At 63.6% G+C, this 56813-nt stretch carries 48 protein-coding genes, 1 pseudogene and 1 riboswitch (1 of these 50 running past the window's edge); of the genes and pseudogenes, 26 read left to right on the forward strand and 23 right to left on the reverse strand.

Annotated elements, in window-relative coordinates; all coding sequences use genetic code 11:
• The first annotated feature begins 211 nt into the window (after positions 1–211).
• The 3 genes and pseudogenes from BGO64_RS08240 (at position 212) to BGO64_RS08250 (ending at position 2702) form a co-directional block, all read left to right on the forward strand.
• Complete coding sequence (locus tag BGO64_RS08240) at positions 212–484, forward strand: hypothetical protein (protein ID WP_010673275.1); 273 nt, start codon at positions 212–214, stop codon at positions 482–484.
• A 101-nt stretch (positions 485–585) separates the two neighbouring features.
• Complete coding sequence (locus BGO64_RS08245) at positions 586–1317, forward strand: EAL domain-containing protein (protein ID WP_286700448.1); 732 nt, start codon at positions 586–588, stop codon at positions 1315–1317.
• 82 nt (positions 1318–1399) lie between these two features.
• Positions 1400–2702: pseudogene (locus BGO64_RS08250) on the forward strand (endonuclease/exonuclease/phosphatase family protein).
• A gap of 56 nt (positions 2703–2758) precedes the next feature.
• Here the strand turns inward: BGO64_RS08250 and BGO64_RS08255 are convergent.
• Genes BGO64_RS08255 through dsrO form a run of 3 tightly spaced genes read right to left on the reverse strand, consistent with a single transcriptional unit; the run spans position 2759 to position 7750 of the window.
• The gene (locus BGO64_RS08255) at positions 2759–5866 is read right to left on the reverse strand and encodes a tetrathionate reductase subunit A (RefSeq protein WP_286700449.1); all 3108 of its coding nucleotides are present in this window, start codon (positions 5864–5866) and stop codon (positions 2759–2761) included.
• Positions 5866–6972, reverse strand: a complete 1107-nt coding sequence (gene nrfD, locus BGO64_RS08260) for an NrfD/PsrC family molybdoenzyme membrane anchor subunit (protein WP_286700450.1) — start codon at positions 6970–6972, stop codon at positions 5866–5868. The genes BGO64_RS08255 and nrfD overlap by 1 nt, the downstream gene beginning before the upstream one ends.
• Positions 6962–7750: a sulfate reduction electron transfer complex DsrMKJOP subunit DsrO gene (dsrO, locus tag BGO64_RS08265; RefSeq protein WP_286700451.1), complete on the reverse strand. Its 789-nt coding sequence runs from the start codon at positions 7748–7750 to the stop codon at positions 6962–6964. Before dsrO ends, nrfD begins: the two co-directional genes overlap by 11 nt.
• A gap of 259 nt (positions 7751–8009) precedes the next feature.
• Here dsrO and BGO64_RS08270 point away from each other — a divergent pair, with 259 nt between their 5' ends.
• The 3 genes from BGO64_RS08270 (at position 8010) to pepE (ending at position 11379) form a co-directional block, all read left to right on the forward strand.
• Positions 8010–9917 (forward strand): sensor histidine kinase, encoded by a 1908-nt coding sequence (locus BGO64_RS08270; protein ID WP_286700540.1) that lies wholly within the window; start codon positions 8010–8012, stop codon positions 9915–9917.
• 1 nt (position 9918) lies between these two features.
• Positions 9919–10530, forward strand: coding sequence for a response regulator transcription factor (locus BGO64_RS08275; protein WP_286700452.1), 612 nt, complete (start codon positions 9919–9921; stop codon positions 10528–10530).
• 120 nt (positions 10531–10650) lie between these two features.
• The gene (gene pepE, locus BGO64_RS08280; protein ID WP_069651801.1) at positions 10651–11379 is read left to right on the forward strand and encodes a dipeptidase PepE; all 729 of its coding nucleotides are present in this window, start codon (positions 10651–10653) and stop codon (positions 11377–11379) included.
• Between the two features lie 66 nt (positions 11380–11445).
• Here pepE and BGO64_RS08285 read toward each other — a convergent pair whose 3' ends face one another.
• From BGO64_RS08285 to BGO64_RS08295, 3 genes are read right to left on the reverse strand one after another with little or no spacing between them, the layout of a single operon-like run.
• Positions 11446–12984: a DHA2 family efflux MFS transporter permease subunit gene (locus BGO64_RS08285; RefSeq protein ID WP_286700453.1), complete on the reverse strand. Its 1539-nt coding sequence runs from the start codon at positions 12982–12984 to the stop codon at positions 11446–11448.
• A gap of 1 nt (position 12985) precedes the next feature.
• A complete protein-coding gene (locus tag BGO64_RS08290; RefSeq protein WP_286700454.1) occupies positions 12986–14053 on the reverse strand; it encodes an HlyD family secretion protein in 1068 nt (355 codons plus the stop codon).
• A gap of 37 nt (positions 14054–14090) precedes the next feature.
• Complete coding sequence (locus BGO64_RS08295) at positions 14091–14519, reverse strand: MarR family winged helix-turn-helix transcriptional regulator (RefSeq protein ID WP_010673264.1); 429 nt, start codon at positions 14517–14519, stop codon at positions 14091–14093.
• 122 nt (positions 14520–14641) lie between these two features.
• Here BGO64_RS08295 and fumC point away from each other — a divergent pair, with 122 nt between their 5' ends.
• Positions 14642–16033 carry a class II fumarate hydratase gene (gene fumC, locus BGO64_RS08300; protein ID WP_286700455.1) on the forward strand — a complete coding sequence of 464 codons (1392 nt, stop codon included), beginning with the start codon at positions 14642–14644 and terminating at the stop codon, positions 16031–16033.
• A 204-nt stretch (positions 16034–16237) separates the two neighbouring features.
• Here the strand turns inward: fumC and BGO64_RS08305 are convergent, their stop codons facing one another.
• Positions 16238–16675, reverse strand: coding sequence for a VOC family protein (locus BGO64_RS08305; protein ID WP_010673262.1), 438 nt, complete (start codon positions 16673–16675; stop codon positions 16238–16240).
• A gap of 398 nt (positions 16676–17073) precedes the next feature.
• Between BGO64_RS08305 and putA the strand changes: the two genes are divergently transcribed.
• Complete coding sequence (putA, locus tag BGO64_RS08310; RefSeq protein WP_286700456.1) at positions 17074–21021, forward strand: trifunctional transcriptional regulator/proline dehydrogenase/L-glutamate gamma-semialdehyde dehydrogenase; 3948 nt, start codon at positions 17074–17076, stop codon at positions 21019–21021.
• Positions 21022–21178: 157 nt separating this feature from the next.
• Here putA and alr read toward each other — a convergent pair whose 3' ends face one another.
• Positions 21179–22252, reverse strand: a complete 1074-nt coding sequence (gene alr / locus BGO64_RS08315) for an alanine racemase (protein WP_286700457.1) — start codon at positions 22250–22252, stop codon at positions 21179–21181.
• A 138-nt stretch (positions 22253–22390) separates the two neighbouring features.
• Positions 22391–23785 carry a replicative DNA helicase gene (dnaB, locus tag BGO64_RS08320; protein ID WP_039040054.1) on the reverse strand — a complete coding sequence of 465 codons (1395 nt, stop codon included), beginning with the start codon at positions 23783–23785 and terminating at the stop codon, positions 22391–22393.
• Between the two features lie 421 nt (positions 23786–24206).
• Between dnaB and BGO64_RS08325 the strand changes: the two genes are divergently transcribed.
• Complete coding sequence (locus BGO64_RS08325) at positions 24207–25061, forward strand: Tim44 domain-containing protein (protein WP_010673257.1); 855 nt, start codon at positions 24207–24209, stop codon at positions 25059–25061.
• A 193-nt stretch (positions 25062–25254) separates the two neighbouring features.
• Here the strand turns inward: BGO64_RS08325 and ushA are convergent, their stop codons facing one another.
• Positions 25255–26925 carry a bifunctional UDP-sugar hydrolase/5'-nucleotidase UshA gene (gene ushA, locus BGO64_RS08330; protein WP_041211202.1) on the reverse strand — a complete coding sequence of 557 codons (1671 nt, stop codon included), beginning with the start codon at positions 26923–26925 and terminating at the stop codon, positions 25255–25257.
• Between the two features lie 248 nt (positions 26926–27173).
• On the opposite strand from ushA, the gene BGO64_RS08335 reads away from it, so the two are divergent.
• From BGO64_RS08335 to BGO64_RS08345, 3 genes are all read left to right on the forward strand, one after another.
• On the forward strand, positions 27174–27512 hold the full coding sequence (locus BGO64_RS08335; protein ID WP_010673255.1) for a DUF2956 domain-containing protein: 339 nt from the start codon (positions 27174–27176) through the stop codon (positions 27510–27512).
• 115 nt (positions 27513–27627) lie between these two features.
• A complete protein-coding gene (locus BGO64_RS08340; RefSeq protein ID WP_010673254.1) occupies positions 27628–27963 on the forward strand; it encodes a hypothetical protein in 336 nt (111 codons plus the stop codon).
• A 97-nt stretch (positions 27964–28060) separates the two neighbouring features.
• The gene (locus BGO64_RS08345) at positions 28061–28927 is read left to right on the forward strand and encodes a tetratricopeptide repeat protein (protein ID WP_010673253.1); all 867 of its coding nucleotides are present in this window, start codon (positions 28061–28063) and stop codon (positions 28925–28927) included.
• A 69-nt stretch (positions 28928–28996) separates the two neighbouring features.
• Here the strand turns inward: BGO64_RS08345 and BGO64_RS08350 are convergent, their stop codons facing one another.
• Together BGO64_RS08350 and fkpA are read right to left on the reverse strand one after the other, a co-directional pair.
• Positions 28997–30400, reverse strand: coding sequence for a sigma-54-dependent transcriptional regulator (locus tag BGO64_RS08350; RefSeq protein WP_029313876.1), 1404 nt, complete (start codon positions 30398–30400; stop codon positions 28997–28999).
• 148 nt (positions 30401–30548) lie between these two features.
• Entirely contained in the window at positions 30549–31358 is an 810-nt protein-coding gene (gene fkpA, locus BGO64_RS08355) for an FKBP-type peptidyl-prolyl cis-trans isomerase (RefSeq protein ID WP_029313875.1), read from the reverse strand.
• 119 nt (positions 31359–31477) lie between these two features.
• On the opposite strand from fkpA, the gene BGO64_RS08360 reads away from it, so the two are divergent.
• Together BGO64_RS08360 and BGO64_RS08365 are read left to right on the forward strand one after the other, a co-directional pair.
• Positions 31478–32446, forward strand: coding sequence for a WD40 repeat domain-containing protein (locus BGO64_RS08360; RefSeq protein ID WP_041211198.1), 969 nt, complete (start codon positions 31478–31480; stop codon positions 32444–32446).
• A 14-nt stretch (positions 32447–32460) separates the two neighbouring features.
• Entirely contained in the window at positions 32461–32676 is a 216-nt protein-coding gene (locus BGO64_RS08365) for a SlyX family protein (RefSeq protein WP_010673249.1), read from the forward strand.
• Positions 32677–32740: 64 nt separating this feature from the next.
• On the opposite strand, the gene BGO64_RS08370 is transcribed toward BGO64_RS08365, so the two are convergent.
• A complete protein-coding gene (locus BGO64_RS08370; RefSeq protein WP_010673248.1) occupies positions 32741–33379 on the reverse strand; it encodes an FKBP-type peptidyl-prolyl cis-trans isomerase in 639 nt (212 codons plus the stop codon).
• Between the two features lie 146 nt (positions 33380–33525).
• Positions 33526–33732 carry a YheV family putative zinc ribbon protein gene (locus tag BGO64_RS08375; protein WP_010673247.1) on the reverse strand — a complete coding sequence of 69 codons (207 nt, stop codon included), beginning with the start codon at positions 33730–33732 and terminating at the stop codon, positions 33526–33528.
• A gap of 39 nt (positions 33733–33771) precedes the next feature.
• Here BGO64_RS08375 and BGO64_RS08380 point away from each other — a divergent pair, with 39 nt between their 5' ends.
• From BGO64_RS08380 to BGO64_RS08390, 3 genes are all read left to right on the forward strand, one after another.
• The gene (locus BGO64_RS08380) at positions 33772–34458 is read left to right on the forward strand and encodes a hypothetical protein (protein WP_045523722.1); all 687 of its coding nucleotides are present in this window, start codon (positions 33772–33774) and stop codon (positions 34456–34458) included.
• 138 nt (positions 34459–34596) lie between these two features.
• A complete protein-coding gene (locus BGO64_RS08385) occupies positions 34597–35496 on the forward strand; it encodes a chemotaxis protein (RefSeq protein WP_045523724.1) in 900 nt (299 codons plus the stop codon).
• A 60-nt stretch (positions 35497–35556) separates the two neighbouring features.
• Positions 35557–36540: a hydrolase gene (locus BGO64_RS08390; protein WP_045523726.1), complete on the forward strand. Its 984-nt coding sequence runs from the start codon at positions 35557–35559 to the stop codon at positions 36538–36540.
• Here the strand turns inward: BGO64_RS08390 and BGO64_RS08395 are convergent.
• The gene (locus BGO64_RS08395; RefSeq protein ID WP_045523728.1) at positions 36522–37673 is read right to left on the reverse strand and encodes a GGDEF domain-containing protein; all 1152 of its coding nucleotides are present in this window, start codon (positions 37671–37673) and stop codon (positions 36522–36524) included. The genes BGO64_RS08390 and BGO64_RS08395 overlap by 19 nt on opposite strands.
• Positions 37674–37762: 89 nt before the next feature.
• Here BGO64_RS08395 and BGO64_RS08400 point away from each other — a divergent pair, with 89 nt between their 5' ends.
• The 3 genes from BGO64_RS08400 to BGO64_RS08410 all read left to right on the forward strand — a co-directional run bounded on the left by BGO64_RS08400 (position 37763) and on the right by BGO64_RS08410 (position 39663).
• The gene (locus BGO64_RS08400; protein WP_045523730.1) at positions 37763–38008 is read left to right on the forward strand and encodes a YheU family protein; all 246 of its coding nucleotides are present in this window, start codon (positions 37763–37765) and stop codon (positions 38006–38008) included.
• Positions 38009–38243: 235 nt separating this feature from the next.
• Positions 38244–39113 (forward strand): phosphoribulokinase, encoded by an 870-nt coding sequence (locus tag BGO64_RS08405; protein WP_010673241.1) that lies wholly within the window; start codon positions 38244–38246, stop codon positions 39111–39113.
• A 16-nt stretch (positions 39114–39129) separates the two neighbouring features.
• Complete coding sequence (locus tag BGO64_RS08410) at positions 39130–39663, forward strand: DUF4136 domain-containing protein (RefSeq protein WP_111896417.1); 534 nt, start codon at positions 39130–39132, stop codon at positions 39661–39663.
• A gap of 69 nt (positions 39664–39732) precedes the next feature.
• Here the strand turns inward: BGO64_RS08410 and BGO64_RS08415 are convergent, their stop codons facing one another.
• Positions 39733–40032, reverse strand: a complete 300-nt coding sequence (locus BGO64_RS08415) for a hypothetical protein (RefSeq protein WP_010673239.1) — start codon at positions 40030–40032, stop codon at positions 39733–39735.
• A 48-nt stretch (positions 40033–40080) separates the two neighbouring features.
• Positions 40081–40485 (reverse strand): OsmC family protein, encoded by a 405-nt coding sequence (locus tag BGO64_RS08420; RefSeq protein ID WP_010673238.1) that lies wholly within the window; start codon positions 40483–40485, stop codon positions 40081–40083.
• Positions 40486–40859: 374 nt separating this feature from the next.
• Between BGO64_RS08420 and crp the strand changes: the two genes are divergently transcribed.
• A complete protein-coding gene (crp, locus tag BGO64_RS08425) occupies positions 40860–41498 on the forward strand; it encodes a cAMP-activated global transcriptional regulator CRP (RefSeq protein WP_010673237.1) in 639 nt (212 codons plus the stop codon).
• Positions 41499–41625: 127 nt separating this feature from the next.
• Positions 41626–42426 (forward strand): putative RNA methyltransferase, encoded by an 801-nt coding sequence (locus BGO64_RS08430; RefSeq protein ID WP_069651817.1) that lies wholly within the window; start codon positions 41626–41628, stop codon positions 42424–42426.
• A 141-nt stretch (positions 42427–42567) separates the two neighbouring features.
• Here BGO64_RS08430 and BGO64_RS08435 read toward each other — a convergent pair whose 3' ends face one another.
• The 4 genes from BGO64_RS08435 to BGO64_RS08450 form a co-directional block, all read right to left on the reverse strand.
• Positions 42568–45165, reverse strand: a complete 2598-nt coding sequence (locus BGO64_RS08435) for a glycosyl hydrolase family 18 protein (protein ID WP_103244364.1) — start codon at positions 45163–45165, stop codon at positions 42568–42570.
• 111 nt (positions 45166–45276) lie between these two features.
• Positions 45277–45363, reverse strand: a riboswitch (cyclic di-GMP riboswitch).
• 201 nt (positions 45364–45564) lie between these two features.
• On the reverse strand, positions 45565–49026 hold the full coding sequence (locus BGO64_RS08440; protein ID WP_286700458.1) for a hybrid sensor histidine kinase/response regulator: 3462 nt from the start codon (positions 49024–49026) through the stop codon (positions 45565–45567).
• Positions 49027–49089: 63 nt separating this feature from the next.
• Complete coding sequence (locus BGO64_RS08445; protein WP_286700459.1) at positions 49090–50232, reverse strand: 3-phenylpropionate MFS transporter; 1143 nt, start codon at positions 50230–50232, stop codon at positions 49090–49092.
• 261 nt (positions 50233–50493) lie between these two features.
• Positions 50494–52587: a TonB-dependent hemoglobin/transferrin/lactoferrin family receptor gene (locus BGO64_RS08450; protein WP_286700460.1), complete on the reverse strand. Its 2094-nt coding sequence runs from the start codon at positions 52585–52587 to the stop codon at positions 50494–50496.
• Between the two features lie 196 nt (positions 52588–52783).
• Between BGO64_RS08450 and BGO64_RS08455 the strand changes: the two genes are divergently transcribed.
• The 3 genes from BGO64_RS08455 to BGO64_RS08465 are packed head-to-tail and all read left to right on the forward strand — an operon-like array spanning position 52784 to position 54771.
• Positions 52784–53758, forward strand: a complete 975-nt coding sequence (locus tag BGO64_RS08455; protein ID WP_286700461.1) for a ChaN family lipoprotein — start codon at positions 52784–52786, stop codon at positions 53756–53758.
• A gap of 14 nt (positions 53759–53772) precedes the next feature.
• Positions 53773–54306: a cysteine hydrolase family protein gene (locus BGO64_RS08460; protein WP_182957147.1), complete on the forward strand. Its 534-nt coding sequence runs from the start codon at positions 53773–53775 to the stop codon at positions 54304–54306.
• A gap of 57 nt (positions 54307–54363) precedes the next feature.
• Positions 54364–54771, forward strand: a complete 408-nt coding sequence (locus tag BGO64_RS08465; protein WP_201896623.1) for a hypothetical protein — start codon at positions 54364–54366, stop codon at positions 54769–54771.
• A 64-nt stretch (positions 54772–54835) separates the two neighbouring features.
• Here the strand turns inward: BGO64_RS08465 and hutZ are convergent, their stop codons facing one another.
• Both hutZ and hutX read right to left on the reverse strand, forming a co-directional pair.
• On the reverse strand, positions 54836–55393 hold the full coding sequence (hutZ, locus tag BGO64_RS08470; RefSeq protein ID WP_010673228.1) for a heme utilization protein HutZ: 558 nt from the start codon (positions 55391–55393) through the stop codon (positions 54836–54838).
• Complete coding sequence (hutX, locus tag BGO64_RS08475) at positions 55390–55902, reverse strand: heme utilization cystosolic carrier protein HutX (RefSeq protein ID WP_286700462.1); 513 nt, start codon at positions 55900–55902, stop codon at positions 55390–55392. Before hutX ends, hutZ begins: the two co-directional genes overlap by 4 nt.
• 167 nt (positions 55903–56069) lie before the next feature.
• On the opposite strand from hutX, the gene BGO64_RS08480 reads away from it, so the two are divergent.
• Positions 56070–56813 carry the 5' portion of a heme/hemin ABC transporter substrate-binding protein gene (locus tag BGO64_RS08480; RefSeq protein ID WP_286700463.1) on the forward strand. It continues 102 nt past the right edge of the window, so 744 of the gene's 846 nt are visible here — the first part of the coding sequence; its start codon is at positions 56070–56072; the stop codon falls past the right edge of the window.

Below are 56813 nucleotides of genomic sequence, written 5' to 3' on the forward strand. Positions count from 1 at the left end.
CCGAGCGGCCAAAGGGATCAGACTGTAAATCTGACGGCTCTGCCTTCGAAGGTTCGAATCCTTCTCCCTCCACCATCCTTCAGACAACCCGGCCTCGCGCCGGGTTTTCGCTTTTCTGGATAGAATCCACATGGCGCTGTCAGATCTGACAATTGCCCTCCCCGCACTTTTTAGAAACAGTGGAGCCTCATGTCGCAAGGAGTGCACACAGATGTTTGAAATCTGGGATGAAACGGGTCGCGAGCACGGGCTGACACTGCCCGAGCTGCAACTGCGGCTGCGGGATTACCAGGGAGACGTGATGGTGCGCTACCTCAACCGCCTCGGCCTGCCGAGCACCCTCTTCCTGACCATCCGTCAGGGATGCGCCTATCAGCGCTTCAAGGCGGGCTCCCCCATGCTCGACTGGTCCTGGCTTGCCCAGGCCATGCACGCAGCCCCCCTGGCTGGCGCCGCACCTGCACAGGGCCATGCCCTTCCCTGACCCCCTCCTTCCTGCCCACGCCCATTATCAGACTCTTCCTACAGCCTCCCTTTAGACCCTCCCTGTATGATGCGCAGCCATGTTCCCGTCAGGTGAGAGCCATGTTTGCGTTCAAAGAAGAGTATCCCGTGAGTGCCATGGTCAGCATGGCGGATATCGTCGTCCCCTTTTACCAGCCCATCATCGGCCAGGATCGTCAGGTCAAGGGGTATGAGGTGCTGGCCAGACGCTGGGATGCCGGCAGCCAGGGTTATCAGGGCATCGATTTTGCCGCCCTCGGCGAAAATGACGCTCTGCACCTGGATATCGTCATGCTCAGGGCCATCATGCGCGATCTGCCCGTGCTCGCCCAAAAAGGCCCCTATGCGCTCTCCATCAACCTCAATCCGGCGTTCTCCAGCCCCACCTACCGCAATCTGCTGTTGCTGGTGCTGCTCCAGGCCCGCAAGCTGGGGATCGCCATCTGGTTCGAGGTGCTGGAACACGTCAGGATCAAGCACCAGCACAGGGAGATGATCGAGGTGTTGCGAGCCCATGGCGCCCACATCGCCTGTGACGACTTCGGCTCCCTGGCATGCAACTTCCAGCGCCTGATGATGCTCCCCTACGAGATCGTGAAACTGGATCGTTCCCTGCTGCTCCAGGCTGTACGCAGCACCCATGCCCTCAACATGCTGACGGGGCTGGTGAAATACCTGCAACGACTCGGAATGGCCGTGGTGTGCGAGGGAGTGGAGACCCAGGCCCATATCGAGGTGGCGAACCGGCTGGGCTGTGACTACCAGCAGGGCTACGCCTACGCCATTCCCTCCCCTCTCTCCCGCTGGGCCTGAGCCGAGCGCTTGCGTGTCACGGGGGAAACCCGGGCACCGTTCCCATGAAATTCGGCAGGGTGCTGCCATTTTCCTGCCAAAGATGGCAGGCTGTCCCGGCCACACTGACGCCGAGGCCCGCCATGGTTCGCTTTGCCACCTTCAATCTCGCCTTCGATCGCACTGCACCCGGCATGCTGGGGGAAGAGCTCGCCCTGACCCGCACCGAGCAGGATGCCCTGCTGGCCCGCCTCGCCGACGGAACCTTGAGCGGCGCCGAGAAGACCAAGGCCCTCGACGTGCAGCAGATCCGCAACATCGCCGAAATCATCCAGCGCACCCAGCCGGACGTGTTGCTGCTAAGCGAATTCGACAATGACGGCAAGGGCAGCGACACCACGGACCTCAAAGCCTTCAACGACAACTACCTGGCCCATGCCCAGCACGACGAGGTGACCGCCATCAGCTATCCGGTGCTGCAGAACTTCGCCACCAACACCGGCCTGATGAGTGGTCATGACCTCAACCTGGATGGCCGAGTGAGCAGGCCGGACGACGCCTGGGGCTTTGGCAGCTATCACGGCCAGTACGCCTTCGCCGTGATGTCCCGGTATCCCATCGATACCAGGCAGATCCGCACCTTCCAGACATTCAAGTGGAAGGAGATGCCGGGCGAAGCGAACCCCGTCATCGACGACTGCCACAACCCCAGGGCACCGATCCCGAGCGGCCGCCAGTGTGGCGATGCCTGGTATGACGACGCCGCCTGGCAGGCGCTCCCCCTCTCCTCAAAGAACCACGCCGACGTACCGGTGCGCATCAGGCAGGGAGACAGGGAGGAGGTGCTCCACTTCCTTATCTCCCACCCGACCCCGCCCATCTTCGGCAACGCGGCGCGCCACAACGTCAAACGCAACCGTGCGGAGATAGCCTTCTGGCAGGACTATGTGGCAGGGGCTGGCTACATGGTGGATGACGCCGGCAAGGCCGGTGGCTTGGCCGAGGGCGCCAGGTTCGTCATCGCCGGTGATCTCAACGCCGATCCCCAGATTGGCGATGGGGATCTCACCGCCATTCAGGCGCTGCACAACCATGTGCTGGTCAACCAGGCCGTCACCAACGGCGCCCTGATCCCGGTCAGCCAGGGCGGCCCCGAGTGCCTCGCCAGCCAGCCGGATCAGTGCAAGCGCAACAACAACCGCCCCACCCCGGAGCGCATCACCAGCAGCAGCGGCCTGCAGCTCGACCACGTGCTGCCCTCCGCCAACCTGAACGCGGTCGCCTCCGGCGTGTTCTGGCCGGCCAGCTTCGAGCCGGGCTACCACCTGGTGTATGACCCCAAGCTCGGCATCGCCAAGGGCGTCAGTTCGGATCACCGCCTGGTGTGGGTCGACGTCACACTGTGACAGTGACGCAGAGCAGACAAGCAACGGGGCCCGCAGGCCCCGTTTTCATTGGTTTGTCATACCAGCTTCTCCACCCGGGCCGGCAGCCCCTGGCGGGCCGACGAGCCGATGGCCCAGTCCACCAGGGGGTAGCGGCCATGGCGGCTGGGATCCAATACCGCCAGATCGTTGAGGTTGACCCCGGCTCCGCGCAGCGGATTGGCGACCACTTTCTGGCCGTCTATCCAGTGCTCCCGCGCCCCCAGCTCCTTGTGGCCGAAGCCGTGCTCGATGGCGATGGCATCGGCCTGCACCCCGGCCACGCACTCGGCCACCCCGATCACGCTGCCATCCGGTGTGCTGACCCGCACCCTGTCCCCGCTCTCGATCCCCAGCTGCGCCGCCGTCTGTTCATTGAGCCGCACCCGGTTGCTGGGGTTCACCTGGCGCAGACGATCCGAGCCGATGCTCATGGAGCTCATGGTGTGGGACTTGTAGCTGGTAAGCAGCAGCGGCCACTGGGCCGGCTTGAACGCCTCATTGAGCGGCGTGCCGTCCGCCAGCTGGGGGCGGAAGAAGCGCGGGGTACCGCTCAAGTATTGCCCGCTCTGGCTGTGACGGCGGCTGCCCACCTCGGGGTTCCATACCATCAACGGCTTGGGCCAGCGCTTGCTCGGCTGACCCGCTTCGTCGCGCCCCTTGGCCGCCGGCTCGAAGCGCCCGCCGCGGGCGAAGAGATAGGCGGCGCGGCCCGCCTCCTCCGTACTCAGGGTGGCGTTCAACACCGGCAGGATCCGTTCCACCCCGGACCAGGCAAGATCCTCAGGCCCGATAGGAGGCACCGGCTCGCCGAGATAGGCGACGTTGGCCGCACCGTAGAGGGAGAAGTCCGCCGCCTTATGCAGGGCATGCAGCTTGCCATCTGCCCCTTTGAGCGCCCCCTCGCCAAAGCCCGGCAGCCCCAGCCGTTTGGCCACCGCGATAAAGAAGGACTCCATGCAGACCGGGTCTCCCTCGGCGGTCTTGGCGACACGGGGCTCCACGATGGGCCAGCGGCCGGTGGAGACCTTGGTCAGCACCCCGTGCCAGGCGGTGGCCCAACCCCAGGACTCGTATGTGAGGGTATCCGGCACCAGGTAGTCCGACAGCGCCGACGACTCGTTGATGAAGCTGTCGATGCTGACCACAAGGGGCAGCACGACAGGATCCTTGAGCTCTTCGCCGATGGCCTTGCTGAGCCCGGCCTGACCGTAGAGGGGGTTGCCCATGTGATTGATCCAGGCCTTGAGCCGGTAGGGGTAACCGTTCACCGCCGCGGTCAGGTGTTCGCCGAGCAAGGGGCCGGAGATGGGGAACCAGGGCTCTTGCGCCGGATAGGGGTTCTGACCCGCCTCGCGCTTGCGCCGATACTCAGAGGTCTTCTCGTAAGGGAACTTGGATCGCGACAGGAAGACCCCGGCGGGCTTGACCATGCCGGGGAAGCTCGCCAGATCGTAGCGCGGCCCCGCCCCGAAGGGATCGAACTTGCCGCCACTCGCCACGGCGCCGCCCCGGGCGTTGAGGTTCCCAATCATGACGTTGAGCATCATGATGGCCCAGGCCGAGTAGAAGCCATTGGCGCTCATGGTACCGCCGTGGGAGACCACTGCCGCGCGGGTACCGTGGCTGGTGAACTCCCGCGCCAGCGCCTCGATATCGCTCACCGGCACGGCGCACTCTGCGCTGTATTGCGCGAGGGAGTGTTCCCGGCACGCCTCGGCCAGCAGCTGGAAGCTGCTCTTGACCATGAACTCCCCCTTGGGGCCCTGAATGGGGCGATCCACCCAGAGGCTGGCCCGCTCACACTGACCGGCAGGTCTCGGCTCGCCGCTGCTCGCCTCCTCTACCAGCATGGCGTCCCCCTCCCCATAGGCTTCCCCCTCAAAGGGCAAGCCAAGATCGCTGGCCCGCAGCATCTGACCGAAGCGCGGGTGGGACTCGTCGCAGAGCACCAGGTGGCTGGCGTTGCAAAAACCGCGATAACCGGCCCGCTCGGCGGCCTCGGCATTGGGGGCAGCCAGGAAGGGCTCGGCGTAGCGTTGGTTGTCGATGATCCAGCGCAGCATGGCCAGGGCCAGCGCCGAGTCGGTGGCAGGGCGGATGGGCAGCCAGCGGTTGGCGGGGGCGGACGGCATGTTCACCGTGTTGGGCAGGCTGGGGGCCACCACCACGTAGGAGAACGGCTTGCCCGGTCGCGCCCGGTTCGCCGCCAGCTGGCGGGACTGGCGCTTGAAGGGGTTGCCCGATTGCTGGGGCGAGGTGCCCATGAACAGCAGGAAGTCACTCTCGTCCCAGTCCGGTTTGAGGTGGGCGTTCTTCTCCAGATCGTCCAGCAGGGCGCCGGCCCCGACCCGGAACGACAGGCCGCAGTAAGCGCCGTGGTTGGCGAAGTTGCGGGTGCCGAAGCTGTTGAAGGTGAAGCGCTTGATGAAGTGATCTCGCCCCTCGTCCGAGGCGTTGCTCACCAGCAGCTGGTTGGCCTTGGGGCCGTACTCCGGGTTGGCCGGGTCGAGCGGCTCGGCGAGGTTGCGAATGGCCCGCAGCCCCTCAACCTGGCCCTCGCCAAACAGATCGCCCCCCTCCACCACCTCGGCCACCAGCTGCTCGAAGGGGATGCTCTGCCAGCGGCCGCTGCCACGGGGCCCCACCCGCTTGAGACAGCGGGTGACCCGCTGCGGGCTGTCGAGCTGCTCCAGCATGGCGTTGCCCCGCGCGCAGGCGGTGGAGCGCCCGTCCAGCCCCCCTTCCTGGTAGCCACTGGTTGCGAGCAGCGCCTGCTTGACCGGGGTCTTGAAGTCGATGTGATGGCGGGCGGAGAGGGGATGATAGGGGTTGCCGAGGATCCGCACTATCTGGTCGCGCTCGTTGTCGATGCGGGCCCGCACTCCGCACAGGGTCCAGCAGCCGAGGCACATGGTATTGGCAACCCGCTGGGCCGGGTTGGGGTGCAACTCCCCCCGCTCGTCAACCCGGTACTCCACGGCCAGCGAGTTGCCATGGATGGGATCCCGGGTCGGCTGGCCCGAGCTGCCGGTGGTGAGGCCGCTCGCCACCTGCTTGAGGGTGTCGCTGTAACCGGCGACGAACAATCCGGTACCGCCGGCGATGGCGGCGCCCTTGAGAAATTTGCGTTTGCTGTGATCCATCAGAGTGCCTCGCGTGCAAAAGAAGTGGGTGCCTTGATGGCGGGGGAAACAGAGGGGCGCACCAGCTCCGAAAGGGCCACCAGCAGGGCCAGCAGCAGACCGAAGGTGCCGAGAATGCCGAGCACACCGGCCGGGCCCCAGGCAATTTCATAGAGATAGACGCCGGCCCCGTATTTGGGGGCGAGCTGCCCCTGGATCAGCACCAGCCAGCGCAGGCCCCACACCAGGTGCAGCCCCAGCAGCGCCAACCCCCAGAGTGCCAGGCGAGCAGAGATCCTTCGCCGCAGCAGCATCAGCAGGCTGGCCAGCCCCAGGGTCAGCAGCAGCCAGTGGGCCGCCAGCCGCCAGCTCGGGTCGAGCCGATAGAGGGCTGCGGCCTCTGCCGCCGAGGCGCCGCCCAACAGGGCCCAGCCCAGCAGGGAGAGCGCCAGCAGGCCTAACGTCCAACCACTCTGGCGCAGCAGGGTCGACTCGGTCTGGGCACCCCAGCCCGCCAGCAGGCGGTTGAGCAGCAGCAGGGCACTCTGGGCCCCCAGCACGGCGCTCAGGGTCAGCAGCCAGGGCAACCAGGGGGTATGCCAGAGCGGGCGCGCCGCCACCGCCATGGTCTCAAGCCCGGTGTAGAGGGCGATGCTGAGCCCGCTCAGGGCCGCCAGCAGGGAGAGGGGCCGCAGCCAGACGTGCCCCGACCAGCTTCCCAGGCAGAGCAGCTTGGCAAGGCGGGCTATCTTGTCCCCTTCTGCACCGCGCCGGGCCAGGGCTGGTCTTAGCAGCAGCCAGCCGAGCAGCATGGAGAGCAGGCTGAACAGCGGCAGCAGATAGGCGCCATACCACATGACGGAGCCAAAGCGCGTCTGGGCGTAGAAGTGCCAGGCCCGGGCCGGCTGATGCAAGTCTGCCGTCAGGGCGATGGGGGCCACCAGACCGGCCGCCACCATCAGCACCGCCGCCAGGGTCTGCAGCCGCGGATCCGGCGCCTTGCGCCACAGCTCAAACGCGCCGAGCCAGAGGGCCCCGTAGGCGAGGCCGATGAGAAAGAAATATTGCACCGCCCAGGGCAGCCAGGTGATGGGCTGAGCCGGGGCCAGCAGTTCGTTAATGACCATGGGCTATCTCCTTGCCATCGTCGGTGAGCAGGGTGCGCAGGGCCGGGTTGCCGTCGACCTTGCTGACGAAGGCCTCGTCCATGCCGAGATAAAAGACCCGTGGCTGGGTATTGGCCTCGGGCTTGAGCACCTTGAGGGCCGACTCGTGTTCGCGCAGCAAGCGGCTTATCCGGCTCTTGGGGTCGTTCAAATCGCCTATGATGCGCGCCTCGCCGACACAGCTCTCGACGCAGGCGGGCAAGAGCCCCGCCTCCAGCCGATGGGCGCAGAAGGTGCACTTGTCGGCGGTGTTGGTCTCGTGGTTGATGAAGCGGGCGTCATAGGGGCAGGCCTGCACGCAGTAGCCGCAGCCGACGCACCAGTCGTTGTTGACCACGACGATGCCGTCATCGCGCTGGAAGGTGGCGCCGGTGGGGCAGACATCGAGGCAGGCGGGTTCGGCACAGTGGTTGCACAGCCTCGGCAGCATCAAGAGGGAGGCGGGAGCCTTGAGGGCGGCCACGTCGCTCACCTCGTACTGGCTCACCGTGGTGCGAAACTGGCCGAGGGGGGGCTGGTTTTCGATGGTGCAGGCCACGGTGCAGGCCTGACAGCCGACGCAGCGGCGCAGGTCGATCAGCATGCCGTAACGCTTGCGCCCGTCCCCCCGGCTGATGGCCGCCCGCCCGTTGCGGGGAGCGGGAACGGACTGCGCCTGAGCCTGGGTGACGGGGATCAGGGCCGCCCCTGCGGTGAGGGCGGCGATCCCGGATAACAATCGGCGCTTGCTGGGCTCCATGGCATCTTTCCTTCTGCTGAGCTGGCTTGAAAGGGGTTGGGCCGATTGTCCTCAACGCAGGAAGTCGCCTCTATTGTGGTTTTCCACATACCGGGAGCCGGGTTGATCCAGCGCAATAAAAAATGCCCCAGCCCTGCTGAACTGTGACCGGGGCGGCGTTTGCCGCCCCTCCCGGCCCCCGTTCGCATGCAAGCGCACGTCCCGGTGATAGACTGCCCCTTTGCATAGAGAGGAGATCCCCCTGCACGCCCCAGTCCCCTTGCCCCTGCTCAGCCTGCTGCTCTGGCTCGCCCTGTCAGCACTGCCGCTGCGGGTGCAGGCCGCCCCGACCCCCTCTTCGCCAGCGCCGGCCCGACAGGAATCCGCACCATCCCAGGCCACGCCGGTGCAGGCCTTGGCCGAGCCGATACGCATCGGCGTGCTGGCAACCCGCGGCCCTGCCCTGGCCAGAGCCCAGTGGCAACCGCTGCTGCGCTGGCTGGCACAGCGCGTGCACGGCCATCGCTTCGTGCTGCATCCGCTGGGGCTCGATGAACTGGCCGAGGCCGTCGCCCGCGAGCACCTCGATTTCGTCATCACCAACCCGGGCCAGTCGGTGAGTCTGGCGCGCCAGTATCCGCTGGCCTGGCTCGCCACCCTCAAGAGCCCGGCCGGGGGAGACAACCTCGCCATCGGCGCCGCCCTGGTGGTGCCTGCCCAGGCCCCCTACCGACACTGGCGTGACCTAGAGGGGCAAGCGGTCGCAGCCGTTTCGGAGAACGCCTTCGGCGGCTACCTCGCCTATCGCTTCGAGGCGGGCGAACAGGGGGTCAGGCTGGAGCGCTTCTTCTCCACCGTGCAGTTCACCGGCTTTCCGCTGGACCGGCTCATCGAGCGGCTGGCGGCAGGGGAGGTGGCCGCCGCCATCGTGCCGGTGTGCCAGCTGGAGCGCATGGAGCGGGAGGGCAAGGTCGCCAGGGGGGCGTTTCGGGTGCTGGACGATCAGGCGCCGGCCGACTTTGGTTGCCAGAGCTCGACCCGGCTCTACCCCAACTGGTCCTTCGCCAAGACAGAGCGGGCCTCCCCCGCGCTGGCGCTGGCGGTGACCCGCGCGCTGTACGATCTGCCCGCTGATAGCGAGGCGGCCATCGCCGCCGATTCGGCGGGCTGGACCGTGCCCACCAGCGAGCTCGCCATCGACCGCCTGCTCAAGGCGCTGGATCGTCACCCGCTGCAGGGCCCCTGGTGGCAATCGGCCTGGCACTGGCTGCGCCAGCATCAACAGTGGGGCTGGGGTGCCCTGGTGCTGGTACTGCTGCTGGGGGGCCACCACCTGCTGCTGCAATACCTGTTCAACCGCAGCCAGCGCCGGCTGCTCAAAGCCCGCCACCAGCTCGAGCAGAAGGGACGCCAGCTGGCACAGGCCAGACGGCTCGCCGAACTGGGCGAGCTGGGCGCCAACGTGGCCCACGAGATCAATCAGCCCCTCAGCGCCATCGCCAACTACAGCCAGGGGGCCTTGTTGCGACTGGACAAACTAGCACAGGATCCGGCCCAGGCTGCCGCCCAGGCCTCCCTGCGTCAGGCCCTGGAGCAGATAGGGCGCCAGGTCCAGCGCATCACCCAGACCGTCAACCGGCTCAGGGCCAGGCTGCAGAAGCGCCCTCCCCGCTTCGCGCCTTGCGACCTGCCCAGCCTGGTGGCGGAGCTGTGCCCCCTGCTGGAGCAGATGCTGGCGCCGCTCGACGTCGCCTTCACCCTGCACTGGCGAGGCCAGCCGCGCCGGCTCCCTCTGGACGGCACCGGGATGGAGCAGTTGCTGGTCAACCTCATCAAGAATGGCGCCGAGAGTGCGGCGCAGAGGGCTCGCCTTCCTACGCCAGCAGCGGCACAGGAGCCTGCCCGGGTTGAGCTGCTGATCGCCTTCGAGGCGCAGAGATTGTTGCTGGAGATCCGTGACAACGGTGCCGGCCTGAGGGTCCCCACGACCGAACTTCAGCAGGCGTTTTACAGCGACAAGCCCGATGGCATGGGGCTGGGGCTCGCCATCTGCCGGGAGGTGGTCGAGAGCCATCGCGGCCAGTTCAGCCTGGAGAACCTGAGCCCCCACGGCTGCCTGGCCCGGGTCATCCTGCCCGTGCCGCCACCCGAAACCCTCCCTTCATCCACCGACATGCCAAGGAACTGAGATGCCGACCCCTGCCCGCCCCCCGCTCTATCTGGTCGATGACGACGAGGCCGTGCTCGACTCCCTGCGCTTCATGCTGGAGAGCTGCGACGAGCGGCAGCTGTTCAGCTTTTCCGATGGCGAGCGCTTTCTGGCAGAGGTCGATCTGCACCAGCCCGCCTGCCTCATCCTCGACTGCCGCATGCCGGGGCTCTCTGGCCCCGAGGTGCAGCAGCGGCTGAAGGCGGCCCAGAGCCCCATCGCCATCCTGTTTCTCACCGGCCACGGCGAGGTGCCCCTGGCGGTGGAGTCCCTCAAGCTGGGGGCGGTGGATTTCTTGCAAAAGCCGGTGCAGCTGGCCCCCCTGCTCGCCGCTATCGAGCGGGCCGAGCAGGCGACGCTGAGCGCGGCCACCCGCCTCGCCCAGCTGGCCGCCTTTGAGCGCCTCACCCCGCGCGAACGCCAGTTGTTGCAGCTCATCGCCCGGGGCCACAAGAACCAGCAGATAGCGTGGGATCTCTGCATTTCGGTGCGCACCGTCGAGGTGTGCCGCGCCAGCCTGATGAAACGCCTGGCGGTGAACTCCCTCGCCGAGATGCTGCTGCGCTACGCGCAGGTGAACGAACACCCCTGAGTGGCCTGCAACCGTACAAAACGGGCAGGGATCACACATTTGGCGCTTCGATGGCGGTAGAGTGCCCTCTTCTCTTCACCAGGATCGCTCGGGTCCTGCGCCTTGTTTCGAGGACACATCATGGAACTGCTTCTGCTCAGCAACGGTAAAACCACAGAACACCCCGGCCTGCTCGGCTGGGCCCGCGACCGGGTGCAAACCCTGCTCGCTCGCAACCAGGTCAAGCGCATCCTGCTCATCCCCTACGCGGTGATCCGCAGCGACTGGGATGCCCGTGCCCGGGAGCTCACCGAGAGTCTGGGGGTGGACGCCATCAGCATCCATCACTTCGACGATCCGGTGGATGCCATCAACCGGGCCGACGCCATCTTCATCAGCGGCGGCAATACCTGGCTCCTGAACCAGCGGCTGCACGAGTATGGTCTGGTGGTCCCCATCCAGCGTGCGGTGCGCGAGCGGGGCGTGCCCTATGTGGGCTGGAGCGCCGGCTGCAACGTGGCCACCCCCAGCATCCGCACCACCAACGACATGCCGGTGTGCAGCGCCGTGGTGCTGCCTGCGCTGGGGCTCTTCCCCGTGCAGATCAACCCTCACTATCTGGACGCCAGCATCAGCGGCCACATGGGGGAGACCCGGGACGAGCGTCTGGCCGAGTTCTGCGCCATCAACCCGAGCGAATCCGTGGTGGCCCTGCGCGAGGCGAGCCTGTTGCAGATCGGCGGCAATCACATCGAGTACTGGAGTGCCCGGGGCGAGACCTTCAAGATCTTCAAGCACGGCGAACCCGTCCGGGAATACGGGGACGCTGCGCCTCTGGCAGCGCTCACCCCCTTCACGCCGGCACGCTGATCCTGCCAAACGACAGAGGGATGGCCTGCGCCATCCCTCTTTCTTTGTTGCTCGCCCCTTCGTGATTCATTCCAGAATGGCCATCTCCTCCCGAGAGCCGCTGCGCCCGGGAGCCCTCAGCAACACCACCAGCGGCACGGCGCACAGGCTGACCCACATCATCAGGCGAAAATCCTGCAGGTAGGCGAGCAGGCTGGCCTGCCGGGTCACCTCGCCGTTGATCATGGCCAGCCCCTTCGGCGTCATCAGCTCCGCCATGCCCCCGCCCTGATGCAGGTTGACATTGAACGGGGTGATGTAGGCGGCGAACGCCTCGTGGTTCATCTGGGATCGCTGGGCCAGATAGGTGATCACCACCGAGATGCCGATGCTGCTGCCGATGTTGCGCACCAGGCTGAACAGCGCCGTCCCCTCGTTGCGATAGCGCGGCGCCAGGGTCGCAAAGGTGATGGTGGAGAGGGGCACGAAGATGAAGCCGAGCCCCAGCCCCTGGATGATGCCGGTGCGCACTATGTCCCAGCTGCCGATGTCCGTGTTGAACAGGGTCATCTCCCACATGGAGAAGCTGGTGAGCAGCAGCCCTGACAGGATGAGGTAACGGGCGTCCACCCGGTCCGACAGCCTGCCCACCAGCATCATGGCAACCATGGTGCCCACCCCGCGCGGGGCGAGCAGGTAACCCACGTCGATCACCGGGTAACCCATCAGCCCCTGCATGAAGGGAGGCAGCAGCGTCATGGTCGCCAGCAAGATGATGCCGACGATGAAGATGAAGAGCAGACCGACGCTGAAGTTGCGATCCCGGAACAGGGCCGGTTCTATGTAAGGATGCGGGTGGGTGAAGATATGCACCACGAAGAGGTAGCACGCCATCACCATCAGGGCGGTCTCGATGACGATCTCCCGGCTGGCGAACCAGTTCTGGGACTCTCCCCTGTCCAGCGCCATCTGCAACGCCCCGATGCCGAGACTCAGCAGGGCGAACCCCAGCAGATCGAAGCGGCGGCTGGCATCGATCTTCGTCTCCTCGATGAAGGCGGCAAGTCCGAACCAGGCCAGCAGGCCGAACGGCAGGTTGATGTAGAAGACCCAGCGCCAGTTGTAGTACTCGGTGAGCCAGCCCCCCAGCGACGGCCCCAGAATGGGGCCCACCATGACCCCTATCCCCCAGAGCGCCATGGCAGAGCCGTGCTTCTCAGGCGGATAGGTGTCCAGCAGCACCGCCTGTGAGAGGGGCACCAGGCTGGCACCGAAGATCCCCTGAAGCAGGCGGAACAGCACTATCTGCTCCAGGCTCTGGGCCGCGCCGCACAGCATGGAGGCAACGGTAAAGCCCGCCACCGACCACATGAACAGCCTTTTGCGGCCAATTCTTGCCGAGATGAAACCGGTCAGCGGCATGAAGATGGCGGCCGCCACTATGTAGGAGGTGAGCACCCAGGAGATCTGATCCTGGGTCGCCCCCATGGCTCCCTGCATGTGGGGGAGGGCGACGTTGGCGATGGTGGTGTCCAGCGCCTGCATGATGGTCGCCACCATCACCGACAGGGTGATGAAGGTGCGACGGGAAGCCTGGTCTGCCTGCCCTGTGGCTGCGCTCGTCATATCAACCTCGACCTGACAGGCCAGGCAGGGTGCGCTGATGGCCGGTGTCTATCTCGGCGGTGGCACTCAGACCCGCCCTCAGGGTGGGCAGATCCGCTCCCGAATCCAGCTTGATCCGCACTGCCACCCGCTGGGCGATCTTGACCCAGTTGCCGGTGGCGTTCTGGGCCGGGATCACCGAAAACTCGGAGCCTGTGGCCGGGCTCAGGCTCTCCACCACCCCGGTCCAGCGCGCATCGGGGTAGGTATCCACACTGATGTCCACCTTCTGGCCAGGTTGCACATGGGTCAGCTCCGTCTCGGTGAAGTTCGCCTCCACCCAGGGGTTGTCGGTCTCCACCAGCATCATGGCGGTCATGCCCACCAGATTGTACTGGCCGGGCTTGGGCAACTGGCTGGCGATGCCGTTGGCGGGGGCATAGATGGTGGTGCGAGCCAGATCCAGCCTGGCCTTGGCCAACTCGGCCGCGGCCTCCTGATAGGCGGGCTGCTGCTCCACCGGCAGGTTCACGTCCCCGCTGAGGGAGGCTTCAATCTTCTTGAGCCCCTCCTCCAGCGCCACCTGCTGCTGGGCGGTCTGTATGGTGAGCTGGCGGGCATCGTCGTAATTGGCGGTGGAGGTGAAGTGCCTGGTCACCAGATCCGCCTGGCGATGCTCCTCCTTCAGGGCATAGGCATGGCGGGTGCGGGCCACGGCGATCTCCGCCTGCTGGCCGCGATAACTGGTCTGCAGCGCCACCAGATCGGTGCGCACCTTGGCAAGTTCCGCCTCGGCCTTGGCCACGGCGACCCGGAAGGACTCCTGATCCAGCTCGAACAGCGGCTGGCCGGCCCGGACCTGCTGGTTTTCCTCGACGAACACCTTGGCCACCCGGCCCAGCACCTCGGTGCTGATGGGGACCTTGTCCGCCTTCACATAGGCGTTGTCCGTCTCCACATAGCGCCCACCCTGCAGGTAGATAACGCCCGCCCCGATCAGGGCCAGTGCCGGCACCACCACCAGCAACAGCAGGCGGGTGCGGCGCCGGTTGGCGGCGGGACGGGAGGAAGAGGGGGAATCAGTGGTCATGATATGGCTCCACGTTGGTTGGCATCACAGGAAAGCATCAGAGGTGGCCGAGGTTGGCACGCAGGATCTTGAGGGAGCGGCACAGCGCCTCGGTCGCCTCCTCCCCCAGCTCGCCGATGGCCCTCTGATGCACCAGATCGGACGCCTGTTTGATCATCGCCAGATAGGGGGTGGCCCCTTCGGTCAGATGGAGCTGATAGGCACGCCTGTCATGGGGGTCGCTGCGCCGCTCCACCAGGCCGCTCTCCGCCAGCTGATCGAGCTGACGGGCCAGGGTGATGGGCTGGATGTCGAGCCGCTCCGCCAGATCCACCTGGCGGATCCCTTCGCTGCGTGCAATGTGCACCAGAGCTCTGGCCTGGGCCAGGGTGAGGCAGCTTCCCTCCAGCTGCTGCTGGAACTGGCGGCGCATCAGGCGCTGGACGTCGCCGATGAGAAAGCCAAGGGTGTCCGGTTGTTTGTTCATGATATGCAACCTATATAGTAAGCTTTACTTATTATATGCAAAGCGTATCCATGTGCAAGCTGGCCCCGGCCGCCGTTTGGGTTCATGCTGGGTGCCACCACCTCAACGGCAGGAGACACGTCATGGATATCAGGATGGAGCGGGACAGCCTGGGGGAGATAGCCGTCCCGGCGGACAGGCTCTGGGGGGCCCAGACCCAGCGCTCCCTGCATCACTTCAACATCTCGGGGGAGCGCCAGCCCATGGAGATCATCCATGCCCTGGCCTGCATCAAGTCCGCCTGCGCCCGGGTCAACCACGCCCTGGGGCTACTCCCCGCCCGCAAGGCCCAGGCCATCATGGCCGCCGCCGACGAAATCCTGCGCGGCCTGCACGACGCCGAGTTTCCCCTGATGGTGTGGCAGACCGGCTCCGGCACCCAAACCAACATGAACCTCAACGAGGTGCTGGCAAACCGGGCCAGCGAACTGCTCGGCGGCCCCCGGGGGGAAGCGCGGCTGGTGCATCCCAACGACGAGGTAAACAAGAGCCAGTCCAGCAACGATGTCTTCCCGAGCGCCATGAACCTGGCGGCGGTCACCGCCATCACGCAGCGGTTGCTGCCGGCCCTCGCTGCCCTGAAGCAGACCCTGGCAGGCAAGGCCGCCGCCTTCGACCACATCGTCAAGATTGGCCGCACCCATTTGCAGGATGCCACTCCCCTCACCCTGGGCCAGGAGATCTCCGGCTGGGTCGCCCAGCTTGAACAGGGGGAGCGCCATCTACGGGCCGCCCTGCCCCATTTGTGCGAGCTGGCGCTCGGCGGCACCGCCGTGGGCACCGGCCTCAACTGCCCTCCCGGCTTTGCCGAGGCGGTGGCCAGAACCCTGGCCGAGCAGACCGGCCTGCCGCTCATCAGCGCCCCCAACAAGTTCGAGGCCCTGGCGGCGAGTGACGCCCAGGTTCACGCCCACGGTGCCCTCAAGACGCTGGCAGCCTCCCTCATGAAGATCGCCAACGACGTGCGCTGGCTGGCGAGCGGCCCCCGCTGCGGGCTGGGGGAGCTGCTCATCCCCGAGAACGAGCCCGGATCCTCCATCATGCCCGGCAAGGTCAACCCGACCCAGAGCGAGGCGCTCACCATGCTCTGCGCCCAGGTGATGGGCAACGATGTGGCCATCAACATCGGCGGCGCCAGCGGCAACTTCGAGCTCAACGTGTTCAGGCCGATGATCGCCTACAACGTCCTGCAGAGCGTGCGGCTGCTGGCGGACGGCATGCAGAGCTTCCACGACCATTGCGCCGTCGGCATCACCCCGAACCAGGCCAGGATCGACGATCTGCTCTCCCGCTCCCTGATGCTGGTGACGGCCCTCAACCCCCATATCGGCTATGACAAAGCGGCCGACATCGCCAAACGGGCGCACCATCAGGGGCTGAGTCTGCGGGAGGCGGCCATTGCCTCGGGCCACCTCAGCGCGGAGCAGTTCGATGCCTGGGTGATCCCCGCTGACATGGTGGGTCGCACGCCATAACGCAGTTCAGCTGCGCGATAATCCGAGCCCGGGTGATCCCCGTCGGCAGAGTGGGTCGCACGCCATAAAGCAGCTCAACGCACTGCACGGCAATCCCATGCCCGGGGCATACCAGCGCAGGTGGCAGGCGCAGCAAATAGGGACAGTGATGGGCAATAAAGATGAAAAGGGCGCCATGGCGCCCTTTTCATTGCAGATCTGCCGTCAGGTCTTGCTCTGGCAGTTGAACATCCAGTGGGTGCCGAACTTGTCCACCAGGGATCCGAAATAGTCACCCCAGAACATCTCCGCCAGCGGCATCTCCACCTGACCTCCCTCAGCCAGGGCTGCGAACAGGCGATCGGTCTCGCCCCGGCTGTCCGGCTCCAGGTTGAGGTAGCTGTTGTTGCCCTGCACCAGGGTGAACCCCATGCTGGCCGGAGCATCCGTGCCCATCAGCACGTGACCCCCAAGGATGGGCAGGGCCACATGCATCACCAGCTCCCCGTCTTCCTCCGACAAAGGGGGCTGGCCCGGGCAACCCGGGGACTCCTTGAACCTGTGGATGGGGCCGCTGAAGTCACCGCCGAACACTTCGCGATAGAAGAGGAAGGCAGCCTCCGTCTCCCGGGCAAAATTGAGATAGGTACTGACACGCGCCATGGGTTTCTCCTTGTCACCGATAGCTGGCCCCTGTGGCCAGCTAACAGCATAGAAGAGCACGGGGCTCTGTCAGGTGGCGCTCCGCCCCCTTCTGCGCACGGGGGAGCCGCGCTCACAGCCCAGGCTCGGTCGAACACGCAAAAGCGCAACCCGATTCGCAGTGGGTTGCACCTCATATAGGCATTCATAAGATGCATTGCCAACCCATTAATAATGCTGTGAAAAGCGGACAAGCGGCGGGCTTGAAAGGAGCCTGATGGAGACCGGATTCATGGAAGAATTCAACAATGTAACCAATACATTAAAATTTCTTGCTTGAAGGTTGCACCTGGTTGCACCATCATCGGCGAAATTTAACCGTCCGGTAATATTGTTACCTTCTAGACACAGGAAGTCCCATGGCCACTACCACCCTCGGCGTCAAACTCGATGAAGCGACCCGCGACCGCCTCAAACAGGCTGCGCAGACCCTGGATCGCACTCCCCACTGGCTGATCAAGCAAGCCATCTTCACCTATCTGGAGCAACTGGATCGCGGTCTGACCCCGCCCGAGCACTCCGGGCTGGCTGCCGCCGCCGGGGAAGAGGCCGTCGAGACCCTGACCGAGCAGGGCATCCAGGTCTTCCTCGAGTTTGCCGAGAGCATTCTGCCCCAGTCCGTGCTGCGGGCCGCCATCACGGGGGCTTATCGCCGCCCCGAGACCGAAGCCGTCCCCATGCTGCTGGAGCAGGCCCGTCTGCCCAAGGAGAAGGCTGACGCGACCCAGAAGCTGGCCATGGGCATCGCCGAGAAGCTGCGCAACCAGAAGAGCGCCAGCGGCCGTCAGGGCCTGGTCCAGGGGCTGCTTCAGGAGTTCTCCCTCTCCTCCCAGGAAGGGGTGGCCCTGATGTGCCTGGCGGAGGCGCTCCTGCGCATCCCCGACAAGGCGACCCGGGATGCCCTCATCCGCGACAAGATAAGCGGCGGCAACTGGAGCCAGCACCTGGGTCAGAGCACCTCATTGTTCGTCAATGCGGCCTCCTGGGGTCTGCTCATCACCGGCAAGCTGGTGGCCACCCACAACGAGGCGGGCATGAACAGCTCCCTCAAGGGACTCATCGGCAAGGGGGGTGAGCCGCTCATCCGCAAGGGCGTCGACATGGCGATGCGCCTGATGGGTGAACAGTTCGTCACCGGCGAGACCATCGCCGAGGCGCTGGCGAACGCAGGCGGCATGGAGAGCAAGGGGTTCCGCTACTCCTACGACATGCTGGGGGAAGCGGCCCTGACCGAGGAGGACGCCAAACGCTATCTGGCCTCCTACGAGCAGGCCATCCACGCCATCGGCAAGGCCTCCCACGGTCGCGGCATCTACGAGGGGCCGGGTATCTCCATCAAACTCTCCGCCCTGCATCCGCGCTACAGCCGCGCCCAGTACGATCGCGTCATGGAGGAGCTCTACCCCACCTTGCTGGGCCTGACCCAGCTCGCCAGGCAGTATGACATCGGCATCAACATCGACGCCGAGGAGGCCGATCGCCTGGAGATCTCCCTCGATCTGCTGGAGAAGCTCTGCTTCGATCCGTCCCTCGCCGACTGGAACGGCATCGGTTTCGTCATCCAGGCCTACCAGAAGCGCTGCCCCTATGTGATCGACTACGTCATCGATCTCGCCAAGCGCAGCCGTCACCGCCTGATGATCCGTCTGGTGAAGGGCGCCTACTGGGACAGCGAGATCAAGCGCGCCCAGCAGGAAGGGCTGGAAGGCTACCCGGTCTATACCCGCAAGCCCTACACGGACGTCTCCTACCTCGCCTGCGCCCGCAAGCTGCTGGCGGTGCCCGAGGCCATCTATCCCCAGTTCGCCACCCACAACGCCCATTCGTTGTCGGCGATTTACCAGCTCGCCGGTCAGAACTACTACCCGGGCCAGTACGAGTTCCAGTGCCTGCACGGCATGGGTGAACCCCTGTACGAACAGGTGGTCGGCAAGGTGGCCGACGGCAAGCTGGGTCGCCCCTGCCGCATCTATGCACCGGTAGGCAGCCACGAGACCCTGCTCGCCTACCTGGTGCGCCGCCTGCTGGAGAACGGGGCCAACACCTCCTTCGTCAACCGCATCGCGGACAACAACATCTCCCTCTCGGATCTGGTGCAGGATCCGGTGCAGCAGATCGAGCAGATGGCCGCCCGTGAAGGGACCCTGGGTCTGCCCCATCCGCGCATCCCCCTGCCCCGGGATCTCTACGGCGAGGCGCGCCCGAACTCCGCAGGTCTGGATCTCGCGAACGAGCACCGCCTGGGGTCACTCTCCGCCGCCCTGCTCGCCAGCACCAACACCGCCTATCAGGCCGTGCCCATGCTGGGTTGCGACACCGAGGCGCCGACCCAGTTCCAGCCCGTGCTCAACCCGGCGGATCACCGCGATGTCGTCGGTCAGGTGAGCGAAGCCACGGTAGCGCTGGTGGACAAGGCGCTCGCCTGCTCCCTCACGAGCGGCCAGATCTGGCAGTCCACCCCGCCAGCCGAGCGGGCCGCCGTGCTGGACAGGGCCGCCGATCTGATGGAATCCGAACTGCAACCCCTGATGGGCCTGCTGGTTCGCGAATCCGGCAAGACCTTCGCCAACGCCATCGCCGAGGTGCGCGAGGCGGTGGACTTCCTGCGCTACTACGCCGTCCAGGCGCGCAACCACTTCGCTAACGACACCCACAGGCCGCTCGGCCCCGTGGTCTGCATCAGCCCCTGGAACTTCCCCCTGGCCATCTTCAGCGGCCAGGTGTGCGCGGCCCTGGCCGCCGGCAATACGGTGCTGGCCAAGCCTGCCGAGCAGACCCCCCTCATCGCGGCACAAGCGGTGCGCATCCTGCTGGAAGCGGGGGTTCCCGCCGGTGCGGTGCAGCTGCTGCCGGGCCGTGGTGAGACCGTGGGTGCGGCGCTCATCGCGGACGAACGGGTGCGCGGCGTCATGTTCACCGGCTCCACCGAGGTGGCGGGCATCATCTCCCGTAACCTGGCCGGTCGCCTCGACGCCCAGGGTCGCACCATTCCCCTCATCGCCGAGACCGGCGGCCAGAACGCCATGATCGTCGACTCTTCTGCCTTGACCGAACAGGTGGTGATGGATGTCATCTCCTCGGCGTTCGACAGCGCCGGTCAGCGCTGCTCCGCCCTGCGAGTGCTGTGCGTGCAGGATGACGTGGCGGATCGGGTGATCCGGATGCTCAAGGGCGCCATGGCCGAGTACAAGGTCGGCAGCCCCGAGCACCTCTCCACCGACATCGGCCCCGTCATCGACGCCGAGGCCAAGACCAACATCGAACGCCACATCAAGGCCATGGGCGACAAGGGGCGCAAGGTGCACCAGATCGCTCGCACCCAGGGGGATGCCTGCAGCCGCGGCACCTTCGTGCTGCCGACCCTGATCGAGCTCGACAGCCTGGACGAACTAGGACGCGAAGTGTTCGGCCCGGTGCTGCACCTGGTCCGCTACCCGCGCACCCGGCTCGGGGAGTTGCTCGAGCAGATCAACGCCAGCGGCTACGGCCTGACCCTGGGTGTTCATACCCGCATCGACGAGACCATCGCCCAGGTGGTGAATGTGGCCAAGGTGGGCAACCTCTACGTCAACCGCAACATCGTGGGCGCCGTGGTCGGGGTGCAACCCTTCGGTGGGGAAGGGCTTTCCGGCACCGGTCCCAAGGCCGGCGGCCCGCTCTACATGTATCGCCTGCTCGGCGCCCGTCCCCAGGAGGCGGTGGCCAACCAGCTGCACCAGGAGTCCGGTGCCCTGCATGCCGAGGCGAAAGCCCCCCTCGTGGCCCTGCGCGACTGGGCGAGCAAGCAGGATCCGGCCCTCGCCGCCCTGTGCGATCACTACGCTGCGCTCTCCCAGAGCGGCCGTACCCAGTTGCTGACCGGCCCCACCGGCGAGCGCAACAGCTACAGCCTGCTGCCACGGGAACGGGTGCTCTGCCTTGCCCAGGAGAAGGCCGACCTGCTGGCCCAGCTGGCCGCCTGTCTGGCGGTCGGCAGCCAGGTGCTGCTGCCGGACGATGCCCAGACACGCTCCCTGCTCTCTTCCCTGCCGACCGAAGTGCGGGATCCCATCGCGCTGGTGGCGGACTGGGCCACGGGGGAGACGGACTTCGATGCCCTGCTGCACCACGGCGACTCGGATCAGTTGCGGGAGGTGAGCAAGCTCGCCGCCGCGCGCCAGGCAGCCCGTAACGGCGCCATCATCGGTGTGCACGGCCTGCATCGCGGCGAGACCGACATCCCGCTGGAGCGCCTGCTCATCGAGCACGCCCTCTCGGTCAACACCGCCGCCGCCGGTGGCAACGCCAGCCTGATGACCATAGGCTAAGCGCCGCATAGTGACGGAGACTCAAGCCCCGCCGATGCGGGGCTTGTTCTTTCGTCTCTGGGAGACGCCCATGAAAAAGGCCGCCCTTGTCGGGGCGGCCTTTTTATTCTCCCCTCTCCCCTCGCGGGAGAAGGGTTGGGGATGAGGGGCGACTCGCCTACACGTACTCCATGAAGACGCGGGAGGTGAGCTTGGTGATGAGCTCGTAGGGGATGGTACCGATCTGGTCGGCCACCCGCTCTACCGGTAGCCCTTCACCCCACAGCACCGCCTCGTCGCCGGCCTTGTCGGTGGCGCCGGGGCCGAGATCCACCGTAGTCATGTCCATGGAGACCCGCCCCACCAGCGGCACGATGCGGCCGTTGACCAGCACCGGCGTGCCGTTGGGGGCCATGCGCGGATAACCGTCGCCATAACCGATGGCAATCACCCCAAGCCGGGTATCGCGATCCGACACCCAGTTGGCCCCATAGCCCACCGGCTCGCCCGCCTTGTGATCCCGCACTGCAATCAGTTGTGTCTTGAGGGTCATCACCGGCTGGAGGTCGTAATCGGCCGCCACCGTATTGGGGAAAGGGGAGACGCCGTAGAGGATGACGCCGGGGCGGATCCAGTCGCAGTGGGAATCCGGCCAGGCCAGGATGCCCGCCGAGTTGGCCATGGCCCGCTCGCCCAAAAGCGACGCGGTCAACTTGCTGAACAAGTCGATTTGCTCGCGGGTAGTGGGCTGCTCCAGCTCATCTGAGCGGCTGAAGTGAGTCATGATGTTGAACGGTTGAACCACGTTCTTGCACTTGCCGAGGCGCTCGATAAAGGCGGGCATCTCGTCGGCCCGCACGCCGAGGCGGTGCATGCCGGTGTCGAGTTTGAGCCAGGCCACCACGGGGACAGGCAGATCCGCCTGCTCCAGCGCTTCGAGCTGCTCCCAAGTGTGCACCGCGGTCTGCAGGTTGTTGGCCGCCAACACTGGCAGGTCGGCCGCGCTGAAGAAGCCTTCCAGCAGTACGATGGGCTTGACCACGGCGCAGGAGCGCAGCATCAGCGCCTCTTCGATGCGGGCCACCGCGTAGGCGTCCGCATCCACCAAGGTGCGGGCGACCGGCAGCAGCCCATGGCCATAGGCGTTGGCCTTGACCACGGCAATGATCTTGCATTGGGGGGCGTGGCGTTTGACCACAGCGAGGTTGTGGCGCAGGGCCGCTGTATTGATCTGGGCGATAGCCGCTTTCATCTGTTTTCCCTTACGAGGGCATGATAATCAGGCACCGGGTGGTGTCAGCCCTCAAATCTCATCGTCTAAGGCCGGACCGACAGAATTGTCGAACCGGGAAAACTGTTTATGGATGCCGGGAGCAGGCTCCCGGCTTACTTAGTAGTCATCATCAAACGCCGGGCCCGCGTAGTTGTCAAAGCGCGAGAACTGACCCTGGAAGGTGAGCCGCACTCGTCCTATGGGGCCGTTACGCTGCTTGCCGATGATGATCTCGGCGATCCCCTTGTCGGGGCTGTCGTCGTGATAGACCTCGTCGCGGTAGATGAACATGATCAAGTCCGCATCCTGCTCGATGGAGCCGGATTCCCGCAGATCCGAGTTGACCGGGCGCTTGTCGGCACGCTGTTCCAGGCTTCGGTTCAGCTGGGAGAGCGCCACCACGGGGCACTGCAACTCTTTCGCCAGCGCCTTGAGGGAGCGGGAGATTTCACCGATTTCCAGAGTTCGGTTGTCAGACAGCGCCGGTACCCGCATCAGTTGCAGGTAGTCCACCATGATCATGCTGATGCCGCCGTTGTCCCGCGCCACCCGGCGGGCACGGGAGCGCACTTCGGTCGGGGTGAGGCCGGAGGAGTCGTCGATGTACATCTTCCCCTTCTCCAGCAGCAGCCCCATGGTGGAGGAGAGCCGCGCCCAATCCTCGTCGTCGAGCTGGCCGGTCCGCACCTTGGTCTGGTCGATGCGCCCCACGGAGGCGAGCATACGCATGATGATCTGCTCGGAGGGCATCTCGAGGGAGAAGATCAGCACCGGCTTGTCGGCGGTGAGGGCCGCGTGCTCGCACAGGTTCATGGCAAAGGTGGTCTTGCCCATGGAGGGACGGGCGGCGACGATGACCAGATCCGAACGCTGCAGGCCGGCGGTCATCTTGTCCAGATCGTTGTAGCCGGACGACACGCCGGTCACCCCGTTGTGGGGGGTCTTGAACAGCTCTTCAATCTTGTCGACGGTCTGCTCGAGGATGAGCTTCAGGGGCTGGGGGCCCTCGTTGGCGCTGGTGCGCTGCTCGGCGATCTGGAATACCTTGCTCTCGGCCAGGTCCAGCAGATCGTTGGAGGTACGCCCCTGGGGCTCGTAGCCCGCTTCGACTATCTCGTTGGCGACCGAGATCATCTCCCGCACCACCGCCCGCTCACGCACGATCTCGGCGTAGGCACTGATGTTGGCGGCACTCGGGGTGTTCTTGGCGATCTCCACCAGATAGGCGAAGCCACCGGCCTCTTCCAGTTGCTCGGAGCGCTCGAGCTCCTCCTGCAGAGTGATAAGGTCGATGGGGTTGCCCGCATTGGAGAGGCGGGTCATGGCCTGGAAGATCAGGCGGTGCGGACGGCTGTAGAAATCCTTGTCGATCACCCGTTCGGCGACCCGATCCCAGGCCTCGTTGTCCAGCATCAGGCCGCCCAGTACGGACTGTTCGGCCTCAAAAGAGTGGGGAGGTACTTTCAGCTGTTGTGTCTTGGCGTCTTTTTTCGCCGTCACTTGCTCTGCCATACACATAAAAACCGCAGCGGGAAGGGGACGGGAATTTTACAAAAGAAACCCCGCCATCGCGAGTGCTAATACGTCCCGTCATCGCATCCGGCGACAAGACGGGACCCTGGCCTCGTCAGCGTCATCCACTTCTGCGCCGCAGACCTGCCTCACAGTACGAGAAAGGGCCAGACCAGGGTCTGATCGTTCGTTCTTGCTCTTTGCTTGTTGCGCAACCTGCGCACCGAGCGACTCGGCCGTCTGTGTCTCATGGGCGCCTCCCCTGTCGGACGACTCAATCTGTTCATGAATAATTCATGCCATCCGTGATAATCATACCCGCAAGCTGCAACACAAAAAGGGACTGGCAGCCTGCCATGCGCCTCGCTGAGCTTGCACAAGCAGAGCATGCCCCCACCTACATGAGAGTGAAAGAGTCAAAATGAAAAAGATGCTGACCCTGTTTGCCCTGATCCTGGCCATTGGCCTTGGGGCACCCATCGCCGAGGCCAAGAAACTTGGTGGCGGCAAATCCTTTGGCAAGAGCTACAAGACGGCCCCGGCCCAACCTGCGGCCAAGCCGGTCGACACCAAGAACCCGACCGTGGGCGCCCAGGCACCCAAGAAAGGCGGCATGATGGGCGGCCTGCTGGGTGGTCTGCTGGCCGGCGGCCTGTTCGCCTACCTGCTGGGCAGCGGCGCCTTCGAAGGTCTGCAAGGGATGGACTTCCTGCTGATCGCCCTGCTGGCACTGGGCGGTGTCTTCCTGTTCCGAGCCCTGCGCAGGAACAAGGCGGCAGCGGCCCAGCCACAGACGGCCTATGCGGGCTATCAACCGCCCCAGAGCGCGGCCCCCCAGCAGTTCGAGCAAAGCCACAGCGCCCCGCAGGCCACCGGTTTTGCCGACAGCGACGTGCCCTTCCGTCTGCCCCCGGGCTTTGACATGAACGGCTTCCTGGCCGGTGCCCGCGATCACTACCGCACCCTGCAAGAGGCCTGGAACAAGAACGACCTGGAGAAGATCCGCGAGTACGTGAGCCCCGAGCTGTTCGAGCACCTCAAGGCCGAACGCGCCGAGCTCTCCGGTGAGCAGCACACCGAGGTGATGTACGTGGACACCCAGCTGGTCCGTGCCGACTACGGCAGCGACTGGGCCCAGGTGAGCGTGCGCTTCAGCGGCCGCTACATGGACCGTCAGGAGCAGGTCGAGGAGGACATCAAGGAGGTGTGGCACCTCGAGCGTGATCTCGCCAAGGACAATGCCCCCTGGCATATCGTCGGCATCGAGCAGCTCTAAGGCTCAACCGACCCATTTCATCAAGGCGACCTCAGGGTCGCCTTTTTATTGCCATCGGATCGTGTCATGCCCTATTTCGGGGCAGCTTCCCGTGGCCGGATATATTTCCCGAAAGACACAGCTGATGATATTGAAAATAAAAAGAGAGGCAGCCATGGCTGCCTCTCTTTTTTATTGGCTCGGGGTGCAGGGATTATTTGCAACCCTCTACCGAGGTGGAGTTGATATAGCTGACCTCGCCGGCCGGCTGATAATCGGCGACCTGAATGGTCTTCTTCGCCGCGATATAATCCTTCAGTACACCGGCATCCACCAGACCCGCATTGATGGTGTCGATCTTCGGATAACCGTCACCACCGGCCGCGCTGAAGCTCGGGATGGAGAAGCTGTAGGTTGCTGCCGGATCGAAGGCCTTGCCGCCGATGGTGGCGATGTCCACGCTCTTGGCCTGGCAATCCACCGTCATCTTGATGCCGCCGAACTGGGCATAGCCACCGGTATTGGCGGTCTTGGTCGCGACCTGACCCAGGTAGGTCAGCAGCTCGTTGCCGCTCATGGTCGCCTTGTTGACGGTGTTGCCGAACGGATGCACGGTCAACACGTCACGGTAGCTGATGTCCCCTGCCGCGATGGAAGCACGCACCCCACCGGAGTTGACGATGCCAAAGTCGGTGCTCAGCTTCTCGGCGGTCGCGGTGGTGATGAGACGACCCAGGTTGGTCTGCTTGTTGCGCACGTTGGCGCGCTCACCGTCCAGTACGCCATCGGTGGCACCGATAACCACACCCAGCTCCTGCTGTCCCTTCTCCTGATAGGTGAGCAGGGTGTTGTAGAGTTCGGGATCCTTGACGATCTCTTCCTGAATGAAATCACCGTCCGCATTCTTCAGGTTGACCGGGATCAGATCGTACTGGGTCAGGGTCAGCTTGCCATTCTGATAGTCAAACTGGGCACGACCCACATACTTGCCCCACTCGTGAGCCTGCATGATCCAGGTGCCGTTCTGCTGATCCGGCTGGCAGTCGTCGCCCGGCTTGAAGTCGGCGTACTTGTCCGGGGTGCCCGGCTCCATGCAGACCGGGTTCTGGGAGTGACCACCGATGATGGCGTCCAGGGTGCCTGCCGGCAGCGCACGGGCCATCTCCACGTCACCCGGTGCGTTGCTGCCGTGCTGACCATTCTCGTAATGGCCCATGTGGGTGATGGCAAGAACCAGGTTCGCCTCTTTGTTGTCGCGGATCTGCTTGCCGAGATTGGCGGCTTCCGTGGTCGGATCGCGGAACTCGAGGGTCTGGACGTTGTTGGGATCCACCAGCTGGGCGGTGTCCTCTGTGGTCAGACCCAGCACGGCGACCTTGAGGCCGCTCTCCAGCTTGAACACCTTGTAGGGATCGAAGTAGCGCTTGCCGCTCGTCTTGTCATAGATGTTGGCGGAGATCATCGGGAACTGGGCCCACTGACGCTGTTTCTCGAGGATGGTCAGGGGGTTGTCGAACTCGTGGTTGCCCACCGCCATGGCATCGTAACGGATGCTGTTCATGGCCATGAAGTCCGGCTCTGCATCCTGCAGATCCGACTCTGGCACCCCGGTGTTGACGTCACCTCCGGAGAGCACCAGCACTTCGCTGCCCGCCGCTTTCGCCTCGGCACGCAGCCGCTCGACCAGGGTCTTCTGGGCCGCCATGCCATATTCGCCCTTGTCGTTGTGCCAGAAACGACCGTGGGTATCATTGGTATGCAAAATGGTCAGCTTGCAGACATTTTCGGTGCAGGGGGCGACGCTGTCGTTGCTTGAGGTATTGCAGCCGCTCAATGCGGCAAGCACTGCCAGTGCGATACTTCCTTTGACAAATTTATAATTCATTTCCATATCACCTTGTTATTTTGTTATTGGACGACCCTATCCAGGATCGGGCGGTAATATAACAAACAACATGTGACGGTTTTTCATCGGCGACTCACAAATTCCGCCAAATGTGATCATCCACGCAACCTGTTTCCCCTATTTGGAACAGAGGCACCCCACTCGCAGAGCAATTTCCCCCATGATGGCAGCCCGCCGGTAACGGTTATGGCATACTGCCCGCCAATCAATGCCAAGGAGTGCCTGGAATGGCCAAGTACGACAAAATTTCCCCCGAAACCCAGCAGGAGGCGATGAAGATCGCCCGTGCCAACCAGAAGCCGGGGCAGACCAAGGAGCAAACCCAGCTCATCGCCCAGGGGATCCAGAAGGGCATAGACGAATACAAGAAACAGATGAAGGCGAAGGCCCGCGAGGCCAGCCGCCAGAAGAAACTGCAAGCCAAAGCCAGGCACTCTTCCCAAGAGACGCCGGAAGAGGAGAGCGAAGCCGAGGTCATCGAGCTCACCCGCCAGCACCCGCTGCCCTGGATCCTGCTGGTGCTGAGCTGGCTGGTATTTGCCGTGCTCTGGTTCTGGTTCCGCTGATCCTGCCCAGGCAAACCTTTGCCCTGCGATCCGCTTCACAGCCCGGGCGCGGGGGACTGGTCATTCCCCACCCGGACTGCCTACACTCTGCCCCCCTTGTCAGGAGACACTCATCATGAACCCGGCCCCGCTCTATCTGCTGGCTCCCCTCGCCCTCTTCCTCGTGACCCTGGTGCTCTATCGCATCTCGCCACTGCGGGCGGTTGCCGCCGGCCATGCCCGCTGGTTTATCCTGCCCGCCTTCACCCTCTTTATCCTGCTCATCGTCATCAATGGCGCTGCGGATCCCGCCCTGAGAAGCCCTGCTTTCCACTGGCTGATGCCGGGGTTCGGCTTTGCCCTGAGCCTGTTCCCTGCCCTGCCCAAGGCACTGGTACCGCGCCTGGCTATCAAGGAGGGAGCCTTTGCTGCCCTGGGTCTGATGCTGATGAGCCTTGCCATGGTCTACTGATCGGCAAGCGCTGGCGTCACGATGGCGCCAGTCCCCTTCTTGTACAAAGAATGGCCTTCAGGCATCTTGGTGGGCGGATAACCGGCATGGAGGCCAGATGAACAATCCGCCCGATTTCATGGCACTGTGGGATTATCAGGATCCCGTTGCCAGCGCCCAGCGTTTTCAAGCACTGCTGCCCGAGGCGCGTGCCGCCAACCTGCAATGGGAGCTGGAGCTCCTCACCCAGATAGCCCGCACCCATTCGCTGCAACGCCAGTTTGCACAGGCGCACCAGCTGCTCGACGAGATAGAACCCCGCCTCACCGAGGCGACTCCACGGGCCCGCCTGCGCGCCTTGCTGGAGCGTGGCCGCACCTTCAACTCCGCCGGTGACAAGGCCAGCGCCAGAGCCCTGTTTGAACAGGCCTGGCAACTGGGAGAGCAGTACGAAGAGCACTATCTGGCCATCGATGCGGCCCACATGGTGGCCATCGCCGCCCCCTTGGAGGAGCAGAGCCACTGGCACCAGCTGGCGATGACCCTGGCCGAGCGCAGTCACGACAAGCGGACGCGAGGCTGGCTCGCCAGCCTCTATAACAATCAGGGCTGGACCCTGTTCGAGCTGGGTCGCCTCGACGAGGCCATCGCCTGTCAGCAAAAGTGCCTGGCTTGGCACGAGCAGCACAACAACCAGGGCAAAGCCTTTATCGCCCGCTGGAGTCTGGCGCGCCTGAGCCGGGCCCAGGAGCGCCATGAACAGGCCATGGCCGAACTGGCACAGTTGCGCGACGACATGGCCGCCGTCGGCACCCCCGAGGATGGCTATGTGTTCGAGGAGCTGGGGGAGAATGCACTCGTGCTCAATGATCCCGCGGCGACCGAGTACTTTGCCCGCGCCTGGTTTCTGCTGTCACAGGATGGCTGGTTCACCGCCAACGAGGCAGAACGGCTGGCCAGGCTCAAGCAGCTCGCCAAACTCTGATAAGCGTGCGGGGCGACCAATTGGCCGCCCCGCACATCAGCATGTCTGCCCGGGAGCAGAGGTGACGGCTCAGGCCGGACTCGCCTCTTCCCAGCTCTGCTTCTTGCGATAAATCGTGGAAGGGCTTATTTCCAGCAGGGCCGCCGCCTTGGGGATGTTGCCATCACAACTGGCGATGGCCTGTTCGATGGCCTCCTTTTCCACCTGCCAGAGCGGACGAACCTGCCTGCGAACGACCACGGGTTCTGACTGGGGATCCGCGATCCCGACCGCAGGCTCCGGGGCCAGGGTACGCCCCCCGTTGAGGGGAGGTGGCAGGATATCCGGGCTCACCAGCTCGCCATCGTTGAGCACCACTATGTTGCGCACCACGTTTTGCAGCTCGCGCACGTTGCCGGGCCAGGGGTAGTCGAGCAGCACCTGCACTGCGTCCGCATCAAAGTCCCTGAATCGCTTGTTCTCCTCACCGGCATAACGCAGCAGCAACTCCCGGGCCAGCAGCAGGATGTCCTCTCCCCGCTCCCTCAGGGGGGGCAGCGCCAGCGGGATCACGTGCAGGCGGTAGTAAAGGTCTTCACGAAACCGTCCGGCCTTGACCTCCACCAGGGGATCCCGGTTGGTGGCGCAGACAAAGCGCACATCCACCGTCTCCAGCTTGCCGCTGCCGACCCGCTGCAGGGTGCCGGTCTGGATGAAACGCAGCAGCTTGCTCTGCAGGTCGAGATCCATCTCGCAGATCTCGTCGAGGAAGAGGGTGCCGCCGTTCGCCAGACTGGCCGCCCCCTTGCGATCCCCCTGGGCACCGGTAAACGACCCCTTCACGTGGCCGAAGATCTCGCTCTCCATCAGGTCATGGGGAATGGCGGCGCAGTTGAGGGCGATGAAAGGCTGATCCCGACGCGGGCTGCACTGGTGAATGGCCTCGGCGCACACCTCCTTGCCGGTGCCGCTCTCGCCGGTGATGAAGACGGTGGCCTTGCTCGGCGCCGCGCTCTCGATGATGCGATAGACCGCCTGCATCGCCATGGAGGCGCCGATGAAACCGGCAAAGGAGCTGCGCTCGAAGTTTTCCCGATACTGGGCCACCAGCGAGCTGAGCTGCTGGTGCTTCAGGGCATTGCGCGCCGTGGCGCACAGGCGCTTGCCATCGAACGGCTTGGTGAGAAAATCGAAGGCCCCGAACCGCATCGCCTCCACCGCCACATCCACCGAGCCGTGAGCGGTGATCACCACCACGGAGCAGGGCAGTTGCCGCTCCGTGATCTGCTGCAAGATGTCCATGCCGGACATGTCGGGCAACTCCAGGTCGAGCAGCACCACGGGGGGCGGGCTTGCCAGCAATTGTGCCAAAGCCTGCTGGCCACAGTCTGCCAGCTGCACCTCGTAGCCATCCTGGGCCAGATACTGCTCATAGACGACCGCCAGACTGCGGGTATCTTCCACCAACAGGACACGGGGTTTGCTTTCAGCCACGAGATCCATCCTTGCGCTTGATTTTGTTGTCTATTCTGGGGGCTAGCCGCCACACACTCAAGACGGCCTCATCGCTTTATCCGGGGGATTGCGACAATACACAAGCAAAAACGGCTCCCTGGGGAGCCGTTTTTATGGTGCTTTGAGCTTATTTTTTGGCGTTGTCGCCATCGGCAGCCGGTTTTTCGATGGCCAGCAGCTCTACGTCAAATACCAGCACGGCGTTGGCCGGGATGGAACCTGCACCGTGCTCGCCATAGGCCAGCTTGGACGGCAGGAAGAACTTGAACTTGGAGCCGACCGGCATCAGTTGCACCCCTTCGGTCCAGCCCGGGATCACCTGGTTGAGCGGGAAGGTAGCCGGCTCGCCGCGATCGACGGAGCTGTCAAACTTGGTGCCATCGGTCAGGGTACCGGTGTAGTGTACCTTGACGATGTCGGTGGCCTTCGGCTTGGCGCCGTCACCCATCTTCTCGACCTGATATTGCAGGCCGGACTCAGTGCTCTTCACGCCCTCTTTCTTGGCGTTGGCAGCCAAGAACTCTTCACCCTTCTTCAGGTTTTCCACGGCATCCTTGTCGGCCTTCGCCTTGGTCAGCTCGTTGATCTTGGCGTCGTATTCCTGCAGAACCTTCTGGATCTCCTCGTCGGTCATCTTGGCTTCTTTGCCCAGACCGTCGGTGACACCCTTCAGGATCACGGTGTTGTCCAGCTTGATGCCGAGCTCCTGCTGGCGCTCCAGGGTATTGGCGATATAACGACCCATGGAGAGGCCGATCGCATAGCCGGATTGCTCTTCAAAGCTCTTGGCCTCAGCCTTGGGGGCCTCTGCCGGCTTGCTGGCTTCTGCCTTGACCTCTGCGGTGTTGGTCGCAGCAGGTTTCTCATCTTTTTGGCAAGCAGTCAGACCGACGGCAACCGCCGCAGCCAACAGGGACACCTTCAGAAAATTGTTCATCAGTTTCTCCAAAACTCTAAATACCGCTCTCGGTTCCTTCGTGAAATGAGAGGTTTATCGTGATAAGCGCCTTATACTAACGCCGTGATCGCAGGTAACGAAAGCATGAGACAGGAAAAATGATCAAAAGTGCCATTTATCTCATCGGTATTTGCCTGATGCTGACGGGGTGCGAACAACGCTCACTTCCCAGCCAGCAGATCCGCCTCGCCAACCAGGGTCTGCTGAGCGCGGATCTCGCCAGTTCCGGCAAGCTCGCGCTGGTCTCCAGCCTGGGTCAGGGCACTGTGGTGTGGGATCTGGAACAGGGCAAGGAGCGCTGGCGCTGGCGCCAGAGCGATGACCAGGAGGAGTTCGTCACCCTGACCCGCTTCTCCCCCGATGACAGCCATGCCATCACCGCCACCCAGCACACCTTCGCCATCTGGCGCTTGCAGGATGGCCGCTCCCAGGGCTACTACTCCCTGCCAGAATCCCGCCTGCGCGATGCGGCGATCTCGGCGGATGGCCGCCAGGTGCTCATCGGCCGTGAAGACGGCAAGGCGGAAGTGGTCGACACCCAGACCGGACGCCGGCTGCAATTCCTCGGCCACACCGAACAGGTCAACACGGTGGATCTCTCCCCCAATGGTCGCTATGCCCTCACCGGCGGCAACGATTACAGCGCCTATCTGTGGGATACCCGCACGGGCCAGGTGGTGTGGCGCTTCAACCACGCCGGGCGAGTCGTGATGGCGAGACTGGATCCGTCCGGACGCTTCGCCTTCACCGCAGACAGTCGCCAGGCCAGCATCTGGGATCTCAAAACCGGCAAGGAGCACAGCCGGTTGCAATATGATCACCGCTTCGAGGTCTACACCAGCGCCCGCTTCGCCAACGGCGGCAACTGGCTCATCACCGGCGCCCCCTCCCGCCAGCTCACTCTGTGGCAGGTGAGTGACGGCCAGCCGTTGCAGAGCTGGCGCGTCTCGCCCCATCCCAAGGTGAAACCGCCTAGCGCTGTGGTCTATGGCGTGGCTTTGCGCGACAATGACCACCTCGTCAGTGCCAGCTCCAGTGGCCTGGCTGAAATCTGGACTATCAAGTAAGGACCAAAAGGCCCATGAGTCAGCAACTAAACGAACGCCTCGAAACCCTGGAAAGCCGCCTCGCCTTTGCCGAATATACGGTGGAGCAGCTCAACGACGAGGTCACCACCCAGGGTCGCGAGCTGGACCGGCTCAAACACCAGATCCATCTACTGGTGGATAAATTGCAGAGCGTACAGCCGAGCCAGATCGCCAGCATGGCCGAAGAGACGCCGCCACCGCACTACTGATGCGTGCCAGCCATAAAAAAACCCGCGCCATGCGCGGGTTTTTTTATCATCGGCCAGGCCGTGATCAGTGCTGATGGCCCTTGCCGCCACAACCACCACCACCGCAGCAACCACCGTGACCGTGATCGTCGCCGTGATCGTGTGCATGGTTGTGACCATGGCCGCCACAGCAGCCACCGTGGTCATGATCGTGATCATGGCCGTGATCATGGTCATGACCATGATCGTGACCGCAGCCACCAGCGCCGTGCACATGGCCATGGGCCAGCTCTTCGGCGGTCGCGGCACGCACGTCCTTGATCTCGACCTTGAAGCCCAGGGTCACGCCAGCCAGGGGATGGTTGCCGTCCACCTTGATGAACTCCTCGGACACCTCGATGACGGTCACCGGGCGGTGACCATCGTCGGTCTCGGCCACAAAAGTATCCCCTTCAGACACTTCCATACCGTCGAACAGCTCGCCGGGCACTTCCTGCACCAGATTCTCGTCGTACTCGCCATAGGCCTGGTTCGGCGTCAGGGTGACGTCGAACGCCTCGCCCACGCTGCGACCTTCCAGCTCGGCTTCGAGGCCGGAGACCAGGTAACGGGTACCGTGCAGATACACCAGCGGCTCTTTACCGACAGTGGTGTCGATGACTTCACCGTGTTCGTCGGTGACCGTGTATTCCAGCGTAACCACGCTCAGGGGAGCTACTTTCATGTCAGGGATCCTGCGGATAGAAAAAAACGGGCTCAGAATACCTCAAAAAGGCAGACAAGCATATGGTCGGCCCGGCTTCAGTATGATGAAAAAGTCATCAACAGCGACCCGCCTGACCGGCGTACCATCACCTTGAGGCATGTCCCTCACTCGGGACGAAACACCCCTATCACCTGCTCCGCCTCACGCGTGGCCTTGTCCACCTGCTCCTGGGTCTGCACCTGGGTATCCCCGCACTCGACACAGGTCACCTTCTCGACTCCATGCTCCATATACAGCATCATGGTGTCCATCTTGCCGCACGCCGGGCAAACCGCCCCGGCAATGAAGCGTTTTTTACGTCTGGTTTCCATTTTTGTTACCTCCAGGCAGCATCATATCAGGGTTTTTACATGCATCACGCCATCGAATATCAGCATTTTTCCACTTCCACCCTTCAGGTCGGCCCCCGCAAACGCTCCCCCATGGGCCAATTGCTGCGCGTCACCCAGGGGGCGGCGCTGCTGAAATTGGGTGCCCATGAGCTGCTGCTGACACCTGGCAGCCACTTCTGGCTCTGTGCAGATGCCCTCGCCGCCTTCACCCCTCTGGCTGACTGCCAGCATGATCTGCTGGCCTGCTCCGTGCGGGTGCCCCAGCCCGCCCAGGCTGGCTGGTTGCAGGCAAGCCCGTTGATGGACGCACTGCTGGACAGCCTGGCGGCCTGGTCACGCCCCCGCGACTGGCAAGGCCCCTATGGGCAGCGGCTGCAAGTGATAGGGGATGAGTTGCACGGCTGCACCACCTCGTCCCTGGGGGATCAGGCACTGCAAGATGCCTGGCAAGCCCTGGCCAGAGCGCAGCCGGATAGCGTGGCTGCCTGGCAGACCCTGCTGGGCACTCGCGGTCTCGAGGGCCCGGACGCCCGGGCACTGCAGGATCAGTGGCAACTGTTGCAGGGGATTCGCCTGCTGCGAAGCGGCAGCACACCGTCACAGGTGGTGAGCAGGCTGGGTTATCGGGATGAAAGCGCGCTGGCCGAGGCTCATCTGCAATGGCTCGGGGCGCCCCTCTCCCCTCAGCCGTCCGCGACCCGATAAGAGAGGCATAAAAGGATGGCAAAAGAAATCCAGTTTTGCGGCTCACCGCCGCTAACAACAAAGGAGTCATTCATGTCACCATCCTTTATGCTGAACACCCGATTGACCGTCACCGACTAGATCAACAGGACATCCGCCATGACGAGCAAGGCCAACCAATCCCAGGGCATGTTGCTGTTCCACCTCTCTGCCAGACAATCCTTCGCCATCGGTACCCTCAAGGTGAAGGAGATCGTGCCCTACACCCAGCTCACCGCCCTGCCACAATCCCATCCCACCGTGCTCGGGGCCGCCAGCATGCGCGGCACCACCATCCCGGTGATCGACATGGCAATGGCCGTGGGCTACCGCCCCATCAGCCGGGAGGAGATGCCCCACTGCTTCATCATCATCACCGATTGCCGCCGCACCCTGGTGGGCTTTCTGGTGCGGGGCATCGACAAGATCACCGAGTGCAACTGGCGTGACATCGAGCCGCCCCCTCCCTCCTTGGGACAGAACGTCTTCGTCACCGGCGTGACCCGGGTGGGAGATCAGTTGATCCAGTTGCTGGATGTGGAGCTCATCCTGTCGCGGGTCTATCCGGACGATCCCAGCCATCTCTACCCCGTGCTGACCGACGTGCAGCGCGAGCGGCTCAAGCCGATGCGGATCCTGCTGGTGGACGACTCCTCCGTCGCCCGTCGCCAGCTCATGGCGGCGCTCGATTACATCAACATCCCCTACGAGGTCTGCACCAACGGACGCGACGCCCTCACCCTGATGCAGACCCGGGTCTCCCAGGGCACGCGGATCGACATCCTGGTGAGCGATATCGAGATGCCGGGGCTGGATGGTTACGAGCTGGCCTTCGAGGTGCAGAGCGATGCCAAGCTGGCGGGAGCCTACATCATCCTGCACACCTCCCTCTCCAGCGAGATCAGCGTGGAGCGGGCCCATCAGGTCGGCGCCCACGAGGCGCTCACCAAGTTTGAAGCCAACGAACTGATCCAGGCCATGCTGCGCGGCGCCGAGCACCACGATCGTCTGCTGGCCTGATGTCGCGGCGAGCCAAGGGCTCGCCGCACCCTTTTCCTCCCAGCTCTTCCGAGTCGCTGCATGTTGACAGAAAGCCACTTCCACGCCCCCTGGTGGGCCCGCAACCCCCATCTGCAAACCATTTTGCCCAAGTGGCTGCGCCGCTCGCCTGCCCGCTTCATCCAGGAGCGCTTCGAACTCCCGGACGGCGATTTCGTCGATCTGGCCTGGAGCGGCGAACCCGGCCAGGATGAACAACCCCTGGTGGTGGTGTTCCACGGACTGGAGGGGAGCATTCACTCCCACTATGCCAAAGGGCTCTTTGCCCACCTGCAGCGGCAAGGGAACGAGGCGGTGCTGATGCACTTTCGGGGGTGCAGTGGCGAGCCGAATCGGCTGCTGCAGGCCTATCACTCAGGCGCCATCGAGGACGCCCAAGCGGTGATTGCCGAGCTGGGGCGGCGTTTTCCTGGCCGTCCCCTGGTCGCCATCGGCTATTCCCTGGGGGGCAACATGCTGGTCAATCTGCTGGCGCGGGCCTGCCCGGCACCATTGAAGGCGGCGGTGGTAGTGTCGGCCCCGCTGCAACTGGCAAGCTGTGCCGATCGGGTCAATCAGGGCTTCTCACGGGTCTATCAGAACTACCTGCTGCGCACCATGCGAACCAACCTGCAAAGCAAGATCCGGCGCCAGAGCGCGGCACGGGCGCGCTGGCAGCCGGCCCAGATCACCCGCATCGCCACACTGAGGGAGTTCGACGAGCTGGTGACGGCACCGCTCCATGGTTTCGAAAGCGCCGATCACTACTACCAGACCTGCTCCGGCCTGAGCCTGCTGGCCCGCATTCCCATCCCGACCCTCGTCATTCACGCCGCCGACGATCCCTTCATGACCGATGCCGTCATTCCGGCGGCGGAGCAGCTCTCCCCTCTGGTGCGCTACGAGCTGAGCCGCCAGGGCGGCCACGTGGGCTTCCTGCACGGCTCTCCCTGGCGCCCCCGTTTCTGGCTGGATGAGCGCATCAGCCAGTGGTTGCGGCAACAGACTCAGGGCGCGAACCGGTAACCGTTGCGCCCCTCTTCCTTGGCCTGATAGAGGGCGCCATCGACCCGCTCGAGCAGCATGACGAGGCTCTCCCCGGCTCGCCACTGGGCTATCCCCTGGCTCAGGGTGAGGTGGGGGGCTACGTCGGAATCCTCATGGGGCAGAGCCCTGGCCGCCAGAGTGGCGCGAATGCGCTCCGCCACCTCCTGGCCACCGGCCAGCGTCGTCTCCTGCAGCAACACCACGAACTCCTCTCCCCCGTAGCGCGCCACCAGATCGCCGGGCTCCCGCACACTCTCCTCCAGGCACTCGGCCACCAAGATCAGGCACTCATCCCCCGCCTGATGCCCATAGCGATCGTTGTAGCGCTTGAAGAAATCCACATCGAGCAGGATCACGGTGAGCGGTACATCCTGGGTGGTGCCTTGCGCAATGGCACGCTTGCACGCCTGATCGAAGTGGCGACGGTTGGCTATGCCGGTCAGGGGATCCCGGTTGGCCATGGCATTCATCTTGTTTGCCAGCATCAGGTTGTCGTGCTCCCTTGACACCGCAAGCTCGAACCAGCCGTTGAGCATGCGCCGTCCCGTCTCCAGCACCACTAGCAAGACCCCGACCACTATGGTGTTGACCAGAACAAAGGGCTCAGGACTCCAGGAGGCTCTCACCAACAAGAACAGCAGGGGGACCGACACCAGTGCGTAAAACAGCCGCACATCGCAATACGCGGCGACGAGACCGGTCAGCAGCAACAGACTGACCATGTTGAAAATGAAACTGAAGCCTCCCTTCAAGTCGACGATCGAGATGGTGTAACCCACCATGGCCCAGGCCAGCCCCCAGGCCAGGGCACAGACGCACAGGGACACCAGCCAGATGGCATGGGGTTGACGGGAGAGCCAGCCCCACCCGAGCGGCAGCAGCAGGCCAACACCTATCATGGCAAAGAGCTGCCATTTGTAGGACCAGGGCAGGTTGCCGACCAGTACCAGGTGTGCATCCCGATAGATGTAGAAGCGGGTCAGCAGAAATACGAGGGCGATGAGATTGATGACCCAGTACCAGCGCAAACCGGCACTCAGGGCACGGCGGCGGGCATCGAACAGATGCTGTTCGAATTGGCTGGAGGGTCGGCGTTCGTCAATGGATGGCATGGCACCCCTCGTGCGAAACGAGACAAATCCCTTGCGCTTGCCGACCAGACACCGACAATATCCGCAACCCACTGCGTGAAGATGAAATCATGATTATCCCCTGGCAAGAACTGGAGCCGGACACCCTCACCAACCTGCTCGAACACTTTGTGCTGCAAGAAGGCACCGAATACGGTGAACAGGATGTCAGCCTGACCGACAAGGTCGAAGCAGTCAGGCAACAATTGCTACAAGGTAGCGCCGTGCTTGTCTACAGCGAGCTGCACGAAAGTGTCAATGTCGTCCCAAAGACTCATTTAGGCAAGTCTCCCACTGACGACTTCCCCCAAGCGTAACGCGGTCACGGCTTATCGGGCGGCTCACCCCGCCCTCCCCCTATCCAACTCGCACCATCAGGCCGCATGGCCAGCTCGCCACCCAGCAGCACCTATTCCGGCGTCCCCAGAGCACAGGGCAGCCCTCGTTCACCGCTATTGCCGGGAAGCGTGGGGGCAGCGGGAGGATGACGGCGCACTTGACCGCACTTTGGGCCACCCCTTATAACGGAACTCCCAAGGAAGAGAGAATTCTATGTCCGCCAAGCATCCCATCATCGCGGTCACCGGTTCGTCCGGTGCCGGTACTTCCACCTCCACCAACGCCTTTCGCTCCATGTTCCACCAGCTTGGATACAAGGCGGCCGTGGTCGAGGGGGACAGTTTTCACCGCTACACCAGGCCCGAGATGGACGTGGCTATCCGCAAGGCCCGGGAGCAGGGGCGGCATATCAGCTACTTCGGCCCGGAGGCCAACGACTTCGGTCTGCTGGAGTCCTTTTTCCAGGAGTATGGCCAGAGCGGCACAGGCCAGTACCGGCGCTATCTGCACAGCTTCGACGAGGCGGTGCCTTTCAACCAGATGCCGGGCACCTTCACCCCCTGGCAGGATCTGCCCGGCGAGACGGATCTGCTGTTCTACGAAGGACTGCATGGCGGCGTGGTCACGGGGGAGCACAACGTGGCGCGGCACGTGGACTTTCTCATCGGCGTGGTGCCCATCGTCAACCTGGAGTGGATCCAGAAGCTCATTCGCGACACCTCGGAACGCGGCCACTCCCGCGAGGCGGTGACCGACTCCATCGTGCGTTCCATGGATGACTACATCAACTTCATCACGCCGCAGTTCTCCCGCACCCACATCAACTTCCAGCGGGTGCCGACCGTCGATACTTCCAACCCCTTTAGCGCCAAGGTGATACCCAGCCTGGACGAGAGTATGCTGGTGATCAGGTTTCGGGGCATCAAGCAGGTGGACTTCCCCTACCTGCTGTCGATGATAGACGGCGCCTTCATGTCCAGGATGAACACCATCGTCGTGCCGGGTGGCAAGATGGGCTTCGCAATGGAACTGATCCTGCGCCCCCTGATCCAGCAACTGATCGAAACGGGCAAGATCACCTGAGCCAAGGAGCTTAACGATGCGCGCTGCACTTATCTCATTCACGCTGGCAACCCTGCTGGGCGGTTGCAGCTCCGGCCCCGCCGCACCCACGGTCGAAACGGGCACCATGGTGGTTCGCCCGGCGGAGCATTGGACCTACGGGGCGACACCACGCTATGCGCTGGCCGAACAATTCCAGTATGCGGGCAACAGCGCCGCGCCCTGGCTCGAGCCGGTACAGCAGGCCGTCATCCGGCAACTGGACGGCAAAGGCTGGCGCAGCGTTCCCCTGGATGAGGCCGACGTATGGGTCGCCATCGGGGTAGCTGGCAGCCAGGACATGAGCGATGGCGAGATCTTCTCCCGCCTCGGCATGACACCGGGCCTGAACGCCGCTACCAATGCCCGCAAGGGGACCCTGGCCGTCGTGCTGCTCGACGGGCATAGCCAGAAAGCGGTGTGGAGCAGCGCCATCCAGCTCGCCAGCGATGTGCCTGTCGCAGAGGAAGCCCGTGGCCAGCTTAGCCAGCAACTGGCCGCCCAGCTGCTGGGCTCGATACCGTCAGACTGATGTCTCGTTCAACAAAAACGGCCTGCTTCACACAGGCCGTTTTCCATGCACGCCGTGACGGCATCAGGGTCACTTCAACTCGCAGGTCAGCTGGGTCACACCGCTCTTGACCAGGGTAGCCTGCTTGTCCTGACGGGAGAAGGTAGTCACCCCGTCGGAATAGCTGGCAGTCTCTTTGGGCGACTCGATGCGCCCCAGCTTGTGATAGACACCGGCATAAGGGAACTGCACCATGTCGGCCTGGGCATCATAGGTGATGGCCAGCAACTCTTCCCCGCACTGATACTGGCTGTATTGATACTGGGTCGGCTGCGGCATGCTGCAGGCGGCCAGACCGAACAGGGGAAGCAACATCATCATTTTTTTCATCGCACTTTCCTTATGTCATGGCGTTATCGACGGGACAAACTATAGCGGTCAACCCTCAAGGATTTGATAACTATGGGTAATTTCTACCGCTTTTTCCAACATCAGGGAAACTGAACAATATTTTTCCATGGACAGATCCACCGCACGGGCGACCTGCTTCTCCGCCAGCCCCTTGCCGGTCACCACGAACTTGAGGTGGATCTGCTCAAATACCCGGGGAACGGTATCGGCGCGGGTCCCTTCCAGTTCGACATGGCAGGCGGTCACGGACTGACGGGCCTTCTCCAGAATGGAGACCACATCGATGGAGCTGCAACCGCCGACAGCCAGCAGGATCATCTCCATCGGGCTGGCACCTTCACCCGGGTTGGCGCCATCCAGGGTCACCTGATGACCGGACTCGCTCTCCCCCACAAACTTCATGCCTTCCACCCAGCTGACCTTGGCTTTCATCTCTCACTTTCCTCTCAATGACAACGGTTCTAACGCCCATAGCATACCTCAAGCCGGGGTCGAGTGGCACATGCGCCAGGATCTTGCCCGTTCCCGACGATAAAGCCCCGTTTGTGGCGACAGCAGCCTCTCCTGCGAAACGGACGACGACCCAAAGGGAAATAGATCGAAATCAACATCCGACCTCCTCTTCTTGCCTAGAATGCCCCGGACGACGCAGCAGATGGCGGCTCACCGGTGGACGGCAAAACCCCAAAGCCTTGTCAGCACAGGCAAAGGCTCTTATTCTACTGCGACCAAAGAGTAAGGAATGGCAAGCTTGGCAACTTGCCTGGACGCACAGTCCATAAAAATGACACTACAGAGGAAGTCTCATGATCATTGGCAAACCGCAAAGCGATCCCACCCTTGAGTGGTTCTTGTCGCATTGCCACATTCATAAGTATCCCGCCAAGAGCACCCTGATCCACGCCGGTGAAAAAGCGGAAACCCTCTACTACATCGTCAAGGGCACCGTCGCCGTCCTGATCAAGGATGACGAAGGCAAGGAGATGATCCTTTCCTACCTGAATCAGGGGGATTTCCTGGGCGAGATGGGGATGTTCGAAGAGAACGAGAATCCGGAGCGTTCCGCCTGGGTACGTGCCAAAGGCGCCTGCGAAGTCGCCGAGATCTCCTACAAGAAGTTCCGCCAGCTGATCCAGGTCAACCCGGACATCCTGATGCGTCTATCCGGTCAAATGGCCAAGCGCCTGCAACACACCAGCCAGAAGGTCGGCAACCTCGCCTTCCTGGACGTGACCGGCCGCATTGCCCAGACCCTGCTCAACCTGGCCAAACAGCCGGATGCCATGACCCACCCGGATGGCATGCAGATCAAGATCACCCGCCAGGAGATCGGCCAGATCGTCGGCTGCTCCCGTGAAACCGTCGGCCGCATCCTCAAGATGCTGGAAGAGCAGGAGCTCATCTCCGCCCACGGCAAGACCATAGTGGTGTTTGGTACCCGCTGACCGGGTTCCGCCGACGGCGCCCGCACAGCGCCGTTGGATAAAAAGGCTGCCCATGGCAGCCTTTTCCGATCCTCTCCCCTATAATCCCGAACGCCCCGCCGTCATGGCCTTCGCCAAGAGAACTCCTATGCACCTTCAATGCCCCCTTTGCCGCAGCCCCCTGCACCTTCATGCCGCCTCCCGCGGGGTCTATTGCGACAACAAGCACCATTTCGATCCCGCACCGGAAGGCTATCTGGACCTCATCCCCGGCAAGAAGAACCCCAAGGACAGCGACAGCCGGGCCCTGCTGCGCGCCAAGCGCCGCTTCCTGGAACAAGGCCACCAGCTGCCTCTGGTGGACGCCATGGCGAACCTGCTCGCTCCTCTTGGCGAGCGCGAGCTTGTCCACCTCGGCTGTGGCGAGGGGTACTACTGCCGCGCCCTGGCTGAGCGGCTGCCCGGCTGGCAGGTCGGCGGTTTCGATCTGGCCAAGAATGCCATCTTCGCCGCCAACAAGGCGCAACCGGAAGGCCAGTTCGTCATCGCCGACCCGGCGCGCGCCCCGCTGCTGCCTGGCACGGCCCAGGTGCTACTGGTCAACGACCTCAAGGTCAAGACGGAACTCCTGGTCAGCTGGCTGGCGCCGGGCGGCTATCTGCTCCACGTGCAGCCAGGCCCTCGCCATCAGTGGCAATTGCGCGTCAGCCTCAATCCGGTGAGCATGGAACATCCCCTGAGCTGGCCCGCCTTCACCGGGCTCGTCAGTGTTGCCCAGCAACGCGCCCAGTTCAGTACGGCGCTGGATCAGGGCCTGCGCGAGCACATTCTGGAGACCAGTCGCCTCGGCTGGCGTGCCAGCGGCGAGCAGCGCCACGCCTTCACCCACCAGGGGCCCGACGCCCTCGAGCAGGATCTGCTGCTCAGCCTGTGGCAAAAACCGCTGTGAACCGGTGACATACCATGAAAAAAAGCCCTGACGGGCCTTTTTGACAAAGCGAGTGCGCCTTTCCCCTGACAGGGAAGAGACACCCGACCACGCAGTAAGACAAAAAATGGGGCCCTCGGCCCCATTTTTCATCACGGCAGATCAGTTGCAGCTCGCCGCGCCCTGATCGACCCAGACGGCGGCCTTGCCGGGCTCATCGCCCTTGGTCCAGTACTGGGCCTTCCACTTGCGGCCGTTGTGGCTGGTGACATCACCGCCGTTGTAGACCACTCCGGCATCCCAACCCAGTTGCACCTGGCTCACCAGTTTCCACTGATCGGCGGTGCGGCTCGGCTCGTTGCCCTGGGTCCAATACTTGGCCTGCCACACCAGTTGCTTGTGGCTCACCTTGTCATTGGTGTTGTAGACGGTACCTGCACTCCAGGCCGGATGGTTGGCCGCATCCGGATCGCTGGCCTCGCAGCCACCACCTGTACTGGCCGGCTTGACGGTCAGGCGGGTAACGGCTGTGGCATCCAGCGCCCCGTCGGTGACCACCAGGGTCAGATCGTAGGCCGTATCACTGGTCACGTTCGAGCCCGTCACCACCAGGGTCGCGCTGTCCAGACCGGTGGCGCTGAGCCCGGCCGGCACTGTCCACTGATAGCTCAAGGCATCACCATTGGGGTCGGAAGCGGTGGCCTTGATGCTCACCTGCTTGCCGGCCTCGACGGTCGCACTGGCCGGTACGCTGACCACGGGGGGCAGGTTCGGCTGCGGCGCCTTGTTGGTGACCACCACCTGATCCTTGGCCGAGAGCCCCTGATCGTCCGTCACGGTCAGCTCGAACACCAGATTGATATCGCTGCTGACGGCATCCAGTACCACACGGGCCTTGGCCTGGGTAACATCCAGCAGGCTGGCCTGGGGTCCGGAGACCTGTTTCCAGCTGTAGGTCAGCGCCCCGTTTTCCGGATCGTGGGAGGCGCTGCCGTTGAGGGTCACCTCGGCCGGGCCGGTGGCACTCAGATCGCTGCCGGCATTGGCAACCGGCGGCTTGTTGGCCGGCGGCAGCGTACCCTCGCCGTGGCCCAGCCCCTCGTGCATGGCGTTGAGGATGTCGCCGTTGTCCGCATCAATTTCCCAGGCGAACAGACCGCCGAGCTGGTTCGCCAGCACGTACTGCCCCTTGGCCTTGACCGAGCGGTCGTTGTCAAAGGTGATGAGGTCGCCACTGCTGGCCTTGAAGACATAGGGGGCCTCGGCCGACTCGTCATAGCCCTGCTCCCAGCCTGCGCCCATGCGGTTGTTGACGATGTCGCGGTAATCCACCACGCCATTTTCCCAGGTACCGCTCACCGGTCCGGTGGCGGTGCCGGTGAAGGGGTTGCCGGCCTGGTAGTTCTTCACTCCGGTCCAGCCACGGCCATACATGGCCGCCCCCACCACTATCTTGCCCGGTGTCACCCCCTGACCCAGCAGCGCCTTGACGCCCTTGTCGGTGGTGTACTTGGTGGCCGGATCCCAGCTGGAGGCAAAGAGGTTGGTCTGGTGGGCCAGATTCGTCAGGTCGAAGGCGCCGCTGAAGTCGTAGCTCATCAGGAAGATGTGGTCCATGTACTGCTGGGCCGCCTGATAATCCACCTTGGCAATCTTGTCACCGCCGGCGCTGATGGCCGAGGTCAGCTCATACTGGCGGCCGGTCTCGGCTTCCAGTTCATCGAGCATGGCTCGCAACTCCTTCATCAGCACCACATAGGTAGCGCCGTCATTCGGGCCGCCCAGGCTGGGGTTGGCCCCCTGTCCGCCCGGGAACTCCCAGTCGATGTCCACGCCGTCGAAGAATTTCCAGGTCTGCAGGAACTCTTTGACCGAGGCGACGAAGGTATCGCGCTTGGTCTTGTCACCCAGGAAATAGAAGGGATCGGAGAGGGTCCATCCGCCGACAGACGGCAGGATCTTGAGGTCCGGGTGGGCCTGTTTGAGGGCCATCAGGTTGCCGAAGTTGCCCTTGTAGGGCTCATCCCAGGCGCTGAGGTTGCCCTGAGACATCTGGATCGCCGCCCAGGGATCATGGATGGAGACCTTGAAGTCTTCGCGGCCCGCACAGGAGCGCTGCAACGCCTCGAAGCTGCCGGAGATCTCTTTGAGGCTGTCGTTGATGCCGTTGCCACCGCAGATGGGGGTGAAGCCGTAGAGGATATGGGTCAGGTTCTGGGCCGGGATCTTGTCCACGGTGAACTTGCGACCATAGACACCCCACTCCACGTAGTAGGCCCCCACCACCTTGCCGGACTTGTTGGCGTAGGGCTTGTTGTTCTCCTTGAGGGGCGCATTGAGCGGCGCCAGGTGGCTGCCGTCGGTATCGGCGACCATCAGCTCCTTCTTGTCGGAGAGGGTGCAGCCGTCGGCGTTGCACAGGGCCACCTGCATCTGGTAACGCCCCCCCTTGGTGACCTTGAAGTTGGCAGTACCCGCGGCGGAGGCCGGGCCTGACCACACCTCCTTGCCATCGAGCAGTACCTTGGCGGTCTGTCCGACGTCACCGGACCAGAGGTTCCAGGTCACGCTGACGGGAGCGCCATCCTTGTGGACGGTCACCAGCTGGTTGTAGGCCGAAGCGGCCTGATTGACTTCAACGATGGCAAACTTGGTGGGGCCGGAGCCAATGGTGGGTTTGCCCGGGGCAGCGGCGAAGGCGGAGGTAGTGCAAAGCCCCCCGACCAGAAGCGCCAGCAGGGAAAGTTTTGGACTTAACATATTTGAACTTCCTTATTTCGTTATTGGAATTAACAACGAAAAAGGCAACGCAACCTGCCAGGTAACGCAGACAACATCGCAACCATGGCTTGGCCCATGGACGATACAACCTGTGGTGGCCCCGCTATCCTAGGTACGCAGACCCTTAGACCGGAAGCTTTGCGTCCCGGACTTTCATCCGGTTTGCCTTTTTGCACAACTTGATTTGCGACAAAAATAATCGCCGAATGACTATAGAGGAGAGTCGCCCGGGTGCCACCTGCCAAAAGTGACACCCAACAAGACTCAATTATCACCAATCACGAAAAATGGCGACGAAAGTGGCGCCATCATCGGCGATCATGACGTCTGGATGGCATTCAATAAATTTTCAGCCAATGCTCGATTCTGTGAGACCAGTCACTGAACCGGCATCAGCAGGCTGTTCATCAGGGCGCGCAGCTTGAGAGGTTTGACCGGTTTGCTCACGTAGCCGAAGCCGTGCTCACGGATCTGTGCCTGCAACTCGCTCTTGCGATCCGCACTGATGATGATGCCGCCGATACCGTTGCCGTGGGCCAGCCTGATCATGTGCAGCGCCTGCAACCCGGTCTTGCCGTCATCCAGGTGATAATCCGACAGCACCAGCGCAGGCAGGAAGCCGCCGCCGATGATCTCTTCCGCCTGCTCCAGGCTCTGGGCACAGCGCACCTCGCAGCCCCAGCGTCCCAGCAGCGAGGCCATGGCGATGAGGATATCCTCCTCGTTGTCGATGCAGAGGATCCTGACCCCTTCCAGCTGACTGTCTCGCAGGGCCGGGGTCGTCACCTGGCTGGGGATGACGGGCCGGGTCGCGAGGTTCAGGGTGATGGCAAAGACGGACCCCGCTCCGGGCCAGCTGCGCAGGGAGAGCTGATGACCCAGCACCAGCGAAATGCCGCGGGCGATGGCGAGCCCGAGGCCAAGCCCCTGCTCCCTGGCGGTGCGGGAGTGATCGAGGCGGGAAAACTCGTCGAAGATCGCCTCCTGCTTGCCCTCCGGGATGCCGGGGCCGTTGTCCCACACCTCGATGCGCACCTTATCCCCCATGCGGCGACAGCCGAGCAGCACCCGACCGCCGGGGTTGTAGCGAAATGCGTTGGTGAGGAAGTTCTGCAACACCCGCCGCAGCAAGCGCACATCGCTGTAGACCGCAAGGCGGCTCTCCACCACGGAGAACTGGATCCCACCGGCCTGGGCCAGCACGCCGAATTCCGCCTTGAGATTGTCCAGCACATCGCTCAGGGCGAAATCGAGCTTCTTCGCCTTGAACTTGCCCGCCTCGAGGCGCGAGATGTCCAGCAGATCCGTGATGAGATCCTCGGTCGCCCCCAGGGCGTCGTCGATGTGGCGAGCGATGCGGGTCGGTTCGTCCTCCGGGGGCAGCATCTCCAGCAAGGAGGAGGTAAAGAGCTTGGCCGCGTTCAGCGGCTGGGTCAGGTCGTGGCTCACCGCCGCAAGGAACCGGCTCTTGGACTGGTTGGCCCGCTCCACCTGCTGGTTTACCAGCAGCAGTTGGCGGTTGAGTTCGGAGAGCTCGTGGGTGCGCTCGGCCACCCGCGCCTCCAGGTGCTCGTTCGCTTCCCGCAGCACCCGCTCCGCCGCCCTGAACGGGGTGATATCGGTGAAGGTCATGACAAAGCCCCCCGCAGGCATGGGGTTGCCCTGCATCTCGATGACCCGGCCATCGGGACGCTCCCGCGCCGAGACATGGGGGCTGCCACGCTTCATGAAGGCAACCCGCCGCGCCACCTGGGCCTCGATGTCTCCCTGACCGCACAACCCCTGTCCGGCGTTGTAGCGGATGATCTCCTCGATGGAACGGCCCACCTGAATGAGACCGGGGGGATAGGAGAACAGCTCGATGTAGCGTCGGTTCCAGGCCACCAGCCTGAGCTCCCTGTCCACCACGGAGATCCCCTGCCCCATGTGTTCGATTGCCCCCTGCAACAGGCCGCGGTTGAAGCGGAACATGTCGGAGGCCTCGTCCACTATGGTGGCGATCTCCTCGAGCTGCATGTTGCGTCCCTGCAGGGCAGAGGCCAGCACCAGGCGGGCGGACGAGGTGCCGAATACCCCCGCCAGCAGTCGCTCCGTGTGGGCGATGAGCTCGGCGGAGGCCTGCATCTGGGGCGCCAGGGTGCCTCCCCGCTCGCCGGCGAAGCGACCGAAGGCCCGCTTGACGCGGCTGGAACCGACGAAGCGGGCCGCCAGCATCTCCAGCTCCTTCACCGAGACCCGCGCATGATAAAGCGCCGAGGTGTCCCGGCTCGTCTTGCCGACGAAGTTGGCGGCCTGCAGCCGCTCGCTCACCGCCGCCCGTGACAGCAGGGAGCCCGCCACATAGCCGGCGAGGTTGAGCAGAAGACTCAGGAAGAGGCACCAGGCCCCCAGACTCAGATCCCGCACCGCCGGCCAGTCTGGGGGCGCCAGCAGGGCTTCGAGGGGGGAGCCTGCCAGCAGTCCGCTCTCCGCCAGCAGGGTCACGAACCAGAGGCTGACCCCGAGGGCGAGCCCGAGATAGACCCCCTTGCGATTGCCATGACGCCAGTACAGGCCGAGCAGCAGGGCCGGTGCGAACTGGGCCACGGCCCCGAACGAGAGATAGCCGATGCGCGACAGACTGGTGAGATCCCCGAGCCAGAGATAGAGCGCCCAGGCCGCCAGCAAAATCAACAAGATGGCGCCCCGACGCACCTGCAGCAGCAACCGCATCAGGCGCTCGTCCCGCCCCTGTTGCCAGACCCGGCGCAGCAGGACCGGCAACACCAGATCGTTGCTCACCATGATGGCCAGGGCGATGGTGCAGACGATCACCATGCCGGTGGCCGCCGAGGTGCCGCCGAGGAAGGCCAGCATCGCCATGCCGTCGAATCCGAGGGACATGGGGAGGCTGATCACATAGGTGTCCGAGGCCATGTCTGCCCCGACCCACTGCTTGCCTGCCAGCGCCAGCGGCCAGATGAAGAGCCCCATCAGGAAGAGATAGAGGGGGAAGATCCAGCGGGCCCAGTGCAGATCCTGCCCCTGGTTGTTCTCCACCACGGTCACGTGAAACTGGCGCGGCAGGCAGATGACGGCACACATGGCGATCAGGGTGTAGATGGCGAGCTCCAGCAGGCCGCCCGGCGTCACCGCCACCACCGCATCGAGGAAGTCGCCCGCCACCAGGGTACGCGCCTCGCTCGGTCTGGCGATGATGAGCCAGAGCGCAAAGCCCCCCACCGCCATGAAGGCGAGCAGCTTGACCACGGACTCGAAGGCGATGGCCACCACCATGCCCCTGTGGTGCTCGGTGGCATCCAGGTTGCGGGTGCCGAACAGAATGCTGAACAGGGCCAGCAGCAGGGTGACCCCCAGCGCCAGCTCCGCCATGTTGCTGGTGGGGCTGACCCCCGTGCTGTTGGCCATCAGCAGATCGAGCCCGGTGACGATCGCCTTGAGCTGCAGCACCAGGTAGGGAAGTATCCCCATGACGGCGATGAGGCTGATCACCATGGCCAGGCGCTGGGACTTGCCATAACGAGCGGCAATGAAATCGGCGATGGAGGTGATGTGCTCACGCTTGGCCACCAGGATGAGGCGGGCCAGCAGGCGCCAGCCAAACAGGAACACCAGCATGGGGCCCAGGTAGATGGGCACCGGCGACCAGGGGGATTCGCTGGCCTGGCCCACGGTGCCGAAGAAGGTCCAGGAGGTGCAATAGACCGCCAGCGACAGGCTGTAGAGCAGAGGCTGCCCCTTGGGGCGACGGCGCTTGTTCTTGTCCGCCACATAGGCGATGAGGAACAGCAAGCCCAGATAGGCGAGCGACAACCCGATCAGCAGCCATCCTTGGTGCATCTATCTACTTCCCTTGTCCAGATAAGTCGGAGGCCTGCCGCGCCAGAGACCGGCAGACCTGTGTCATCGGCCCTGTTCAGGGCTCTCTTCACGCAGCCGCAACACGAAGACCGGCAGCACTACCAGCACCATGATAAAGAAGATGCCGCCCCCCAGCGGCTCGAACAGCACGCCGCAGATCGCCATCAGGGCCGCCACCGTCATGCCAAGACCCAGGGCCGCATAGAGCGCCTGGGTGGGGATCTGCTGCTCCGCGGGCAACTGGCGGGTCATGAAGCGGATGGCGCCGAGGTGACTGACGCAGAAGGTGACCCCGTGCAGCAGCTGGCCGAGCACCAGCACCGCCAGGTCGGTAGAACTGCCGAGCAGCACCCAGCGCACCACGCAGCCAAGGGCTCCCACCAGAAACAGGGTCTGGGCGCCGAAGCGCTGGAGGAAGCGCTTGTCCGCGGCGAACATGGCGATCTCCGCCACCACTCCCAGAGCCCAGAGATACCCGATCAGGGTGCCGCTGTAGCCGGCGCTCTTCCAGTAGATGGCGCTGAAACCGTAGTAGGCCGCGTGGCTCCCCTGCAGCAGGGCGGTGATGAGCAGGAAGCGGCGCACCGGGGCCGACCTGAGCGTGACGAGCAGCGAGGCCTTGGCCCGCTCCCCTTGCAGCTCCCGGGGGGCGGGCCGCAGCGGCAGCAGGCTGAGCCCCAGCATGATCAGCAGCCCGGCCACCATGGTGTGCAGCACCCAGTCGCTGCCAAAGTTGCCCACCAGGGCCCCCACCAGGGTGGAGGCGACGATAAAAGCAAAGGAGCCGCACAGCCGCACCTTGCCGTAGTCGAGGTGGGTCTGAACCACCATGCGGGTGGCAAGCGCCTCTCCCATGGGCATCAGGGTCGGGTAGATGAAGTTGGCCGCCAGGGTCAGCATCACCAGCCACCAGAGGCTGTGGCCCAGATAGAAACCGAGGAAGGCCAGCAGACTCAGCAGACAGAGCAGCCGGGTGACGGGCAGCAACTGGCCGGCCCCCTTGACTCGCCCCATCACCATCAGGTTGCCGGCAAAGCGGATGGCCATGCCCACCCCCAGCAACAGCCCTATCTGTTCAGTACTCACCCCGATGCCTTCCAGCCAGAGCGACCAGAACGGCAGATAGGCGCCATAAACGAAGTAGAAGGCGCCAAAAAACAGGGCTAACCAGGAGAACGCGGGCATAGAGGCTCGGGCTGCATGACAAGGGGCACAAATGATAACCGATTTCGGGGCGGGGATCCCCAGGCGGCATGACAGATAAAAACCATAATTATCAATAAAGTTGAACCTTTGTCACATCCCCCTGTCTATTGGGTAACACCGCTTCCTGATGAGTGTTGCAATCCTTCCACCCGCCCCTGGCGGGTTTCTTTTTTGCAGACGCCGACCTTCATGACAAAAGGGGCCCGAGGGCCCCTTTTCCTTCATGCTGGTCGACGACCATCAGAACACGTACTTGACCCGTGCACTGAGGTTGCGGCCAGGCTCGGTCTGCTTGCTGGTATCTGCGGTGGCGGCAAGGCCGGTGATGCTCTCGTAGCTCACGTACTCCTTGTCAAACAGGTTGAACACCCCCACGTTGAGCTGCAGGTCCTGCACCGGCTTGAACTGGGCATAGAGATCCACCACGCCCCAGCCTGCGCTCTTGATGTTGTCGTTGCCTCGCGCATCCTTGCCCACCTTGTCCATGTCGTCGGCAAAGCGCAATGCGGTGTTGATGTTCCAGTTCGGCTGCTCCAGACGCACCCCGACACTGCCGTTCAGGGGGCTCAGGCTGTTGATGTAGTTGCCCTCGCCATCCTTGCCCTCGATGTAGGCCAGGTTGCCCCAGACGTTGACCAGCTCGTTCAACCAGTAGTCTGCCTTGGCCTCGGCCCCCTTGGTGGTCGCCTTGTCCAGGTTCTGGTACTGATAGAGGGCGGTACGGCCTTCGGTGCCCACGGCCGTCAGCTCGATGAAGTCGTCGAACTTGTTGTAGAAGGTGGCCACTTCATAGCTGAACCCGCCACGGCTGCCGCGCACCCCCAGATCGATGCCGTCGCTGCTCTCTGGCTTGAGGTTCGGGTTGGGCTCGATGCGATAGCCATACACCTGGTGGTTCAGGGTGGAGAAGGCGTTGTCATACATGGGCACCTTGAAGCCGTGGCTGTACTGGGCGAACAGGTTCGCTGCCTCGTGCGCCTTGAACACCAGCCCCAGCTTGGGAGAGAACTCCCCTTCGGAGATCTTCTTCATGTTCTCGCCCGTGTAGGCGGGATCCTCGTCCGGGGTCATCTTGTAGTAGTCGTAACGCACGCCCGGGGTCAGCACCCAGCGCTCGCCGAACTTGATCTCGTCAAAGGCCCAGAGCGCACTGCGCTCGCTGGTGGTGGAGGGGAAGCTCAGCTCGTTGTAGCCGACGAAGTCACCCGGAACGGTCGGCCCCTTGAAGCGGGTGCGCTCGTTGTCGGTGTGCTCGTATTCCAGGCCCCAGGCCAGACGCTGGCTGGCGAGCGCCTTGTTGAACTTCACCTGGGCGCCCAGGCTCTCCTGCTCGAAACCGTTGTGATCCAGGGAGTTCTTGGTCACATAGGGGTTGCCCGGCATGACCGGATACTTGGACGAAGCGTACTGATCCAGGGTCTGCTTGGCGCGGCTGTAGTAGATCTTGCTGTCCACGCGATCCGCCCAGGGGGCGTTCAGGGCGAGGCCATGATCCAGTACCAGGGAGAGGTTGTCGGTCTCCTTGTCGGTAATGGGCTGGTTGAAGACGGAGCCCGCCTTGGTCAGATCGATGGCATCCGGATCCTGCCCCTCGGTGAAGTAATCCACCGTCAGTTTCAGGAACTGATCATCGGAGAGATTCCACTTGCTCTTGAACAGCACGGCCTGGCTGACGATGTCGAACTCGTTCTTGTCGCCGTCATAATTCTGGGTGACACCGCCATCGCGCCAGGTGTAGCGCAGCAGGTTCTCGACATCCCCGGCGCGCAGCGCACCCGTGATGCCGGCCATTCTCTGGTGGCTGCTGGAGGCATAACCCGTGGTCGCATCCAGATAGCTGTCGCGGCCCTTGAGGAAGTCGCCAGCATCCTTGGTGGTGATGGCAATGACGCCTCCCAGGGCATCGGAACCGTAAGCGGCGGAGGCCGGCCCTTTGGCCACTTCCACCTGCTTGATCATATCGGTGTCGAAGTAGGTCTGACCCACGCCGCCGTTCTTGTAGGCATCGTTCTGGCGCACACCGTCCTGCACCACCTTGACCCGGTTTTCGCTCATGCCGCGAATGGTGAAGGTCTGGGCATCTCCTGCGCCTCCCTGCACGCTCACCCCGGGCTCATAGCGGAACAGATCGGCGACGTTGCTGACGACCTGCTCTTCAATCTGCTCCGAGGTAATGACGGCGATGGGACCGGAAACATCTTCCAGCTTCTGTTCCATCCGGGAGCCGCTGACGACCATGACTTCATCGGCTTTCTTGTCTGCGGCGAAAGCGGGGGAGATCAGCCCGGCCGCCACGGCGAGGGCTATCAGGGAGGGGGTGTTGTTGTGCGCCACTGCAAAGTCCTTATTGAGAATTATTATCAAGCGGAAGGCATATTACCCCGCCAGAGACAAAGATCAATAATAAAGTGAATCATTCTCATTTCACTTTGTCATCATTCCCCCTTACACTGGCGCCACTTTTTCGCTCGCCATGCCGCCATCCCATGGTGCAGCCTTTTCCCATCCTCTGTTTCTTGAGTGAGTAACCATGATCCGACGACTCCCCCTGCTCGCCCTGCCCCTGCTGCTGCTGCTGGCCGCCTGCGCCACCACGTCGCAGAACACCCCACCCGAGACCCTCTATGACGCACGGCTCGATACGGCCCAGGGGCAGGCGCTGACCTTCGAGCAGGCGGTGGCCCGGGTGGCGGATGCCGACATCGTGCTGGTGGGGGAACTTCACACTCACCCGGCCATCCATCTGTTGCAGGCCCGTCTGCTGGCGGGGCTTGACGAGATATCGCAAGCCGATGGCCGGGCCCTGGTACTCTCCATGGAGCAGTTCAGCCGCGCCGATCAGCCGGTGCTGGATGCCTACCTGGCCGGACGCATCGGCGAATCGGCCCTCATTCGAGATGGCCATGCCTGGCCCAACTACCAGAGTGATTACCGCCCTCTGATGGAGTTCGCCAAGGCGCAGCACCTGCCAGTGATTGCCGCTAATGCCCCCAAACCTCTGGTGAGCTGCGTCGGTCAGGAGGGACCGGCCTGGCTCGACAAACTGCCGGCCAATCGCCGCAGCCAGCTGGCCCGCGAGCTGACTCTGGGGGATGACGGCTACCGCCAGAAGTTCATGGCTTCCATGCACCATGGGGATGCGGACGGCAACGCCCGTCGCTTCGCCGCCCAGACCAGCTGGGACGACACCATGGCCGAAAGCATGGTGGATTATCTGGGCAAGCATCCCGGCAGGCGCATCATGCATATCGCAGGCAACTTCCACGTGGAGGGGGGACTCGGGATCGCCAGTCGCATCGCCAGCCGCAATCCGGCACTCAAGGTGGCACTCATCGTGCCGCAAACCGGTGACGAGACAGCCCCCGGGAGAGACGCCGATGTCAGGGTCCGCATCGCTCCCCTGCCGGAACGCTGGCTAAATGCAAAGGAAATGAAGCAAGATATGGGCGCACTGCATCAATCCCGAAGCCGTGACTGCAGCCAATGGTTGCAACCCTCAAAATAGCCCAAGGATTTCATATGGATGTGTTACTCGTCATCGACATGCAACAGGGGTTGTTCGATAACCCCCGCCATCAGGATGCCCAGGTCATCGCCAACATCAATCGTCTGGCCGATCGCGTGCGGGGCCAACACGGACGGGTCATCTATGTGCAACACGACGAACCGGGTTCCGAACTGGAACCTGGCAGTGCGGGCTGGCAACTGCACGCCGATCTGGCCCCGTCTCCCCACGACAGCCGGGTGCGCAAGACCGCCTGTGACAGCTTCCTCGATACCGAGCTCGGCTTCCTGCTGGCAGAGCAGTCGGTAGACAGACTGCTTATCTGCGGCTGTGCCACCGACTTTTGCGTCGATACCACGTTGCGCAGCGCCGCCGCCAGGGGCTTTGACGCCTTTGCGGTGACCGACGCCCATACCACGGCGGACAGGCCGCACCTGAGTGCGGAGCAGATCATCCAGCACCACCACTTCATGTGGCAGCATCTGAGCCTGCCTCAAGGCAGAAGCGTGACCCTGCTCACGACGGATGAGCTGCTGGCCACCATTTAACCCGAGCGGGCGTGTTAAGCTGCCCGTCCTGATGTGAACACCCGATTGGAGTCTTGTGTGCGTCTACTCTCTGCCGTTGCCCTCACGCTGCTGTTACCGGCGCTCACCGCCTGCTCCGGATTGCCGGGGGCAGCACCCGATGGCCCGGCCCCCCTGTTCCACACCCATATCAGCGACGACGGGAGCAAGCGCTTCACCTTTGAGGCCGCCCCTCTCGACGTCCTGCCCACCCGGTTGCAGGAGGGAGATGACAACCGGCTGAGCCGCCGCGACAAGAGTTTGCTGGAACGCCGGGAAGCCCTGCAGGACGAGCAGCTCACCCAGATGCTGGCCACACGCAAGTATTGCCGAAGCGGCTATATCGTCCTCAGCCAGACCTCCTGGAAGATCCGCGGGGAATGCAACGAGAGCGCCACCCAGGCCGATCGCGATGCCTTCCCCAACCTGGCAGGCTGGCAGGAGTAACCCGGGACATAACAACAAAACGGGCAGCCCAGGCTGCCCGTTTCTCATCTCGCTGATTGTCCCCTCAAACGGGTTCATCCGCCGGGCTGGTCAGCTCGGCGCCATTGTCGATGCGTTTGTGCCCTTCCACCAGGTGAACGAAGTCCACCAGCTCGTCGCCGGAGACACGGAACGCCTGACCGAATCCTTTGACGAACAGCCCCTGCTCGGGCTTGAGCCTAAACAGCACGAAGTCCTTGAGGTTGGAGAGCCCTTTGACGATTTCGCCGAAGCGCCCTTCCAGCGCCGCAACGGCCTTCTCCCAGCGTGCGTCGTCGCGCGCCACCACCTCGGCGACCGCATCGAAGGTCAGACGCTTGCGGGCAAACAGCTCGCGGGCACCGGTTTCGTCCTCGATCAGCATCAGCGATACCTTGGGCACCTGTTGCAGGTTGCGGGCGTGGCGAGCTATCTCGGAGATGAGCACATAGTATCCATCTTCCTGCAGCACGAAGGGGGCATAGCTGGCATTGGGGTTGCCTTCGCCATCCACAGTGGCGAGCTGCAGGGTACGGCAACCGTCGCGGAACTCGCGGATCTCCGGTTGCAGGCGGTTTTGCAGGCGCTCCTGACGTTCACTCATGCTTTCACTTCCTCTTGATACTGACGGCGCAGGGCCATGAAACGCTCCACCTGCTCAGGCAGCAGTTGACGCTGCTCGTCCCGGCCCAGGTAGATCTTGAAAATGCAGCGGCCACTGTGGCCGAAGAACTGGAAGGAGTGCCCTTCCTTGCCCATGAAGAGCTTGCTGACCAGAGCGATACCCGCCACGTTGTCGAGCTTGAGGTGGCCGTGCAGTTCGCCGTCCCGCCCCATCAGGTTGTAGTAGCCGCGCGCGTTCTTGCCCTTGGGGAAGGGAGCCTTCACCTCGAAGATGGAGCCATCGGATTCGACGATGGTGGTCACCTGCCCCCAGCTGGACAGGTCCGCCAGCAGGGCTTCGGCCTCCCCGGCCGGCACTGACGTCATCAGGGCGGCAGGCAGATGGCGTACCACCTCCCACTCGCTGACGGCCAGCTCGGTGGCGATAGTGGACGGGTGGGCACTGGGGTCTTGCTCCAGCAGCGCCTGAATGCGTTGTGCAATGCTCATCGGTTCTCCCTGGATGATCTGGCGATGGTGCTCGGTGTCGCGGCGGATACTGTAATAAAGCGCCCCAAGTAACGCAATTGATAATCGCTTTCATTCTCAGTGCATTTTGATGGACGACTTGATATTCTCGGCGGCAACCCTATTTCATTCACCCTTCGGAGGTTCGCATGGGCCGTCGTTTTGCCCTCGCATTCAGCCTGCTCGGCTGTGCCCTTTCCCTCTCTTCCCCATCCGCCATGGCGGTGGAGCGTATCGTCAGCATAGGCCCGGCCACCACGGAACTCATCCTGGCGCTGGGGGGCGAGCAGAGCCTGGTCGCCACCGATGTCAGCAGTCCGGAGCCCAGAGGCGTGCCCAAGGTCGGCTATCACCGCGCCCTCGCCGCCGAAGGGATCCTGAGCCTCTCTCCGACCCTGGTGGTCGGCAGCGACGAGATGGGCCCGAACAGCACGCTTGATCAGTTGCGCCGTGCCAACGTCAAGGTCGAGGTCATGGCCACAGCCCCTACGCTGGCCAACCTCAACGAGCGCATCGATACCCTGGCCCATCTCCTGGGTGACCAGGCGGCAGGGAGCAAGCTCAAGGAGGAAATTGCCGCCCAGAGCGACACCCTGGCGGCGCAGGCGAAGCAGAACAAGCCCCTCAAGGTCGCCTTCCTGCTGCTGCACAAGGGTCAGCCCACCAGCATCGCCGGTGGCAACACCACCGCCAGCGCCCTCGTCACCCTGGCGGGCGGCGTCAATCCGGTGGCTGGGCTCCACGACTACAAGCCCGTCTCCACCGAATCCCTCATCGAGCTGCAACCTGATCTGGTGCTGGTGAGCGGCCGCGACTGGCAGCAGTATCAGGATCCCGACGCCGTCCTGAGCCAGGTGCCCGCCCTGTCAGCCACCCCGGCAGGCAAGAACAAG

It is taken from the genome of Aeromonas sp. 62-46, from assembly GCF_001898585.1.
Classification (GTDB): Bacteria; Pseudomonadota; Gammaproteobacteria; order Enterobacterales; family Aeromonadaceae; genus Aeromonas; species Aeromonas caviae.

What these genes read in the sequence shown, in the direction of transcription:
- BGO64_RS08240 (WP_010673275.1), top strand. Translation starts at nt 212, where the DNA reads ATGTTTGAAATCTGGGATGAAACGGGTCGCGAGCACGGGCTGACACTG.
- BGO64_RS08245 (WP_286700448.1), top strand. Translation starts at nt 586, where the DNA reads ATGTTTGCGTTCAAAGAAGAGTATCCCGTGAGTGCCATGGTCAGCATG.
- BGO64_RS08255 (WP_286700449.1), bottom strand. Translation starts at nt 5,866, where the DNA reads ATGGATCACAGCAAACGCAAATTTCTCAAGGGCGCCGCCATCGCCGGC.
- nrfD (WP_286700450.1), bottom strand. Translation starts at nt 6,972, where the DNA reads ATGGTCATTAACGAACTGCTGGCCCCGGCTCAGCCCATCACCTGGCTG.
- dsrO (WP_286700451.1), bottom strand. Translation starts at nt 7,750, where the DNA reads ATGGAGCCCAGCAAGCGCCGATTGTTATCCGGGATCGCCGCCCTCACC.
- BGO64_RS08275 (WP_286700452.1), top strand. Translation starts at nt 9,919, where the DNA reads ATGCCGACCCCTGCCCGCCCCCCGCTCTATCTGGTCGATGACGACGAG.
- pepE (WP_069651801.1), top strand. Translation starts at nt 10,651, where the DNA reads ATGGAACTGCTTCTGCTCAGCAACGGTAAAACCACAGAACACCCCGGC.
- BGO64_RS08285 (WP_286700453.1), bottom strand. Translation starts at nt 12,984, where the DNA reads ATGACGAGCGCAGCCACAGGGCAGGCAGACCAGGCTTCCCGTCGCACC.
- BGO64_RS08290 (WP_286700454.1), bottom strand. Translation starts at nt 14,053, where the DNA reads ATGACCACTGATTCCCCCTCTTCCTCCCGTCCCGCCGCCAACCGGCGC.
- BGO64_RS08295 (WP_010673264.1), bottom strand. Translation starts at nt 14,519, where the DNA reads ATGAACAAACAACCGGACACCCTTGGCTTTCTCATCGGCGACGTCCAG.
- fumC (WP_286700455.1), top strand. Translation starts at nt 14,642, where the DNA reads ATGGATATCAGGATGGAGCGGGACAGCCTGGGGGAGATAGCCGTCCCG.
- BGO64_RS08305 (WP_010673262.1), bottom strand. Translation starts at nt 16,675, where the DNA reads ATGGCGCGTGTCAGTACCTATCTCAATTTTGCCCGGGAGACGGAGGCT.
- putA (WP_286700456.1), top strand. Translation starts at nt 17,074, where the DNA reads ATGGCCACTACCACCCTCGGCGTCAAACTCGATGAAGCGACCCGCGAC.
- alr (WP_286700457.1), bottom strand. Translation starts at nt 22,252, where the DNA reads ATGAAAGCGGCTATCGCCCAGATCAATACAGCGGCCCTGCGCCACAAC.
- dnaB (WP_039040054.1), bottom strand. Translation starts at nt 23,785, where the DNA reads ATGGCAGAGCAAGTGACGGCGAAAAAAGACGCCAAGACACAACAGCTG.
- BGO64_RS08325 (WP_010673257.1), top strand. Translation starts at nt 24,207, where the DNA reads ATGAAAAAGATGCTGACCCTGTTTGCCCTGATCCTGGCCATTGGCCTT.
- ushA (WP_041211202.1), bottom strand. Translation starts at nt 26,925, where the DNA reads ATGAATTATAAATTTGTCAAAGGAAGTATCGCACTGGCAGTGCTTGCC.
- BGO64_RS08335 (WP_010673255.1), top strand. Translation starts at nt 27,174, where the DNA reads ATGGCCAAGTACGACAAAATTTCCCCCGAAACCCAGCAGGAGGCGATG.
- BGO64_RS08340 (WP_010673254.1), top strand. Translation starts at nt 27,628, where the DNA reads ATGAACCCGGCCCCGCTCTATCTGCTGGCTCCCCTCGCCCTCTTCCTC.
- BGO64_RS08345 (WP_010673253.1), top strand. Translation starts at nt 28,061, where the DNA reads ATGAACAATCCGCCCGATTTCATGGCACTGTGGGATTATCAGGATCCC.
- fkpA (WP_029313875.1), bottom strand. Translation starts at nt 31,358, where the DNA reads ATGAACAATTTTCTGAAGGTGTCCCTGTTGGCTGCGGCGGTTGCCGTC.
- BGO64_RS08360 (WP_041211198.1), top strand. Translation starts at nt 31,478, where the DNA reads ATGATCAAAAGTGCCATTTATCTCATCGGTATTTGCCTGATGCTGACG.
- BGO64_RS08365 (WP_010673249.1), top strand. Translation starts at nt 32,461, where the DNA reads ATGAGTCAGCAACTAAACGAACGCCTCGAAACCCTGGAAAGCCGCCTC.
- BGO64_RS08370 (WP_010673248.1), bottom strand. Translation starts at nt 33,379, where the DNA reads ATGAAAGTAGCTCCCCTGAGCGTGGTTACGCTGGAATACACGGTCACC.
- BGO64_RS08375 (WP_010673247.1), bottom strand. Translation starts at nt 33,732, where the DNA reads ATGGAAACCAGACGTAAAAAACGCTTCATTGCCGGGGCGGTTTGCCCG.
- BGO64_RS08380 (WP_045523722.1), top strand. Translation starts at nt 33,772, where the DNA reads ATGCATCACGCCATCGAATATCAGCATTTTTCCACTTCCACCCTTCAG.
- BGO64_RS08385 (WP_045523724.1), top strand. Translation starts at nt 34,597, where the DNA reads ATGACGAGCAAGGCCAACCAATCCCAGGGCATGTTGCTGTTCCACCTC.
- BGO64_RS08390 (WP_045523726.1), top strand. Translation starts at nt 35,557, where the DNA reads ATGTTGACAGAAAGCCACTTCCACGCCCCCTGGTGGGCCCGCAACCCC.
- BGO64_RS08395 (WP_045523728.1), bottom strand. Translation starts at nt 37,673, where the DNA reads ATGCCATCCATTGACGAACGCCGACCCTCCAGCCAATTCGAACAGCAT.
- BGO64_RS08400 (WP_045523730.1), top strand. Translation starts at nt 37,763, where the DNA reads ATGATTATCCCCTGGCAAGAACTGGAGCCGGACACCCTCACCAACCTG.
- BGO64_RS08405 (WP_010673241.1), top strand. Translation starts at nt 38,244, where the DNA reads ATGTCCGCCAAGCATCCCATCATCGCGGTCACCGGTTCGTCCGGTGCC.
- BGO64_RS08410 (WP_111896417.1), top strand. Translation starts at nt 39,130, where the DNA reads ATGCGCGCTGCACTTATCTCATTCACGCTGGCAACCCTGCTGGGCGGT.
- BGO64_RS08415 (WP_010673239.1), bottom strand. Translation starts at nt 40,032, where the DNA reads ATGAAAAAAATGATGATGTTGCTTCCCCTGTTCGGTCTGGCCGCCTGC.
- BGO64_RS08420 (WP_010673238.1), bottom strand. Translation starts at nt 40,485, where the DNA reads ATGAAAGCCAAGGTCAGCTGGGTGGAAGGCATGAAGTTTGTGGGGGAG.
- crp (WP_010673237.1), top strand. Translation starts at nt 40,860, where the DNA reads ATGATCATTGGCAAACCGCAAAGCGATCCCACCCTTGAGTGGTTCTTG.
- BGO64_RS08430 (WP_069651817.1), top strand. Translation starts at nt 41,626, where the DNA reads ATGCACCTTCAATGCCCCCTTTGCCGCAGCCCCCTGCACCTTCATGCC.
- BGO64_RS08435 (WP_103244364.1), bottom strand. Translation starts at nt 45,165, where the DNA reads ATGTTAAGTCCAAAACTTTCCCTGCTGGCGCTTCTGGTCGGGGGGCTT.
- BGO64_RS08440 (WP_286700458.1), bottom strand. Translation starts at nt 49,026, where the DNA reads ATGCACCAAGGATGGCTGCTGATCGGGTTGTCGCTCGCCTATCTGGGC.
- BGO64_RS08445 (WP_286700459.1), bottom strand. Translation starts at nt 50,232, where the DNA reads ATGCCCGCGTTCTCCTGGTTAGCCCTGTTTTTTGGCGCCTTCTACTTC.
- BGO64_RS08455 (WP_286700461.1), top strand. Translation starts at nt 52,784, where the DNA reads ATGATCCGACGACTCCCCCTGCTCGCCCTGCCCCTGCTGCTGCTGCTG.
- BGO64_RS08460 (WP_182957147.1), top strand. Translation starts at nt 53,773, where the DNA reads ATGGATGTGTTACTCGTCATCGACATGCAACAGGGGTTGTTCGATAAC.
- hutZ (WP_010673228.1), bottom strand. Translation starts at nt 55,393, where the DNA reads ATGAGTGAACGTCAGGAGCGCCTGCAAAACCGCCTGCAACCGGAGATC.
- hutX (WP_286700462.1), bottom strand. Translation starts at nt 55,902, where the DNA reads ATGAGCATTGCACAACGCATTCAGGCGCTGCTGGAGCAAGACCCCAGT.